Raw genomic sequence first — 57,671 nt, 5'->3', positions numbered from 1 at the left:
TAAAATTTCCTCCTTAACAGCTCTTACATAATCTTTTCTAATAATTTTATTATTCAACAGAGGTTCAGCTAATAAATCTAACATTTCCTCTATACTCGAATTCTCTGGAATTTTTTGAATATATTGAGGTAAGAGAATATCGCTCAATCTTATCTCACTTGATTTCTTCTCTATATTTTGCTGGAAAGTTAAATAATTTGCTAATTCTTTTTTCAAGTCATCCGACGCATTGATATCTGTGTGTTTTTCAATAATCTGTAAAATTTTATCCACATCTGGCAATTGGTATCTGCCTATTTTTTCATAAACAGTTCTGACCAAATTGTATTTTTCTCCAACTGTCATAATTGGGTTCAAAAAGAAAACCGGACTCTTTGATTCCAAAATAGATTTTTCCATACTTGTTGAAAAAATTAAGTCAACATTAGTGATATCAAATTGTCTAAATTCTTCTATGGCTAAAGGACCAATAAAAAGAATGTCCGAAAATAGATTCCGTAATTCTTCAAAGATGATCGCTGAACTTCCAATTCCGTTTGAACAAACAACAACTGCTTTCATTGTCTGTGATGTTATTTTTGTCCCATTTTTTTCAATAATTGAAGCAAAGTGAATGCTTAAATAAGCAATTTCATCTTCAGAAATTTTCTGTCCCATTAATTGGTTGTTTTGTTTGACTACCTCATTTACCAAATAGTAAATATCACGGTATTCATTTTGAATTTTAGAAACAAGCTGATTTGCAATTGGGAATTGAAACAGTAATCGATAGTAACACGGTCGTAAATGGCCATAAAGTTGATATATTACTTCATCTCGGTTATCAAAGAAAATACCCGACAATTTCTCAAATAGACGCAATAGTTGATAAACAATTTGCAATATAAAATTTCTATCTGGAGTTTGATAATCCAAATTTCCAACTGATTGTCCCAAAACCCACGAACATAGATAAAGAATTTCTTCTTCGCTATTTATCTTAAAATAATTACATAAATTTTTACTAAACTGGTATTCTATCATCTCCTTGATGTCAAAATTTAAAGTAACTTCAAAACAGTTTTGTAAATGCTGCATTCTTTTTAAAATTAAAGCGAGAAAACAACAAAATTCTACAAAGCGATCCTCTACAAAACGTATATTCAAAGAATCATTTAACCTATGTACTTGCGAAATAAATGATTGTAATTCTATTTCTTTATATTTTTTTAAATAAAGAGTATAGATCATTTTATTTCCTGCAGCAAAATCAGACATAATCCAGTAAAAAAGGTGGCGTCGAATAGCCATTTCATCCCCTATTAATTGATAGCCTGTTTGTCTAGAATAGTCTAGCATAATACCTTCTTCTGATAATAAATCCGAAAGCTCTTTTATATCTTGACTAATAGTTGTTTTACCAACTCCTAACAACTCATAGAGATGAGCAAAGCTAATATATTCTTCATCTTTCGCAACTAATATTAGAAAAATCAGCTTTAACCGTTCTACACTATTAAAAATATAGTCATTTGCGAAATCTAATTCATTTATTTCGATTAAAAAGTGATATTGGTCGTCATTGATAAAAAGAAATTGGTGTGTCCCATCAATTTGTTCAACATCATGTTCCGCTAAAAATTCATTTAGTTTTTTAATAGAATATTTCAATTGACTCTGGTTAATTTCCAATTCTGCTTCTAGTTCAGAAAAAGATCCCTTTCTATGCCTTTTTAAAAAATGAATAATATCAGAAACACGTTTATCAATCACAACTTCTCCCTCACTTCCTATCCGAAAATTTTTCAACTGCTTGGCGTAGCAATTGTGCATTAAATGCAATTTCCTCCGTTGTTCCTTTTGTTAGTAAGCTCCCCACCCCCAACACTTCTACACCACTCTCTAGCCAATTTGTTATATTATCAATAGTTACGCCTCCAGAAGACATTAGTGGAAGGTAAGGTAATGGTGTCTTAAAAATAGATCCCAATTGGTATCCATAAAAATTAGAAATCGGAAACGCTTTGATCATAGATGCTCCATGCTCCAACGCTACAACTGCTTCAGTATAGGTTGTACAACCAGGCATATAGGGAATTTGATATCTATTACATAATCTCGCTACATCTTGATTAAAATTTGGAGCAATGATAAACTTAGCACCGGCTAAAATAGCTAGTCTAGCTGTTTCAGAATCAAGTACAGTTCCTGCACCTACTAAAATTTTATTTTCATAAATTGTATTCAACTGTGAAATGATATCTGAAGCATTTGCATTAGTATAGCTAATTTCCAAACAATCAATTTGACCAGCTAAACAGCCATCTACTATTTGTTGTGCTCTTTCAATTGTTTCAACACGTACAATAGCCATCACAGTCGATTTCAACAATCTCTGTAAAGTGTCAATTTTTTGCATAATACCCCTCTGCTTCTTCTATATACTTTAACATTACCTTTTCTATATCATCTAGGTACTTTTCTTTTACTGGTAGAACTGGTCTTCTCGCCTGCCCCACATTAATACCACGTAGCATAATTGTCTGTTTTAAAACTGCAGGTATAGTAGCATATTTTAAGATCCTTCTGAATTCTTCAATAGAATTTTGAGCTTCTTGCGCAGCCTCTAAATTTCCTGATATGAATTCTGAATAAATCCGTAAATCATTTTCAATAATTGCATTAGAGGTGGCTGCAACTGCTCCTCTTGCACCAAGTTTAAGCGCTTCTAATATCAATGAATCTGAGCCTATCAAAACATCAAAATTTTTATCTTTTGTATTTTTAATATATCCTTTTATATTTTCGATATTCCCACTACTATCCTTTATGCCTATAATATTGTTTTCTTCAGCCAACTTGGTCACCAATTCAATTGTGAGCGGATTCCCTGTTATTTTTGGAATATTATACAATAGAATCGGAACTGGACTATGTTCTGCGATATTACAATAATGTTGATAGAGTTCATCCTCTGTAAGGGAATTAAAGTATGGAGTAATGACTGATAAATAGTCAACACCAATTGCATTCATCTGTTCTGCTAATGTAATGACTTCTCTTGTGCTATTTCCTCCAACACCAACAATGATTGGCACACGTTTCTTTACCTTTTCAACAACAAATTGAGCAAATTTAATTTTTTCTTCAGTTGTTAATACCTGAAATTCGCCATTTGTTCCTAGAATAAAAATACCTGAAACACCTTTTCCAATTAAAAATTCAATGAGCTGAGCAGTCGCATTATAATTAATGTGTTCAAATTCATCAAAAGGTGTTACCATAGCAGTAATAATTCCTGATAGCCTCATCTTTTCCTCCTCTGAAACTATACTTTGTTAAAAGATAGCCTAGCAAATAAAGCTAGGCTATTTATTAATGGAAGAGACCCAAAATCTTGTCAAGCAGTATACCAATAACATTATAGTCAATATTCGGGAAAGTTGATCCTTCAATTCCCATTCCTCCATATACTGGATAAAGTACTACTGGTAGAAAAGCTAATAGTAAACCTGCAACAAAAGAACCTGCAATTGCGCCACGCCAACCACCAGTAGAATTACCAAATACTGCTGCAGTACCACCTGAGAAGAAACAGATATGTGCTGCAGGGATAATAATTACTGGGAACTTTAAAGCCACCATAACTACTACAGCTAGAAGTCCCGCAGCATATGCTGATAAGAACCCAACAATTACTGCGGTAGGAGCAAATGGAAAGACCGTAGGGACATCAAGCGCTGGACGAGAATTTGGAATGAATTTTTCAGAGATAGATACAAACGCTGCTGTAATTTCTGCCAAGAACATCCGTACACCTGTCATCAAAACAGACATACCTGCTGCAAAAGTAAAAGCTTGAATGAGTGGATAAACCAACCAGTGTTGACTGCCAGCCATTTCTTGCACCATCTCTTTACCTGCTGCTAATGCTGATACATAGAATAGAACCAGCATAATCACTGATACTCCCATCAAGAAATCTCTAAAGAAAGACAACCATTTTGGAAAGTTGATTTTTTCAGTGCTTTCTTCTTGGTGTTTACTAAAGAGTTTTCCAATGTAACCAGCTAAAGAATAGCCAATCATATTAAAGTGACCGATAGCTGTAGTATCTCCACCCGTAATTTTTCTCATAAATGGTTGACATAATTCTGGCAAGAAGGCTGACATAAAACCAAGGAGTGTACCTCCCACAAGAATCGCTACTACATCAGATAAACCATGAGCTTTTAAAATGAGCGATAGTACACAGGCAAAGAATAGACTATGTCCTGTTGTAAAAAAGATATTTTTAAAGGGAGTGATACGAGCTATGACCAAATTCATAACAAAACCCAAGATTAAGGTCGAAGACGTAACTAGGGCATATTCTGTTTGTGCGAGGGCTGTTGCAGCTTCTGGTGAAGCAATAACACCTTGGATATTAAAACCAGATTGGAACATTGCATTAAAATTTTGTAATGCTCCTGTCATAATTGATCCACCTGCGCTGAATACTAGAAAGCCAATGATTGTTTTGAAAGTGCCTGTCAGTACATCAACACGAGACTTTTTCTGTGCAACTAGACCAACAAATGCAACCAACCCTAAGAGAACTGCAGGTGTACTTAATAAACTAATAATAAATTTCATTTTTTTCTCCTTTTATCATTAGAGCACTGCTTCTAATTTTGATTTGATTTCTTCTTTATCTACAATATTTGTAATTCCCACAACCTTTTGTGGAATACCTTTTTCAACCAGTTCTTCAGCAACATCCACTAATGTTACCAAAATATCACCGTCAAATCCTGGCACTCCATCTAATGATGAATGTTCAATCTGGATATCCCATCCATTTTCTCTGACAACTTCTTGTACCTTAATTTTCAACATCAAACTGGATCCGACACCTGCTCGGCAGGCAACTAGCGCTTTATGCATAAGCTAAACTCCTTTTTATTTATTTAAAATTTGAATAATTTGATCCGAATCGTGAGTATCTAACAATAACTGTTTGGATTTATCATCACTCAATACCTCTACTAAATGTGATAACATCTCTAAATGAGATTCACTATCTGGAGCACTTAAACTAAATAAAATCAATACAGGATCATTATGTTCATTTCCTGATATCACTGGTGTTTTTAGTCTAGTAAACCCTAACGCCAGACGTAATGCACCTTTTGAAGATGGAGCATGAGGCATCGCAATATTTTTTGTAATAACAATATATGGACCTGTTGATTTATAAATACGAATAATTTCCTCAATGTATTCTTGAGTAATCGCTCCATCCTCCAGTAAAGGACGAGTTGCTATTCGAATTGCATCTATAAAATCAACTGCATCCACATCAAACTGAATATATTCTTTTTTTATAAATTCCCTCAACAAGAATTTCCCTCCTTTCCGCAATATTATTATATTTCATTTTAGTATGCGCTTTCAATATTGTTTTGTTTCAACTTTTTTTGGGCTAAAAATAAAAAACGAACCAAATAAAAATATGTAGTTGGTTAACTACATATTTTCTAGCTTATTTATGACTAAGTTTCCGTGACAAGTAATCTCCGATAAATTGGATGATGAAAATCATGAGGAGGATTAAGATAGTGGCAAGGAAGGTTACATCGTAGTTCCAGCGTTGGTGTCCATAGACAAGGGCGACTTGCCCCAGTCCGCCTGAACCAATCGCACCGGCCATCGCTGTGTAACCGACGAGCGATACGAGGGCAAAGGTCGTTACGCGGATAATATCTGGTAAACCTTCTCTTAGGTAGACAAAGACAATGTCCCAGAAAGTCGCGCCTGAGGCTTCGGCCGCTTCAATCACGCCACCATCCAACTCTGACAAGACTACTTGGATTTGACGGGCGTAGAATGGAAAGACTGAGAGTGCCAACGCTACTAGCGCGGCATTGGGGCCAATCGTAGTCCCCACAATCATTTTGGTCACAGGTGAAATAATTCCCAACAAGATAATAAAGGGAATGGCACGGAAAATAGAAGAAATAGTGTCTAAAATCCAGAAAATTACCTTATTTTCTTTGACACCACCAGGACCCGTCAAAACGAGAGCAAGACCTGTAATCAAACCCATTACACCCCCAACTGCAAAGGAGGCAAAGGTCATATAAAAAGTAAGGTAGGTCGCTGTCCACCAACCTGTCTGGCCATCCCAACCAATCTTATAGATGTCAGGAAAATTTGTCTGAATAAATTCTAAGATACTTGTTATCATTTAATTTCCTTCCTTCAAGATAGTCACTTCAACATTTTGTTGCTGGATGCTCGTCAAGGCTTCTTGGACATTTTCCGTCACCCCTGACAAGATAACAACCATTTCACCGACTGGTGTATTGTCTAAAATTTCGATATTCGCATAAAGAATATTAGCTGTCACTTGATAATCACGGTAGAGTTGGTTCAAAAGTGGCTCATCTGTCGCATGGCCTGCATATTTCAGCTGTACCAACTTTTCACCTACTTGTAGCTCACGCACCACATCCTGCTTTTCAATCTTGACCATGGCTTCATCAATTCCTGTTGCTGTACTGATGAAATCCTGTGTCAAGGCTTCTTTTGGGTGGGAAAAAATCTCAAGGACAGACCCTTCTTCAATCAGGCGACCATTTTGCATAACGGCTACACGGTTGGCAATGTCTTTGACAATTTGCATTTCATGGGTAATGAGGACAATAGTCAGTCCCAATTTTTGGTTCAATTCCTGTAACAAGGCTAAGATTTGTTTCGTTGTTTTCGGATCAAGGGCAGAGGTCGCTTCATCTGAAATCAAGATTTTAGGGTCATTCGCCAAGGCACGCGCAATGGCAACCCGCTGCTTCTGTCCACCAGATAATTGGGACGGATAGTTGTCCGCACGGTCAGACAGGCCAACCAATTCCAACAATTTAGCGACTTTTTCTTTCTTTTCTTCCTTGGAAAGCCCAGAATGCTTCAGAGCAAAAGCCACATTTTCAGCGGCCGTAGATTGCGCCATCAGATTGAAATGCTGGAAAATCATCCCAATATCCCGACGTTTTTGCCGTAGCTCTGCTGCATTTAATGTAACGTTTCCGTCAAAAATCACATCCTCATCAATGGTGATTTTTCCTGCTGACGGGACCTGTAAGAGATTGATGACCCGTACCAGAGTGGATTTCCCCGCACCTGAGTAGCCTACAATCCCGTAAATATCACCTTGGTTGATGTGAATCGTCACATCCTTGACCGCTTCAATGACGCGTTTTTTCTGACGGAAGGTCACGTCAATGTGGTCTAATTTAATCATTTCTTTCTTCATAGGTTGCAATAAACTCCTCTACTAATTCGATATGATGGACATAATCTTCAATGCGAACATTTTCATCCCCTGCATGGTCATGGCTATTGGGATTGCCCATGCCAACGGCCGCAATCGGCACTTGCAAGGCATGAAAGACCGTGTGCATTGGTCCTGTACCCGGTGACGTTGGAAGCACTGCTACGCCTTCTGGTGTGTGTTGTTTTGCCACTTCAATCAGACGCTGGATAGCTGGAGCTGACATATCACTCCGATAACTCATTTCCCCCAACGTATAAATAACATCCACCTTCTCAAAACCATATTTTATCAAATGTTGGCGAATCTTGTCCAGCACATACTGTGGCTCGAGTCCCGGCACTAAGCGGACTTCCATCTTAGCACTAGCTTCTGCAGGAACAATTGTCTTGACCCCTTGTCCCAGATAACCAGTAGACAAGCCTTCAATGGTCATAGATGGTTCAAAGTATAGACGTTTCAAAAATTCTCTACGTTCTTCTACCAAGGTTGGTAGGGTCAAACCATAAATCTCTTTCACCGTTTGAGGACTAGCCAAGGCAAACTCTTCTACCAAGGCTAATTCCCGTTCATTTGGCGCCATCACTTTTTCATAAATGCCATCCACCAAGATACGGCCATCTGTCGCCCGCATGGACTGGAGGGCATTGAGCAAATACCACGAAGCCGAATCTACCACCCCTCCATAAGAGGAATGGATATCCAAATCGGCACTTTTCACCCGCACATCAAAGGTCACAATTCCCTTGTTTCCCCCTGAAATCTCCAACTCATCCTTAATATTGCGGATGCCTTGCTCCCAAATCAAGAGGTCTGCGCCAGCCAATTCCTTTTGATACTTGACAAGGTATTTTTCCAAATCTACGGAAGCCGACTCCTCAGCTCCCTCCATGATAAAGAGGATATGAACAGGTAGAGCATCATGCTTTTCCAAATACTTCTGAACAGCTGTCAAGCGAGCGATGATATGTCCCTTGTCATCATCTACTCCACGCCCATACAAGTGACCATCACGAACGCTGACTTCAAAGGGCTGATCCGTCCAAATCTGGTCGCCATCAGCTGGTACCGTATCATAATGATTATAAAAAATAATAGTCTTGGCATTTGGATTTGGGCTGGCAAACTTCGCCATGACAAAGGGAGCTGCAAAACTATCATCAAGCACCACAGACGCTCCTGCTTTTTCAAATAAATCCTTCAAATATGTCGCAACTTCTAACAGGCCAATTTGTTGTGCAAAGATAGACTTCTTAGTAATTAGGACCTTTAACTCTTCAAAATAAGACTGAATGGTCTTGTCCGTTTCAAACTTTTTTTGTTTTTCCAATCGTGCTTGTGCTTCCATTTTCTACTCCTTTAAATAAGGCAAAGGAGGCGTATGCTCGCACACGCCTCATCTTCTTCCTTTTTACCAAACTGGCTCATCCATACCATCTGAAGTTTCTTCGATAATTTTTTTCACATCATCTGTCTGGTAAGCTTTGACAATTTTCTTGATTGCTGCTGCTTTGTCAGATTTTTCCCAATCTGGTTTTGCTGCAATTAAGTTGTACCATTGAGCAGAGTTTTCGTCTTTTTGCTCTTTGTATAGGGCATTTTTGTAATCCAAACCAGATTCAATCACGAATGTATTGTTGACAACTGCTGCTGCTACCGACTCAAGAGAACTTGCTGTTTGGCTGGCATCCAATTCTGTAATGGTTAATTTTTTAGGATTTTCTTTGATATTGACAATCGTTGCCAATTCTTCACCAGATACATCCAATTTAATCAAACCAGCTGATTGAAGCAAGTACAGGGCACGGCTTTCATTTGTTGGGTCATTTGGTACAGCAATTTCAGCACCATTTGGAATCTCATCTACCGATTTATATTTGTTTTTTCCACCTTCTGTACCAGAGTAAAGACGGATTGGTGCGATATAGGTATCTGCAATAGCTACCAATTCTTCACCGTTTTCTTCATTCCAGTTGTTCAAGAAATTGTAATGTTGGAAAGCGTTGATATCGACTTCACCTTCGACAACTGCACGGTTAGGCTGTGAGTAATCTGTAAATTGAGTAAACTCCAATTTCACTTCATCACCCAAGAGTTCTTGAACCTTGTCCCAGCGTGCTTCCTCTGATGTACTCAAGCTCATTACACCAACCTTGATTGTATTGGCATCTTCTTTAGAAGTAGAAGCAGATTTTGAACCGCCTCCACAAGCTGCTAAAGCAACCACTGACACGGCTGCAACTGTTGCTAAACCAAACCATTTTTTAAATTTCATAATAAGTCTCCTTTTGTCAGGAAATATCTCATTCCCTGTTCATCTAACTGTTCTTATCTTATCATAAGGAATGCCATCTGCCTAGTATAGAATTTTTAAGTGGGACTTTAAAATTATTTATAGCCTTTTTGTAAAAGATATAGTTTTTAACTATATCCAAGGTCACAAAAATACCTATTCATTGTAATGAATAGGATTTCCTGTTACAACTGATGAACAAGGTAGCGGAACAATCTCCGATTACTTTCGCATTTCCGAATTAAAAATTCTGGGTGCCATTGGATTCCTAGGAGAGAATGTCCAGCTTGACTTTCATAGGCTTCAATCGTCCCATCTCGGGGATCGAGAGCCGTTGCGACCAAGCCTGGTGCCAAGTCTTTAATCCGTTGACGATGAAGGGAGTTAATAGACGTCCCTTCTTGGAAGAGTTTGCTGACACGGCTGTGAGGACGGATTTGTAAAGAGTGAGAAGTTCCTTCAACCTCTTCCTGCCAATGATTGTCGATAGATTGTTGCAAAGTTCCACCCAGAGCTACATTGAGCAATTGCATCCCACGACAAACGGCAAAAATTGGTTTTCCTTGCTTCAAGGCTTCGCGAATCAGTGCCAATTCAAACTCATCACGCGCTAAGAGGTAATCATCACTATCAATCTCTTTTTCCTCACCATAAAAGCGTGGATCCACATGTTGTCCGCCTGAGAGGACCAATTTGTCAATCATGTCAATATAGTCTTTAGCTAATTCTGGTTGACCAATCGGAATCACAATCGGTAAGCCACCTGCTTCTTTGACAGCTTCAGACAAATCACGCGCTATAGCGACATATTTGATACCAGACATAGCTGGCATTTCCTTCTCATTTCCTGTAATTCCAACAATCACCTTTGCCATATCTGGTACTCCTCTCCTCGTTTTTTATTATCTTATCATGAGAATAATTCTCTGTCTAATATATAAAATTTAAGAGGGGATAAAGAATTTTTAATAGAAAAAAACTAGACACCATTTGGAATCTAGTTTTTGTTTATTCTCACAAAATGTTCCGGTTCGATTTCGACCCAGTCAAATGCTTCAGTCAATTCAAAGTTTTGTACCTGACTAGATACTTGACTCAGTTGTTCTCGTGCCAGTTGAGGAGACAAGGGAAGATTAGCTGAGAGAAGGTAGCGAGTGTAAGGATGTTGCGGATTGGCAAACAAGTTCTCAGCTGGCGCCAACTCCACCAAGGCTCCCTTGTACAAGACTGCTATCCGTTGAGCAAAATGCCGAACTACTGTCAAATCATGGGAAATAAAGAGATAGGACAGATGAAATTCTTCTTGTAATTCAGCCAACAGTTGTAAAATCTGGGCTTGAATCGACACATCAAGGGCGGAAGTCGGTTCATCACATACAATAAACTGAGGCCGACTGACTACCGCACGCGCAATTCCAATCCGCTGTCGTTGTCCACCACTAAAAGATTTAGGACGTTTGTTTATATCTTCTTCATGGATACCAACTCGGTCTAATACTGTTCGCGCTAATGTGTCAGCTTCCTCATTTGGCAAACGATAAAGAGGTTCCTTGACCAATTCCAAGGCAGAAAGATGAGGATTGAGAGCTGAAAAAGGATCCTGATAGATGATTTGCAGAGCCTGATTGTCTAAATCTTCTTGCGTCAGTCCCACGTAGTTAATTTGACCCTCTGTCGGCTCTTCCAATCCCAAAATCAACTTGGAAAGCGTAGATTTTCCGCTGCCAGATTCACCCACCAACCCAAGCGTTTCTCCCTTATATAAGGTTAAATCCACACCATTAACGGCTATCTGCTGACTTTCTTGACCGAGAATATTTTTCTTCCGATACACCTTCTTGACATTCTGAATGCTGATCAGTGCTTCTTTCCTCATAGTTTGCCTCCTTTCCGTACAAAATGGGTGTCTGATACAGGGACTAACTTCCCTTCCTGTACAATTCTTTCAGACGTTGCAACCTCTGCATTTTGCCCTTCTAAACGAGCTGCTTGAAGGAGTTCTTGGGTATATGGGTGAAGTGGGTTGTCAAAAATATCTTCAACGGTTCCTTCTTCGACCACTTGCCCTGCCCGCATGACTTTTACTTCATCACATAATCCTGCAATAACTCCAAAATCATGACTGACAATCACTACCGTCAGACCCAGACTCTCCTGCAATTCCTTAATAAGCGCCAGAATTTGGGCTTGAATGGTCACATCAAGAGCTGTCGTTGGCTCATCTGCAATGAGGACACGAGGTTCTGCCAACAAGGCCATAGCAATCAATATCCGTTGCCTCATACCTCCTGAAAATTCAAAAGGGTACTGATTCAGGCGCTGTTCTGGCTGAGGAATGCCCACCTTTGATAGCATATCCACCATCTTCTCTTGCCGTTCTGTAGCTGTCAACTGAGGAGTAAAACGCTTGATAATTTCTTCCAAATGATAGCCAATTTTCCGCAAAGGATTGAGAGACGTCATCGGATCTTGGAAAATCATGGCAATCGGAAGAGCTTCCCCTGTCACGACTTTTTTTTCTTCAAACTCCAGACGGTCGTAGCTAACAGATACTTCTTTGGGCTGAATCCCCATAATGGACTTGACCGTCAAGCTCTTTCCGCTTCCTGACTCTCCCACCAGCCCTAATACCTTTCCTTTAGGGACTTTCAGGGTCACGTCTTCAACCAAGGTCTTGATTTCCTTGCCCTTTTTGGTTGTAATCTGTAGGTTTTCTAAAAGAATACTTGTCGACATTAGGCCACCTCCTTCTGCAAGGCATCACGGATTAAATCTCCGATGTTATTAAAGGAATAGATGGTCAGCAGAATGAAAATCCCTGGCAAAATCGCCATATATGGAGCACTCTGCAAGGTGGATTGGGCATTTTGCAAGAGACTTCCCCAAGAAGCCAAGGGCTGTTGAATACCAATTCCTAAAAAACTAAGGGCTGATTCTGTCATAATCGCTGACGAAATACTAGTCGAAGCCGCTACAATCAAGGTCGGTAAAATAGATGGTAAGATATGACGAAAAATAATCGTCATGGGTCTCACACCGATAAAACGAGCGTATTGGACATAGTCATTTGTTTTTGCAGATAGGGTTTCCGCCCGCACCAAACGGGCAATGCTCATCCACGAAAAACCGCCGATAACCACAATAATCGTAGTCAAACCAGGTTTTAAAAAGACACTAAGAACGATAACCAGTACCAACCACGGAATTGAGGACAGCACATCTACCGTCCGCATGAGAAAACTATCGATGTTCCCACCAAAATAACCAGCAACAATCCCGATGACACTCCCAATCATGACGGACGCCATCATGGCAAGGACACCTACAAGGAGAGAAATTCGCCCACCATAAAGAACGCGGGCAAAATAATCCCGTCCCACATTATCTGTGCCAAAAAAATGTTCCAAATTAGGGGCCTGATTCATCTGACTGACATTGGTCGTATTAGGATCCAAGGGCAAAACAGGTGCCAATAAGGATAGGACTAATAAGGCCAGCAGAAAAAGGACAGAAAAAAGATAGAGAGGTGACGCTAGCAACTCTTCTTTAAATGGTTTCCAAAACATCCTATTCCCCTCCTCTCGTGATACGCGGATCTACCAGTGAATACAAAATATCTGACAGCAGATTCCCTAGGATAACAAGGCTCGCTGACAAGAGCATGACTGCCATAATAATTGGATAATCCAAAGCCTTGGTCGCAGAAGTAAGATAAGGACCAACGCCCGGCCAAGCATAAATGGTCTCCGTAATCAAAGCCCCTGTTACTAACATCGGCAAGGCCATCCCAATCTGGGTGACAATTGGAATCAATACATTTCGTGCAATGTGTTTCCCAAAAACCTCACTCTTCTTAGCCTGAAAAGCTTCCTGCACTGTCACATAATCCTTATCCATCTCGATGATAGCCGATGTCCGGATATAACGAATCAACTCTGGCATAAAGGCCATCACCAAAGTGATATAGGGAAGGATAAAGTGGGCTAGAAAGTCCCCAAATTGTCCTTCCTTCCCCAGCGTATGCATTCCAATAAATGGTAACAAATTCAAACGATAACCAAACACATAAATCAAAATCATGGCAAACCAGAAGGTGGGCACCGCAATTCCCAAAGAAGCAAAGGCATCCACGGCACGGTCTATCCACTTACCACGATTAGCCGCTGCAAGCAATCCTAATGCAATCGCCGCAAGCAAGGCTGTCACATAGGCTGGCAATACCAGGGAAATCGTATTGGGCAATTTCTCTGCCAAATCCGCTGCAATACTGTGCTGCGTTAACAAAGAATGACCAAAGTTTCCTATTAGAATATTTTTCAACCAGACAAAATACTGCACCAAAAAGGGCTCATTCAAGCCATTTTGTTCTTTTAACAATTCAATTTGCTCTGCTGTCATATTGGGCGTCGCTAAAGAATCAATGACATCAAAGGGCGCCGCCTGTATCAAAGAAAATACAATAAAGGAAATCAACAATAGTAAGGGAATCGCTTGTGCGATTCGTTTGACAATATATTTAAACATACATGCTCCTATAAAAGGGTTGGTTTTATAAAAACCAGAAAACGAGTTTGAGAAGGAAACTCTCAAACTCATCCTCTTTCCTTGTTAGTCTTTCATCGTCAAGTGTGACGGATCTTCAAAGGTATAAATCGGAATCAAGCCTGTTTCTTCCACACCACTCACGCGGTTGTTGACAGCTAAGATTTTCTTGTTGTCAACGATTGGATAGATGGCTGCTTCATCAGCAATTGCTGCTTGCAAGTCATCGTAGATGGTTTCACGTTTCTTTTTGTCCAACTCTACTGAACCTTGTTCAAAAAGTCCGTTCACTTTGGCCGAATCCAGCTTAAAGTAGTTAGAACCGCCGCCTACTTTGAAGAGACGTGTGTATTGGTCAGGGTCATTCCCCATGATGTAACCACCTAGGAAGAGGTCATAAGCCACAGAACCTTCCTTGCGCAATTCTGTAAAGAGCGCTGTTGAATCTCCACCTGCCAATTCAACTGTCACACCGATTTGTGACAACTGCTCTTGGATCAAGGTTGCTTGTAAAGTTTGCGCCGCATCAGATGAATTATAACCCAAGTTGACCTTCAAGTTGCTGACACCTGCATCTGCCAAGAGTTTCTTAGCCGTTTCTACATTTTGCTCATATTTTTCAACTTTATCAGTTGTATATGGATTGGCAACTGGCAAGAATGAATACGGTGTTTCATAATATTTTTTATCCAAGTAAGCCGCTTGATTCATCTCGTCCTTATTCAAAGCAAATAGAAGAGCTTGACGAACGCGAACATCTTTCAATTCAGGAGTTGTCGTATTCAATCCAAGGTAACCAACACGGTTTTCTGTATACGCATAGGTCTTAATTGTTTTTGTATCCAAGTCCTCTATGTCTGTTGGAAGAACAAAGGATGCATCCACCTCACCCGTTTGAAGAGCAACTTTACGTGTGTCAGCACTGGTGATAATCCGAAGAACAAGGTTGTCAATTTCAGGCTCCCCTTTGTAGTATTCTTCATTGGCTTCTAGCTTGATAAATTGACCATGTTTGTATTCTACAAATTTGTAAGGACCTGTTCCGACTGGCGTGTTTTTCAATTCTGCTACAGAGAAGTCAGCCTCATCATTGAAGATGTGTTCAGGAATGATGTAGGTTTCTGTCACGATGTTGTCTAGAGCCGCTGCACTCACTGCTGGCAAGACAAACTTCACCGTATAGTCATCGACTTTTTCAAAGGTAACAGGTTTTTCATTGATGTAAAGGCCATCTGCATTTCCATTTTCTTCCTTCACTTTTTGATTGTAAGTAAAGATAACGTCATCAGCTGTGAAGGTTTCGCCATCTGACCATTTCACATCTTGACGCAATTTCACTGTAATGCTCAACCCATCTTCAGCGATTTCGTAACTATCTGCCAATTCATTGACATAGCTGCCATCTGCTTCTACTCGAATCAATGGTGAGTAAATAAAGTTTGTCAAAGTCAAGCCCCAGCGATCACTTGTATTGATTGGATTGGTTGAACTTGGGTCCCCGTCAATTGCATAGGTAAACGTATCATCATCTGCTGCTGATGAAGAGGAAGTTGTCGATTTTGAAGCACTACCTGTTCCACAAGCTGCCAATGTTAAAATCGCTACCGCTGATAAGACACCTGCTAAAAATTTCTGTTTCATTTTTTCTCTCCTTGTGTTTTTATAGTAGCTATCTTATCAGTAATTTCTTCATTTGCATAATATATAAATTTTAAATCCTCTTAAAAAAATTTTATGGAGTCAAAAAAAGAGGCTCACGCCTCTCTATACTATTAACTGGAAAAACACATCGTGCTACAGGACTTTAAGTAAAAATACATTCCCCCTAATTAGGCAGGAACATCTTAGCACGCTCCTTTTGTCCAACTTAAATACAAGCTAATAGCAGAGCCCAAAATATCCAACTGCTCAAACTTAACAGTTAGAATGCCCATATGATTTTAGTATTGAAACCATTCGAAACAACATAGCTCTAAAACGCTTGCTATCGAGAGTGGGCTAAGCTTGTGGTTTTGGAACCATTCGAAACAACACAGCTCTAAAACCTTCATCTTTTTAAATTCATCCGAATACATGTTTTGGAACCATTCGAAACAACACAGCTCTAAAACTAATTGCTAAGGGATGAGACAGCAACTGCCGTTTTGGAACCATTCGAAACAACACAGCTCTAAAACAGTTCTTTGTCTCGGTAAGTTGTCTCGCTTGTTTTGGAACCATTCGAAACAACACAGCTCTAAAACTTGTCGGCTAGTGCTTTATCATCTGCAATAGTTTTGGAACCATTCGAAACAACACAGCTCTAAAACTTCTTCTCTTGCAGGTGGAAAAGGAGTAACGTTTTGGAACCATTCGAAACAACACAGCTCTAAAACAATACAAAAATCAAGTACGGTGACGGTGCGGTTTTGGAACCATTCGAAACAACACAGCTCTAAAACCTCGTAGACCATTTTGAATCTAGAAAATTTCGTAATCGCGCCATTCATCCCAGCTAGACTTCAGTTTCAAATGCTTCCATTATGCTACTCTTATTGTACCTCAAAAAGCCTTTCAATTCAACATTTTCAAGTACTTTAGCTACACTTTTATATATTTAATACCTACTACAAAGAAGTATCCAGAGTTTGTTTCAACACCTTTTTATTCGTATTTACATATTATTTTCTGCCATCAAAAAGTAATCTTCATCCAAAACATATTGAGGAAAATCGTACAGTCGTCTTGGTTCTAAAAATAATACTGTTTGGTTAGACAGTCGAATGTACTCCAATAACTTTCCCATTTCCTTTTTTGTTAAATAAGCTCCGCTATTTACAAAAATCAAAAGGCGCTTTTTACTGAGGTAATTAAAAATTTGTAGTATTTCAAAACATTTTTCAAAAATGGTATCACTTTGTGTTTCGATTTTTACACCTAAAGCCTTAATCAACTCCAAAATTGTAATCTCATCAAATTCCAAGTCCAGTTCATTTTCCAAACATTCAAAGGCAATCAATTCTGTGATCGTTGCAGCTAACTTTTCAACCATTGATTTAACTTCCGGCTTATCATTGAACTGTGATTCCAAATCCGCATGGATTAGCTTCAAAAGGGCAGGGGCATTGATATCATATCCTAAGATATCTGTTACTACCATAAGCTCAGATTCTTTAAGTGATTTTAACTTGCTATCAAATAATTTGAGTTCGCCATCCTCATCATAGTCATAAAGCTGCTTGATTAGATTTGAAAATATTGCCACATCTTTGATAACAAGAATCGTCCCATTTTCTAACGTCAAGGGTTCATCTAAAATCGGAAAATTAATCTTCAGCATCGTATGCCTCCCCTAAAAACACGACTCGACTATCTGAATTGGCAATACTCTGATTACGGGCTCCGTGTAAATAAATCATCCGAGCAAATTGTTTCTCCGTCACTGTCAATAAAGTAATACTCCCTTTTTTAGGGTTGTTCTCTTGAAGACGGTCTATCATCGCCTTGTTAGCAGAATTATTAAGCAGCAACTTACTGTAAACAGAAAATTGGTGCATGATAAAACCTTCACCAAGTAAAAACTTCCTAAATTTACGATATGCCTTGCGTTCCTCAGCTGTATCCGTTGGCATATCAAACATTAAAATCATACGCATATACCGATAACTCATATCCTAAACTCAGGAACTCCTTTTCCTTGATTATTCAACGCCTTCACGACCTTTTTCGTATAATCACTGACAATATTTGAGAGGTACATTTCTTTGTTATTATAAAGATACGTCTCTGAAAATATCGTGAACAACTCACGCTTCATTTTGACAAAAGAATTATTGCGGTTTTCATAGATAATCCTATCCACAATGGGACGAAACGGCTCCATGACATCACTGGCAAAATTAAACTGGTTGAACTGATTGGCATGCTTCAGACCAAATTGTGTCATGCACCCACACACTACCACCTCACGCGCAAACATGCTTAATAGTAACGTATAACCATAGTCAAGTCCTGCATTGATGTCATTATCCTGCTCCCGTGAAAAATCATTCCCGAACAAAGTATTAAAATAAATACGCGCAGCATGCCCTTCACGATTACTCGGATCAAATGGCTCTAAACTATGATACAAGTCCATAATGGATTGAGACTTTTCAAAGAACGAACATTCTCCCAAGTACATACTCTGATTCAAAATTTTCTGAGCAATGATGGTTGTCCAAACCTCACATTTGATATCTTCTCCCCATGCAATTTGATTGCTCAATTGCAAGCTAGAATCATGCCTTGCATAATAAGGCATGATCATAGCTGTTGGCAATCGTTTATCATCACAGAATATCACTAAAATATTCTCATCTACAAGACGCTTTATTAACATTGTAGACAATACTATATCTGTTGTTTCCAGTAACAGAATATCAATCTCAGACAGATGAATCATCTCTGTTTTATAAGCATCTTTAAAAATCAAATGGTTATTTTTGTAGGATAATTTTGAATGTGTATTAACAACTACTGTTCGCCATCCCATTACTCTTCTCCCCACTTACTCAAATCAATGCGAGTTTCGTAAAGACCTGTGATGGATTGGTGGATGAGGGTGGCTGAGAGTAATTTAGAATTTGGCTTATATCTTGGTCTCGCAACTGAATTTTTTTCAGAAAAGTAAGTTTTAATATCTCTACTAACTCCACTTTTTACAAATTCAAACATCTTTAAAAAATTCTCATAATAATATCTAACTACTTCATCGTTACATTGAAAATCTTTAAAGTTCCGGTTGTTATAACCTGATTCTAATGATTTTAAACCTGCTGTTTCACCAAGGTATTTTCTGGAGAAATTAAATATTGCTTCTGCAAGTTTATCAAATTCATCGCTATGTTGTTCAATAAAGTTAACACTTTCTTTAACTGCCATTTCATCCTTTAAATCCATCAAATTTGATTTTGTCAAATAACGTTTCATATGATAAAAGAGTTCACTTTGGGATTCAGTCAATTTAAATTGTGTTGCCTTATGTAAATTTGTAGAACTTTCAATCATCATTTTTCCACCATTAGCTTGTTGAACTAAAGAATATTTAGGAATCTGAATATAGTTTTTTACTCTAGAAAAATCATTTTTACTTAAGAATTCTGGACTATTGAGAAAATCAATTGGATTTTCATTGAATCTCTTATAATCAATAATATCAATATCATGAAGTTCTTTTACTAGTTTTGTTTTATTGGTTCTATTATTCATTTTCTCTGCTATTATTAGAACTGAAAGGGCTGAATTTAGCGGCCCGTATCCTCCATAAATAGATGGATTTAACCCCTGCTTTATTGGATAGAGATTTTCTGGTGCTAGTTTCGTAGAATTTTGACCAACAGGATTTTGATTAAAGAAACCACCCTTTTTTATCACTGTCCTTTTAACAAAATTAATTTGAGATTTATATAAAACTTTTTTAATAATAGGTAAATCCCTACTACAGCTCCAAACTTCTTTACTAACTTTAGTTTCTGGACTGTTGAAAAATTTCATTACATTTGAATACAAATGTTTTTTGACTGTTGCTTTATTTTCCTCATGACGATTAAATTTTCTATACTGACCATAAACTAGTTCTGGTGCCAATTTCGGATATGCTTTTAACAAAGTTTGGGCAATAACAACATTCAAATAAGCATCATGGGCATGATGGTAATCGTTTAACTCTCTAATCTTAGGTAAATGAAAAGTATTTCTAAAGTTAGATACTAATTGAGACTTTAAAGTAACAATTTTACTACTTTCAAATCGACCATCTAAAATTCGAGCGACATGTTTAATAATCTGGCGTGTTTCAACTAATTGACGTTCGATGAATCCTGCCTTCATATCCTCTGTTAAAACACCATTAGGTGTTCTTTCTGCTGTTGTTAATCGTTGAAATTTAACTTGTGAAATCAGTTTTGCTTCATAAAGCTGTTCCCAAAAAGGCTTCATTTTCCGAACAATATCTTTATTTGGAATATTTGCTTCTTTATTCTGATTGTTTATTCGACGAGTCAAGACTTTATTATCAATAGAATCTATCGGTAAATGGCTATACGGTATAATATGATCCACTTCATACTGATTTAATTGATTATAATCTATAGTTTCCGGATTACCATCCTTATCTAACGAATACATATCTTTCCCATTTTGCAGACAATATAAATAGAGTTTTTCTGATTGTAGTTCTTCGTTACTATATTTCAGTTGCCCCTTATTTTTACCATTATCAACCAATAAATCTGTTTCCATTCTCTTTAAAGCTTGTTCAAGTTTGGTTTTTCTTGGTTTTGATTTCTTTTTCCCCTCCTCTGTTGTCATATTTTCTCGTGCCATTTCAATTACAATTTTTTGAGGTGGATAACCAATAATATCTACAAGTTCATCAACAATTTTGATACTATTTAAAATGCCACGCTTGAGCGCTGGACTTCCTGCAATTTCTTTAATGCTTTCAGATAATGTATCTGATTGTAAAGATTGCGATTGGATTTCTGAAATCTTATGTTTAAAGGACAATTTATCGTCAGAAATTAACTGTTGAAGATTTCTGTTTCTATCATCTGTCCTAACAAATTGCAATAAATTAAATCCAGTATCTTCATCTCGTATATTCGTCAACAATTCTTGTGAATATTCTCCCCATCCTTTATATCTTAATTTAGATAGTTGATCAATTTGTTCATCCGATAAAAAATTTGAAAAATTTTTCTTGAAATAATCTTTAATTGATTTCTTATCTTCAAATACAGTAATAATCTTTACAATTTCTTCTAATTCATTTTGATATTCTTCAGAATCTAACATCTGTGCAGAAAAAATATTTTTAAAATCGTTGTAAGTCTTCAAGGAGGCATTAAATGATTGTCTTACCCCAGCTACTATCTCAACAACTTTTAATTCATCATGGCAGTTCTGCAAATAATTCACTAGTTGTTTCACTGTAACTCTTTTAGATGTATCTTTAAACAAGTCTTTAATAATAGCCTTCCTGACATCAGATTTAAATGAATCAGTCTTTCCATATTTATTTTTATACTTCACCCTCGTTAATTCATTATGTAGCATTAGTTCTTCATAAATTAAACTTCTTTTAGGTAATACTTTTTTATTTAAAAGAACAGTGTCTTCTCCTATTAGATTATTAATAAATTCTTTTCTTGTTTCATTCATATTAACCAACTGGTCTATATTCCAGGGACGAATTTTCCCAGCCTTAGTATCCTCATCATCTGAATCTAAAACATTTGGTGCTTCATTCTTTACATACCAAGAAAATCGGCTGCCATCTTTTTGTGCTAAAGGTCCTACAAAATACGGAATTCGAACAGTTAAAATTTTTAGCAATTTCTCCTTATTTTCCAATAAGAATGGGTAATTTTTCCCTTGTCTATCAATTATTTTAACAAATTCATAGGCATGAATTTGATTCGGTATTGCACCGTTATCAACTGTTCTGAGTTTTCTTAATAACGTTTTATGTTCAATTTTATCTAGAAAATAATCAGCACCTTCTAACATTTTGATTTTATTACTAAGATATGAATAAAAATCGTCTATTTTTGTCTTATTATTAATATATCCCGCATAACCTCTTATCTCTTTATCAACTACAAATCCCTTCTCCGTCTTTTTACCGAAAATATCTAGATAATCTTGCTCTGATAAATTTTGTTTTACAAAAGATTTTAACCGCTGTAAATCTTTTCTGTGTTCTTCATATCTATCAATCATTGTTGCTGAAAATCTAGCATGCGTTCCTCCTTTATGAGTTAGCATATCTGAAAGCAATAATGTATCGTTGAAAGATTTTAAACAAGCAAAAACATTAGAAAAATCATCAGAAATAACACATAGTAACTCCGATAATTTTTCATCATAATTCTCTTTTAAAAAGTCTAAGTCTGGTTCTTCATCTAACTCGAAACAAACTTTAAATTTTGTAGATAATCCAAATAACAAATGTAATAATTGTTTAAAAACACTTGTATCTTTTTTACTTTCTTCTTTTGGAAATAAAGAAACCATTGTTTTTACTTTATCTTTACGCGCTAATTTTTCTTTCAAGACAGTATAAAACTCTTCATATCCGTCAGGTAATTCCATGTCAAAACACTCTTGACAAGCAAGTACAAAATCTTTCCATTTTTCTTTTATATCAATATTATTAGGATTTATATCACGAGTTGTTAAGAAGTTTCCACGATATTTTAAAATATGAGAAAGCGCCATATAAACTTCTCTGATGTCAGCTTTTTCTTCAGTGTCAGGCATATCGGCTAAATATTTTCTTAAATGATAAATAGTCGGATATTGCTGATGAAATTCTTTTTCTAAATCTTTTTTTCCAAAAAAAGGATGTTTAATTCTGATATCATCACTTTTGTCATCTACGATTCTAAACGTCTCATCCAGCCGGCGATAAAAGTTTTTATCTACCTTATCAATTTCCTCTTTAAAAATTTCACGTAGATATTTAATCCTGTTATTTCTTCTTTCAAGTCTACGGCTACTCGTTCTAAATAATCTTGTATCTTGAGCAGGTTCTGCGGACTCAAAAATTGTTGAGCCAATTAGATTCTTCTTAATGTACTTTTTCTCTGTTTCTCCAAACACACGAAATTTAAAACTTGGCACTTTGTGATCCTCTGTAACTACAGCATACCCAACCGAAGAAACCCCTATATCTAAGCCAATGGAATATTTTTGATTAAATTTTGCCATTAAAATTCTCCTATTCTCTTGCAAAATCCTCTTTAATGAGGTAGAATGACAGTGTTGGAACCATTCGAAACAACACAGCCAAAAGGTACGTCCTTTTGAGTTAAAATATGGTATATCCATAGTCTAGTCATGCGCACCGATTCGGTGCTTTTTTGTTGCTTCGAAATGTATTCGATTACACAGCTATTATACTCTCTTTGGGTGATTCTGACAATAAAACTTTTTATGATGATGACTGCCGTCTAGGCATATAATATACAAAAAAGCAGAATACTCTTCTGCTTCCATATGCTCTATTTATTTCCCACTAATCAATCCCTCAAATAAATCCCAATATCCATCTTAGTCCATTTGCCTTTTTGGGTTTTCTCTTGGATTTTGCCGATAAGAAGTTTTCCGGCATCCATGAGACGGGCAAAAACCACATTATCTTTCTTGGGGACATAGCCGATTTTCTGCCCAGCTTGGGTTTGAATCATAATGGCTTCCGCATCATAGGGATTATTGGGTTCTCTGAGAAAGACTAATTCCACTCCATTTTTCAAATCTGGCTCAATCATTTCAAAATTCTCAACGTGCATGACACCTGCGACATAGGTATCAAAGAGGAAAATGTCCCGCTCAAATGGCAGAGCGAAATCCACTTCACTACCTTTTTGATGAAAAAGGCTGACCAGATCATTTCCTTTGTCTATCTTCTGTAAGTCCATCTAGCGTAACAACTCCTTGATTCTCTTGTCGTAGTTTTCTTTTGCTTTAATAAAATCAGCCTTAGCATTCCTTAACATTTCTTGACGCTCCGCTACCCATTTCTCATCCTGCAAAAGATTTTTGTAAATGTAGGGATAGTTAGACTTGATGTTTTCAATCTGCTCTTCTAGTTGCTGAATTTGTACCCTCAACTGCTCAATCCGCTTTTTCAAGAGCGTATGGCTACTGAGCGTCTCGTCTTCTGCTCTATCCACCAGCAACTCATAAATCATCCGAACCGTTTCTAAATCCGCTGCCTCGTAAGCTGCCACGGCCGCATGAAAAAGTTTTAACTCCTCATCTGAAATATCAGGATGCAAATCTGGGTGAAGCCACTTGATAATCTGACGATAATATTGCTTTAAATCCTTGGTTTCGTCCTCCGTCAAGGTCGCATACTGACTACGCTCAATCGCTTTGGTAATCTCCTCAAACTGCACCTTCAAGCGCTCCATATACTCTTTTAATTCCTCATCCAGCAGGCGTTCAATTTCAGCTAAATTTGGCTTTTCTTGACGATTTTTCAATGCCTGAAGCATTTCACATTTCCGCTTTGCCCGCAGATAATCACACTGCGCCTGAAAAGCTTCATACTCAAACCGACCAATCTTGAGCATAAAATCCATCTCAATATTTTTACAAACATGGAGCAATAGGTCGTCTCGCTCAGACAGCAAGGCAGCTAGCTGCACTTTTAACTCAGCTAACTCCTCCTCCAAGCTCCCCTGACTCGCTAAGCGTATAATAGATTCTGACATAAATTACCTCGTGGGATGTTTATTTTAGATAGACAACGTCACAACAACTTTTTGAATGCTTATTTAACTACCCCATTTTCCTCGAAAATAAAGGAATGACGTTATCAAATCTTGTGTCAGTTTCACGGTAGGGGTCAAAAAATTGGTCATCAAAGCCAAATAATTGACTGATGTATTGTGTAGAAGCTTTCTGAGATCTTGTCAAATCAGGTAAGGTCAATAAATTATGCGATAAAATCACTTCCAAAATACTTCTGATTTTGCTTGGATGTTTTATCGGAATATCCGTATCTAAGGGCTCAACAATTTTATAACCTTTTTTAGAAATCTGTCTATAAAAATAAGCATTCTGCTGTGGTGTCAGCAAACTTAATTTGTAAGCACGATATTCCAAAGCCTGAATGGAGACATGATACTTCTGCTTCAAAAGGACATACTGATCTGGATTACTCACTCGCTTACCTACCAAATCATGAAAATCTCGTAAAAACTCTTCTTCTGGCAACAAGAAATAGGAAGCAAACTGATTTGCCTCTCTTTCTTTTTCCTCTAAATCAGCTACTGAAAGCTCTTCAAAATCAATTTGTTGATGCAGTAACAAGTGACCCAACTCATGCGCCAAATCAAAGTTACGACGGACAGATGATTTTCCAACTCCGAGTATGATAAAGGGACGTCCATTCTTTGACCACGCACTATAAGCATCTGCTTGCCCATTGATCAATCGTTCTGAAATGTAGATTCCCGACTTTTCCAAATGATAGAGAAGATTACTATTGTCCGAAGCAATCGTTAGCGCCTTCCGAGCCATCATCGCTATCTCTTGAATCGCTATACCATCTTGAAACAACTGATTGGTTTCCTTGCACAAGTCATAAATAATCTGATGCGGAATCTCCACAAACTGCTCCAAATAATCAATCATCTGATTTAATTTCTCAAGGTAAATCGTCTGAATACGGATGGTCTTTTTCGTCTCCAAATCCGCATTCCGAAAAGCAATCCGACTCAAATCAAATTGAGACGGCTGCTCTGCTTTATCAAAATAATCAATCGCTACATGGAAAAGTTGACACAGAGCCATCAAATGCTTCATTTTAGGTGTTGTCTGCTGGTTCTCAAACTGCCAAATCGCCTGCTCACTCACCTGCAATTTCTCAGCCAACTCTGAGCGCGTCAACCCATGCAACAACCGCAACTCTTCCAAAATATGACCATTAAACATGGAAATTCCCTTTCTAAAGCAACTATCCTTGTTTTTGAATAGCTACACGTGGTAGAATACCAAATTCTTCGATATCGTTAATATCAGACAAGTCTGTAAATTTATGGTATTTGTCATCAGTGAAATCGATTGAACTTGAACTGATATATTCGGATAAATCTTGCAACTCCAATAATTTCCCATAACGTGCGTCTGGCATCACTACTTGAATCTTTGTCATTTGGTAACTTTTATCTACTTGATGTGTTATAATCAAAAAATTATCAAAAGTTGATTCGGTGTGAGTTAAGGCTTCAAATTGCTCATCTTGAATAAGCTCTAACTGAATCTTATCTAATTTGAGCTCACTAGAATGATTATCAATCTTAATTTGCTCCGCAATAAAGCGATTATTGATTTCAGCAAGATCAAATAAGTAACCGTCCTTTTCCTTTGCTACTTTTGGAAAATTTTGTTTCAAGCGAGCCTCGCCCTTGATAATGAGTAATACCTTACCCAAGCCTGTATTCTCACTCTCAAACTCGATATATTCCCAAGATTGACCTGCATGCTGAACGGTATCATTTGTTATAAATGGTAAGTTTGCTTTAGAAACAGCATCATCAATATAATTAGGCTTTGTCCATGCAAAACCTGCAGAGACTATCATCTCCTCCTTTGCCTTCAGCCGTACATCCAAATATGCCTTATACCCCTTCAAAATAGCATCTACAATTTGTTGTCCCTGCGATTCATCAAACACTGGATATCCCATATAGTACCTCGATTCCTTTTTCTTCTATTTTACCCATTTTTATAAAATTTCGCTACAAAAAACAATATTTTTTTAAAGTTAATAACTATTATGTTAATAAACCAGTTTTTTTGATATGATAGTGTTATAACAAAGGAGAACACCATGTCGAAAAAAATTATCAACGTCGTTGCTGCTGCTATTTTGAAGGATGGGAAATACTTCTGTGCTCAGCGTCCAGAAGGAAAATCACTGGCTGGTTTTTGGGAATTTCCGGGTGGCAAATTAGAGGACGGAGAATCTCCTCAAGAAGCACTTATCCGTGAAATCAAAGAGGAATTCAATGCTGATATTGAAGCGTTGAACTACGTCAACGAAGCCTCTTATGACTATGACTTCGGAACTGTTGTTATGAAGACTTTTGAGGCTAAACTCTTATCTGAACAGTTAACTTTATTAGAACACCAAGACTCCAAATGGTTAGAACCTAGCCTGCTCCACACTCTTGATTGGGCACCTGTTGATCGTCCTGCTGTTGACTTATTAAGCAAAAAATGAGATTCAAAAGAACCTCATTTTTATTTTGTCGTTAAATAGTGGAACAAATCAGTTTTGACAGGATTTTTGAGCGTAAAAAGCATACTCACGACACTTTCACCTGCTCTCTCCATCTCCTCTGCACTATCTTCCATATAATCCAGAGGTCCTAAATAATAGAAATCTCCATCTTCAGCATCATCTTTAATGACGAATAATTCTAAACGCAAACCATTTTCGTATGAACCAATAATTTGTTTCACGTCTGGAGATTCTAGAGTTCGCTTATTTTTAGAGAACCATCTCAACGTTGATTCATTGAGAAGCTCATCTTCATACTTGATGGTATCACTAATATCTTCACTTTTATGATAAGTAACAAAAATTGGACAAGAGTTTGTATCCTTATCAATCTTGTATCCACCAATATTGAGCGGTGGTTCATCCCGTTTGACATTTAACAATTTGAGTACTTCACGACGTGAATACTTCTGACCGAGTGTAAACACCTGTGGATAATCTTTAGATTTCAACAAACCAGTCTCAATCACATCTCTAAAGAATGCAAAATATTCTTGATTGGTTTTCAATTCTTCCAACACGCGCTTATTCAGTAAATAAACATCATTCTCTTTGCTTATTAATGGTTCTGTACCAAAACGTTTTTGCTCTTGCGCTTTCAGGAAAGATAGATTCAGCACTCCTTCCACAGAGTCAAACACGTCACTTGAAATATCCAAGTCATTGGCAATCAAGGTTTCAAAATAGGTATCAAATGAAATCTCGCCATCATTTTCAAGGAGCAACTGCAACAAGACAAGTTCATGCTTGCGTTTGCCACTCAAGCATTCAAAGGTCACAAAGGATAAAAAGTTTTTAGAAACCTCTTCAAAATGAACAACATTTTCACCAAACTTGCTGACTACATCCGCATAATCTTTGAAAGCATTATTGTCAAAGAACGTCAATGGATCAATGCCATTATAGGTCACAAAATCTTTCAAAAATGGCTGACGGCCTAATTTATTCTGCAAGTCCACATAACTGTCTCGTAAAATTTTCATGCTAGATAGACTAGTGTTCGTAATAGACTCAAAAATCTGTTTGCGGGCAACCTCTTCAAAATTGATGGTCGTCAAACCACTGATCAAATTCGCTTCACGAACTTCACGACGGTAATTATCCTTGTTCATGGACTGGTCGCCAAATAAAGCTACTGGAATCAAATAGTTATTGCGATAATTTCCAATAAAATCAATAATCGTCACATACTCTTTTGAATTATGCTTACGTAGACCACGCCCCAGTTGTTGCACAAAAATAATGCTTGATTCCGTATTCCGAAGCATAACCACTTGATTAACACTTGGAATATCAATTCCTTCATTGAAGATGTCCACTGTGAGCAAGTAATCAAGCTGACCTCGTTCCAATTTGTTAATGGCTTCTTCCCGTACAGCCTGATTATCATCGCCTGTCAGAGCTTGTGTACGAAAACCTCTCTGATTAAGAAGAATAGCGAGTTCCTTAGCTTCATTTTTACTCGAACAAAACATGAGGCCACGAACAGACTCACCACTATGTCCATAGTAACGAATTTTATCGACAATATGATTCACTCGCTCAGCAGAAACCAAATTGGAAAAATCCACATCTTCACCGATGAGCTTACCATCAACAGTAATATCCGTCACTCCAAAATAATGGAAAGGACACAACAAATCCGCATCCATGGCATCCTGTAAGCGAATCTCATAGGCGATATTGTAATCAAAGAGCTCATAAATATTTTGGCCATCAGTACGCTCCGGGGTTGCCGTCATCCCCAGCAAAAAGTCTGGAGCAAAATAATTCATCACCTTCTTATAAGATTCCGCACCAGCCTTATGCACCTCATCAATTAAAATGTAATTGAAGAAATCTGGCGCAAACCGCTGCAAATGTTCCTCACGTGACAAGGTTTGAATGGTGGCAAAAATATATTTCTTTCCTGAAAGATCGACTCCCGACTTATAGAGACAGGCTTCGTCATCAGTAAAACCAAGAACACGTTGAAAACTCTCCAAGGATTTACTCAAAATCTGTTCACGGTGGACAATAAAGAGAACCCGCTCCGGATTGACTTGCCGGACGTCGAAAGCAGACAAGTAGGTTTTGCCCGTCCCTGTCGCAGAAATCACCAGGGCTTTTTGAGCACCGTTCTCACGCACATTCTGTAAACCAGCCAGAGCTTCCTCTTGCATTTTGTTGGGCTCAACTTGTCCAACCTGGTAAGTCGGTGTCTCCTCATCCTCGATTAATGAAATCTGAATCTGTGGCTTGCGCCTTCTCTTGTAGGATTCAATGATTTCTGCAGATAAAGGAGAAGACAGTGCCCAAACACGGTCAAACTCTTGCTTAGTTCGATAGAGCAAATCACCATTGTCTGTTGAGTTAAGCTTAATGTTCCACTCATAATTTTGCTTCAAAGCAGTCGCTGTCAAATTCGACGAACCCGCAATCAAGACCTGCTTGGTCTCTTGTTCAAAGAGATAATACTTGGAATGCAATTGTAGAACTTCTGGAGAAATTCTCACCTCGACATTTGGCAAGCGCAACAAATCATACATAGCTAGAGGGTCATTAAAACCAAGATAAGGAGAAATCAAAATCTTCCCACGCACACCACGCAAGGCCAAATCCGATAATTGAGCCTTAATCATGGAAATTCCTGATTGGGTCACAAAAGCCACTGAAAAATAGAAGGCCTGACACTTAACCAATTCCTCCTGCAAATCAGTTAAGACAAACCGCTTCTCCTCAGCGTTATTAATTAAAATCTTGGGCGCATAAGTCACATCCCGAAACCGCACCCGATCAATAAACCCAAACTGCATCGACTCCAACAACTGAGCCTCAAAAGCTGTTCCCATAAAAAAATAGTCCTATCTAGTTGATAGAACTATTATCCAATATATTAAGAGGGATGTAAAGATCTATTAGTCTTATATGATGAAAGAGCGTTAACAAGACACTATTTCTGCATTAATTCTTCGACTAATAATCGTGAATTAGCAAATCCTTCCTCAAACATTTGATCAATGATATCTAGACATTGTTCTGCAATATGATCACCCTTATGTTCATCATAGAGATTTAGTAATAATCTTACAAGAAGTTCCTCCATTAATCTATCATAGTAGCGAACACTTTCTAGTTCATTATCTTTAGACAAAACACTAGGAATCGTTTCAAAAATAATTTCCTTATAGTCTGAAATAATTACTTGTTTTTCTAAAAATTTTAAGAAATAATAATATAATTTTCGTTTATATCTCGAAGTTAGTAAGAGAGTTATTAGTTCTTTATCTTCATCTATGTCTAGCAGATTATCCCTAAACAATTGTGGAAAAATCTTCTCATGATCCATGCTATCATCTGACAAATAATGAAATAAAATTTTCTTAGATTTTTCTTTACAATCTGTCCTCTTAAAATAATTAATTGCCATCTGACAAATGATTTCTGAATGATATCCACTTCCGCTATAAACCTCCATTTCCATATCACCTTTGTTTAGGTATATTTCTGTAATCAAGGAGGAAGATTGCTTTATAAGTAATTTATCTTTAGAATTAAACCCCAATTGTAATAAGCCATGAATTTTTTCTCTCTTATCATCATAAAGTCTATAAAAAATATAATAACTGTGCCAGTGCGCTAACATCTTCTCATTCTCATCAAAAACCAATTCAAACAGATCTATAGCAAATTCTCTATCTAATTCCAAAATAGTTGCAATAAGAAAAATAGCATTAAATCTTACATATTCCTTTTTATCGATGACAAGTAGACGAATTGTCTCTCTAAAATATCCAAGAGATTCTGGTAAAGAAGTTAGGAGTTTATCTAAAGCATGGATTCCGTGTCCCCTTAGGGTTGAGTATGACTGGTTTCTATAGTCTTCCATTGTTTTTATTTCATGAAACCTATCCATGTTGTCTAAATCTATTTTTTTCAAATAGCTATCTAATTTCTCTAAAATTTTTATAGACCATCCTATATTAGGATGTTTTTCTATAATTTGGAAGAAATGATAAAGATTTTCCCAGCTATTCTCATCTACACAATTTAATAGTGTAGATTCAATATCCGTTAAAATATCCAAAGAAATTTCTTCTAAATCTGCAATCCCTCCCAACAAAGCATCCTGATAATAACGATTAATTTCATTATTAGATGATAACTTTAAAAATAAAGGTATATAAATATAAGGTTCTTGAGAAACTACATTTCTAAAATTTCTAGATAATTCTGCAGGAGATGAGCTAATAAAATACTTTTGTTTGTCATCCCAAATACTCCGTCCCTTATCTTTTTTATTAAGAAGAATCCTTTCCCATGCTTTATAAGAGATTACCTTTCCATTCAATGGAGATACTACACTTCCACAATGTGACTCATAAAACGAATTATTGAAATGATTAGATCGTTCTAAAACTTTCAATAATTCAGTAGCATGGCTACTCATTCTATCTTCAGGTAAAACAGATAGTAATCTATATTGAAGTTCGCCCCAAAACGGCCAATAAACTCTATAGCCTTTCTGTTCTTTATTGGTATCAATACGAGATTTCAACCTGCGTACATAATCCGGTGATTGATAGTGTATAATGTTATATTCTAATTTCTTGTACAGTTCCAAGGAACAATTAGTTGATACTTTGCTTATCAATCGTTTAGCTAAAACCATCTTTCTTTCATAGCCTTCTGATTTCTCGAATAAAGTTTTATTAAAATCAGTCAATAGATACTCTACACATTTATCCGCATAGTTATTAGGAAGGAAGTAAAGTGCATCCAAAACAATTTCATTATAAAAACAATCCCCTGTTCCCATATAGTCTTCATAACACTTAAAGAATTTTTCAGGTTCTTTGTGCGCAAAATCTTTATTAGCTTCATGAAGCACATTAATATAAAACTGCTGCACTTCATCTCTTTCTAACAGTGCAAAATTATATTTTGGAGCATTTATCTTTGAAAATTTTACAGCAAATGGTAACAGACAATTGACAATATGAGTATAATTATGCTCTATATATTCTTTTGACACTTCATCAAACTCTTTAGATTCACTATAAAATCTATCTGTTTCATCCTCTCCTTGATACTGGTCAAGAATTAACACTAGCATTTCAATCGTATAACTGTTAATGTTTTTATAAAAATCTCCAAACCAATCTAACTGATTCACGCAATTACGCCAATAATATAAGCGTAATCGAAAAAACTCTTCTGAATCATTATGATAATCGCTATAAAAACAACCTCTCCACTCATTTTTAGTATCGGAATTCGTAATGGCTTGAGACATAAATTCAACACAATTCTTTGTATAATTTGGTGAAATACTACTCAACAAATTAATAACAAAAGTTTTATTTTCATCAATCCAATTTGGTAAAATTCCTTCTTTGACTAAAAAATTAACATAGACTGGATGCCCACTAACAACCGTCGAACATAAATGATTTCTAAATTTTGTTCCTTGAATTAAACTTCCTAGATATTTCAATACTTTATCAGAGGGTTTATGTATACTTCTAAGAAGTTCAAAAAAAACATATTTAAAATTAAATCTAATCTTATCACTATTGATCAATCCATCTCCAAATTTCAAAAAATCTTCTTCCGATTCATCCAGCAAGGATTGTAAAAAAATTTGAAATTGATACCGTCTTGTAGGATTTTGTTGTGATTTTTCACCAAGGATTTTATCTATATCATAGCCAGAATAATAATCATTAATCATTTGTTCAGCAACAAAACAGTCCAAAAAGGATTGGTGGACGAAAGAAATCTTCTGTGTACTTTCCATCAACATACCTTGACTAATCAGATACCTTAGGGCTCTCTCTTTTCCAATAATTCTTCTTTTACTAAATACAATCTCACCTGTATCAGTAAATTGTTTTACAAGTGTTGCCTTTAGACTATTCAGTTCCTCCTCACTGATATTTGCATCTTGACAATCTTCTGATAAATCCCTCCACCATTTATCCACCAAATTATAGGTACTGGTTATTTGATAATATTCTGTTTCATCACTAATTTTTTCCCAAATGTAAAGATTACTAGGAGTTCTTAGTAACTCTTTTGTCTTCCTCGGATAAGTTAGGTATTTATTTCCTAAAATGTTTTGAACTTCATCCTCTGAAAACTCATTCACTTCAATTCGATGCCAAAATTCAACATCATCATTCTGTTTTTCAAAAAGTGATTTTATTCCACTATCATTTTCTAAATCATAAGTTCTACAAATAAAAACAATTGAAATCTTCTTGCTTCGTTCCAGATTAATATTCTGTATTTCTTTTATTAACTCTAAACAAGTAGAAATAGAATTTTTAGAATTTCTAGCAGTCCATCTCAACGCATCTAATTGATCTAAAATTAAAACACTATGATCCTCTTTAGAAAAGGCATCTAAGCAATAACTTATACTTGCTGGAAATCCCAACTCTTCTCCCCATCTCTGGGACGAGTGAGCTGGAATATGGCTATCGAGTTTTAAATCTAAGTGTAAAATATTATTTTTATCACACCAATCAATAATATTCTGTGTTAATCCACTTTTACCATTTCCAGCTTTTCCATGAACAATAATCGATTTCCCATCTTGGATATAGTTTATACACGATTCAAGTTCTGTACGAATTTTTATACCAGAGCTTAATGTCTTAAAACGATAGTGATACTCAGCATTCAAAACTTTTATCCTTAGCATTACTCGAGAATCACGCGCTAAATTTCGTAATTCAATGTTTTCTTTTTGTATAAATAACTCTAATTCTTTAAATGTGATCCATCTCCCATAGTTTTCACCACCTAAAATAAAATCGATAAATTTAGATTTTATACCGACCGTATCGCCAACAAAATATTGTCCAATCTTATCTTTTATAAATTCCTCATTCTCGGGATAGGGTTCTTGTCTAATGATTGTTCTACTCAAAAAATTAATTATTTTAGAGATATCTTTTTCAATAGAAAGTCCAAAATATTTAACATAACTCTCAAACATCCTTTTAATGCTAGAAGAGGTCTTAATCTGATAATCAATAAAAGACTGAGTATTATCATTAGTTTTAGCCCTATAAATCAAATCAGAAAGATTGGTAAATGTAAGAGGACTGACTAGTGAAACTTTTATTTGCGGTTCTCTTTCTAAATGTTCTTTCCAACTCCTTAGAATACCTTTTTGATTTAAATCAGATAAATCCCAGTACTCTTTACTTCCATTTCGTCCTTTACACTGTTGCGCCTCTTTATGCCCATCTTTATATCTTATCCAGACATCTACACCTTGCTCTTCTTCTCCTATAGGTTCAATTTTTATCGCTTCTATTTTTTCAGCAATGATATCGATAAGTTTTAACACAATCCAATTAAATTCATATCGATTACCTAGTTTGTCTGCTCTTCCTCCAGATTCGTAAGGCATAGTTACCCCCTTTCTCGTAAACCATTTACCAATATTATAACAAAAACCAAGCCTAGCTACGCTACTAGACTTGATCCTACTTAATTATATCAAACAATCAGATGTTCAAATATTTATCTATAACGGTACCGTTTTCTTTTTGTTCTAATCTTATCATCTTGTCTAAATAGAATATCATGCAACTTAGAAATTATTTGTTCTTTTTGTAAAATGGAAATACTTTGGACTTCTGAAACCTTATCAGAGATTAATTCAACATATTCCTCCACTCTCATATTCAGTGAGTTCAATTGTGATTCTAATTGATATGTAAAACCATCAACAAACTCCTTATCTTGATACAAATCATGATAAAAATTATCAATAAGTTTTAAAATGTAAAATTCTAATATCCCATTTCCACCAGACAAATGATATCGACTATTATAACTCATCTCATCAAAGAATGTTCTGCTAGTGTAATTTGATTCCCTAATATAATGATAATAATTCCATTTTAAAATCCATTCTAAACGCAATAAACTTGTTATAGATACATTTTCGATAACTTTGGATAAATTAATTTTATTACTATGTAAAAGATACTCAACTGATACTTGTAACTCATTTTGTTTATACGAGGAAGATTCTTTAGTAAAAACAGTTGGTAATCGATCTGCTAATAATAAATAAGCTCTACAAAAATAGCTTAATCTTTCTTTTCTACGTTGAAGGATCCATTTCAAATCTGTAGCGGTTAGCTCTTTTTTCTCACTTTTTTGTATTTTCCTAAGAAGTAAGCTACTTACTCTCAGAGGAAATTCTCTCTCAAAGCTAAATCTACTTTTTGCATAGGAATAATCTTTACTAGACAATAACTCTTGAACATAGAGGATTTTAAGATCTGACATCTGATGCCTTGTTCCAAACTGATCAAACCAAGAAAAATTTTCAATTTTATCAAACCTTGTCTGCCAAAGCTTATCTAAAAATTCTTTAGTAATCCTATGGCTAATATTTGTACTCAAGATAATTCTCTTCGTTTGATTAAATAGATAGTCATGATACTGTCTATCATCATTCATTATCTTCCTAATCTCAGTATCATAAAACTCAAGATTATTGTTCCATTGAGTATGATCTGTGTAGAAAAGTTGATGTAGCATATAGGCTAATCGGTATTCTTCATTCATGCTTAAAATACGATTTTTTTGGCTGTGATTAAGCTTTGCACGAGAATGCCCTAATGAATCAAATAATATTTTTGAATATGTCTTAAATGCTAGTTCCGATTGATGTAAATTTTTTTTACTGTAGTCAATATTTTTCAGTGTTTGAGCTTCTTGCTTCCAAAACTGATACCATTTAAAGTTCTCGAAATGTTTCTCATAAAATTTATAATTACTGTATCTTTCATAACTTTTTATATTTCGTACAATATCCCTCTTTTCAAGATTATTATACCGATATTTTGGTAGATTCAGCACCCTAGTTTTTCCATTTTTAGCAAAGGTTATTTTATTAAAATTATTTCTACTCATCAGGTATTCAATTGAATCTATTAAATCACCATAAACTTTTTGAACATCTAGATCAGGATGTTTTAAAATCATTTTCCATAAAAATTTTTCTACTGTTTTTTCAGAGTATTTCCAATGATATTGATTTTTAATACCAACCCCTCGATATATTGTACTTTTCTTTATATAATAGTCATTCCACAGTTCTTTCTTATTTGATTTTTCAAGCAATAAATTAAATATTTTGATTTCATAACTTAATAAAATATACCATGACTCAAATGATATTACTATATCTAACTTATCTGGCTGCTTTGTTGCAAATCTAAATTCATCATTAGCTTGTACAAATAATTTCCATTTTGTTTCTACAAAAGATCTATAAAATCGATGAAAATCTACAAGATTATCTATTACCAATCTATCATTATCATCTATTTTATCGTGCACATCCTTTTGTATTCCAGAAAATACTAATTCTATATATTCTTGTTTCTCTACTTCCGATAAGTTATTTGTGTCATATCTCAGCCATTTATATAAAAAATTAGGTTCTAATTCATCATGAAGTAATCGTTGCTTCATGTTATAATGACCCCAAAGGAATTTCATTTTAAAAGATAATCGTTTGGTAAATTTATACTTCCTCTCTTTCTTGCTAAACTTTGCACTACGCAATTCTTTTTTAAATTCTATCCAAAATTTTTGAATGTATCCTTTTTTGATTCTTTCACGTATAATACTTCGCAAATTATAATCTGAACCAGAATGTATTGTTGACATAATACTAATCAAAAACAGACTCATTTTCAGAAGAAATATAAAAGCAATTAACAATAAAAATATTGAACTCTGCCATAGATAAACTAAATATAAATTTACTTCATCAATTGGCAAAGATAACTTTATAACAATTGGAATAATTATCATAACAAATAATGAAAATATAAAACCATTGCTTTGGCTAAAACGATACCAGAAAAAATCTTTCAATAAATAGCTTGTTTTATTTTTACCCAGATATTTCCCTTGTTCATTACTCTCCGTAACATATTGTAAAAAACCTATGTAAATACCGTACATTCCCAGTATTCCAACAATGAAAGAAAAAATATCTAGGAAAGATAATGAGACAAGATTGATAAACTTAATGTTAAACGATTTTTGAATTAAAACAGATGAAAAATAATAGCAAATTATAATTATTTTAATTATATGGTGTAAATTATTCTGCCAATATAACTCATAAATATCATACACCTTATTCGACAATCCATTGCATTTCAAAAGAAGTTTTTCAAAATTTGTTCTGGGAAGACTCCCAATTCCTCCATCAAAAATATTATTTACATTCTTTATCACAATTGATTTCCTTTTTTGAAAATAGTTTTTTAGGGAATGGGGAATAAAATATAGGAGAAAAGAAAACGTTGTCGAAACAGCTAATAGTAAAATCATTTTCAATAACATAGATAAAAATCCCTTCTCTTTCAGAACTACATACTTTTGAAAACAATTATACCACAAAACCCAGCCTTTTAGGCTGGGCATTTGTCTTTACTAGGAATGTTCTAGTGTGGGTAAAATCATCTTGAGGCTAAGAAACGAAACAGCAGACAGTACTTGAGTACGGCAAGGTGAGTTGACGAAGCTTCAAGTGATTTTTGACCACTAGACAAGCCTCTCCATCTCTTTAATACGCTCCACTGTCGCATCATACTTAGCTTGGTAGTCGGTTTGTTTGGCTTTTTCTTTTTCGACGACTTCTGGTTTGGCGTTGGCGACGAAGCGTTCGTTGCTGAGTTTTTTGCCGACCATGTCGAGTTCTTTTTGCCATTTAGCGAGTTCTTTGTTGAGACGTTCGAGTTCTTCTTCCACGTTGAGTAGGTCTGCGAGTGGGAGGAAGATTTCAGCACCTGTGATAACGGCTGACATGGCAAGTTCTGGGTTCGCAATACTTGATGAGATTTCAAGCGTTTCTGGGTTTGTGAAGCGTTTGATGTAGTTAACATTGCTGTTGAAGAAGGCTTCCAAGTCGCTGTCGCTTGTTTTCACAAGGATTGTGATTGGTTTGCTTGGGGCAACATTCACTTCCGCACGTGCATTTCGCACGGTACGAATCAAATCTTTCAAGCTTTCCACGCCCTTGTGCGCAGCTTCATTGTCAAAAGCCGCATCAATCCTTGGGTAGTCCGCTGTCACGATAGAACCTTCAGCGTATTGGCCAAAGATTTCTTCCGTCACGAACGGCATGATTGGGTGAAGAAGGCGGAGAATCTTATCCAGCGTGTAGAGGAGGACAGAGCGGGTGATGACCTTCTCGTCTTCGTTGTCGCTGTAGAGGACTTCCTTGGTCAGCTCCACGTACCAGTTGGCAAACTCTTCCCAGATGAAGTTGTAGAGGATATGACCAGCTACACCAAACTCAAACTTGTCAAAGTTTTCTGTCACCTTACCGATGGTCTCATTGAGGTTGTGGAGGATCCATTTATCCGTCACGTTTCCAACTTCACCGCTCGCCACTTTCGCCACATTTGCGGTCGCATCTGCCAGCGTCAAGCCCTCATTATTCATAAGGATATAGCGCGAAATGTTCCAGATTTTGTTAATGAAGTTCCATGAGGCATCCATTTTTTCGTATGAGAAACGGACATCCTGTCCTGGGGCAGAGCCGTTAGACAAGAACCAACGTAAGCTATCTGTACCATATTTCTCAATAACATCCATTGGGTCAATACCATTTCCAAGTGATTTAGACATCTTGCGCCCTTCTTCGTCACGGATAAGTCCGTGGATAAGAGCATTCTTAAACGGGCTCTTACCAGTAAACTCAATTCCTTGGAAAATCATACGAGATACCCAGAAAGGAATAATATCATAACCTGTTACCAATGTGGAGTTTGGATAATAACGCTGGAAGTCTTCTGACTCCGAATCAGGCCAGCCCATAGTTGAGAATGGCCAAAGGGCAGAGCTGAACCATGTGTCAAGGACGTCTTCGTCCTGTTTCCAACCGTCACCTTCTGGAGCTTCCTCACCGACGTACATCTCACCTGCTTCATTGTACCAGGCAGGGATTTGGTGACCCCACCAAAGCTGACGAGAGATTACCCAGTCATGGACATTTTCCATCCATTGAAGGAATGTATCGTTGAACCGTGGTGGATAAAATTCTACTTTGTCCTCTGTGTCTTGGTTGGCAATGGCATTCTTCGCCAATTGATCCATCTTCACGAACCACTGTGTTGATAAGCGAGGTTCAACCACCACACCTGTACGTTCTGAGTGACCAACTGAGTGGACACGTTTTTCGATTTCAACGAGAGCTCCGATTTCTTCCAACTTAGCTACAACGGCTTTACGAGCTTCAAAGCGATCCATACCGGCAAATTCACCAGCTAATTCGTTCATGGTACCGTCTGCGTTCATCACGTTAACTTGTGGAAGATCATGACGTTGGCCGACCTCAAAGTCGTTAGGGTCATGGGCAGGTGTGATTTTCACCACCCCTGTTCCGAATTCTGGATCGGCATGCTCGTCGGCAACGATTGGGATGAGCTTATTCACGATTGGAAGAACCACGTTTTTACCAATCAAATCCTTGTAACGAGGATCTTCTGGATTTACGGCAACTGCAACGTCTCCAAACATGGTTTCTGGTCGCGTTGTTGCTACTTGAAGGGCGCGCGAGCCATCTTCCAACAGATAATTCATGTGGTAGAAGGCACCCTCAACATCCTTGTGGATAACCTCGATGTCTGAAAGGGCTGTACGGGCTGCTGGGTCCCAGTTGATGATGAACTCACCGCGGTAGATCCAGCCTTTTTTATAGAGGTCCACAAAGACCTTGCGCACGGCTTTTGACAGGCCTTCATCAAGGGTGAAACGCTCGCGTGAGTAGTCCACAGAAAGCCCCATCTTGCCCCACTGCTCCTTGATAGTGGTCGCATACTCGTCCTTCCATTCCCAAACTTTGTCTAGGAATTTTTCACGACCGAGATCGTAGCGCGTGATGCCCTGCTCACGAAGGCGCTCTTCAACCTTAGCCTGTGTTGCAATTCCTGCGTGGTCCATACCTGGCAACCACAAGGTATCGAAGCCCTGCATACGTTTTTGACGGATAATGATATCTTGAAGGGTCGTGTCCCAAGCGTGGCCAAGGTGCAACTTACCAGTAACATTTGGCGGTGGAATCACGATAGAATAAGGCTTGGCCTTTTTGTCGCCTGACGGCTTGAAAACATCTTGGTCTAACCAAGTTTGATAACGCCCAGCCTCAACCTCGGCTGGATTGTATTTTGGTGATAGTTCTTTTGACATATGATGTCCTTCCTAATTTTCTTGTATTTCTTTTATGTTTTGTAAAATAAGCTGCGCTGTTTCCTGAGGAGAAAGCTCGGTATTATTAACTTTAACATACCGTCTCAGGCTTTCTGGTGATTTTTCTGGATTAAAGTTAGCAAAAGTCGCTGTCTCTAAAATATCTTTTTCAGACCACTCTATATGGCGCTTTATAGGTTTATGATAGAGACGATTTTCTGTTTTATTACGTCTTAAACGTTCTTGCAAATCCGTTTCTAATTCAACAAATAAAACCTCCCTATCCCATTGCTGAAAAATAGATTGGATTTCTTCTAAAAAGGCAATATCATCAGGATCATTGAAATCAATAACAACTGTAAAAATCATCTGTTGATTTGTTTTGGCAAAGGTTTTGAAAAATTCCACTCGAATCGTATTGATTAGTTCTCTAGCCTCAGTTGACATCGGTATAAATTTTGTGACAAAATCAATGGATTCATGATTATGAAAAAGGACTAAATCAGATTGTTTTTCAAGTTCTTGCCCAATTGTCATTTTTCCAGACGCTTGAGCTCCAATTAAAACGATATTCATAACCGAGCCTCCCACTCACTCTTCAGCAATCCATACCGTAAATCTGCACAGCGATTGCCTTGGGCGTCTTTGCGGTCACGGATGGTGGCCTCGAGGGTGAAACCGAGTTTTTCTGCAACGCGGCGACTGCCAATGTTATAGTCGTAACAGCCGATTTCAATCTTATGGAGATTGAGAAGTGTAAAACCAATTTCCAGTAGGGCCTGAGCAGCCTCGGTTACAATTCCTTGATTCCAGTAATCAGGGTGGAGGAGATAGCCTATCTCCAGCACATCATCGGCATGACGATGATTAAAATCAATAGAGCCAATAACCTTATCTTCACCCTTTAGAGTAATGCCATAGCCGGAAGGGATATTGTGTTCCTGAGAACGCTTTGGCAAGATATTTTCAATATAATAAATCTCATCTTCCAAGGTTGCGACGGGCGGAAATCCCGCAGGATAGGAAACCTCAGCCAACTTGGCGTACTCAAATACATCTGCTGCATCTGCCACTGTCCGTTGGCGTAAGTAAAGACGGTCAGTTTCAACATCTGGCAAGATATTATTCTCAATTTTTCCTAAGATTCTTATCATGATATTTTCTCCCCTTCTTACTATACTGCCCTAATTTTTCAGACTTTTCCTCATCCAAATAGCGGTAAATCCGTGCTTTACCATCTCCCATATATTCTATAGGATAGAAGGCTTCTGACTTGAAATGCCCCTTCTCGTCTAACAGACTAGCATCGACCCAACGGTTGACAATGCGGGCGGTGAAATTGACATAATTGTCAAATTCTTGAACGGCTTCCACAACACACTCTAAGGACACAGGACAATCATCCAACAACGGAGCATCAATTGTCTCTGCCATACTATAATTCACATTAAGTAAACTAAGTTTGTCTCTGCGTGTTAGAAAACCTGCGCGTTCCATCAAGAAAGCTTGTTCCTCAGTTGGTATATTCAATGTGAAAGATTGATAACGTTGGATTTGCTCGACCGCATTACTTCCCTTAAACATCCCCATTACCAGCATCTCACCTAAACTGTAGGAAGAGCTAGACGTTGTGATGTTATAACCAAACTTTTCATCCTTGTAGCCTAAAATATAAATTGGAAAACCATAATAAAATTTTGTAGTATCAAATTTTTGCTTCAATTCATCTCCTCATCAGGCGCTTGCCCATCATGGGCTTGCCATTGACACTCTTGCAATTCAAAATTAGTAAAAGTTGCCTTGAAAGAGGAATCCTCTGGGCTACAAGCGTAAAGCCCAAAGGAAATCTCATCGGTTGCTTTTGCCAAGTGGGCAATTCGCATTTGCTTGAAGGTCACACCGTCTGTTGAATTTTCAATTCGGAAATCTTGACCGCGACGACTGAGGCGGTACCACATGCTGTTGGTTTCGGCTGGAATTTCTACCGTCGCCCAATCTGAATAGCCCTGATTGGTCACGACACTACCTAGATGCTGAAAGGCTTCATTTTCATATTCAATGGAGCCCTTAATCCAGTTGTCGCTATCCAGATAGACCACCACACCACATTGGTCGAAGCGATGGTGACTATCAAAGGTCGTCTTGACCACAAAAGAGAAATACTGCTCCTCTGTTGTCATCTGCAGGACAGGCGCATTGTCATTGCGAAAATGATAATAAGTTCGCTGCCAAAGGTCGGTATGAGGCAGGGTTTCAATCGTAATTTCCTGTTCAGAAATCTGATAAGATTTGGGCTCACGTGTCCAAACGAGTTTGTTTGTGTTAAATGCTTCCATGTTGTTCCTCCCATTCTTCTCGCAATAATCCAAAGATCAATTTATCTCGATAGTATCCATCAATCTTTTTCCGCTTGCGTAATCTAGCTTCCAGTTGAAAACCTAATTTCTCCGCCACACGCTGACTTTGAGAATTGTGATCATAGACCGCAATTTCAATTTTGTGAAGTTCTAACTCTGTAAAACCGAAGTCCACTAATGAACCAGCCGCCTCTGGCATCAGGCCTTGTCCCCACAAATCTGGATGCAAGACATAGCCAATCTCCAGAATATCTGGTTTGATTTCTTTGGCAAAACTAACTGTCCCCATCAGCCTGTCCTGACCCTTCAGACAAATCGCATAAATCCGTTGTAGAACTGCCTCATCCGTTTTATTCAAATCCATCTGGATAAACTGTTGGCACTCTTCAGCAGATTGATTCACTGGGAAACCAGCTAGACGCGCCACTTCTGGACGATGTCCGTAGTCATACATGGTTTCCGCATCCATTAAGCGAACGGGTCTCAAATACAAGCGTTCTGTTATCCGTTCTTTGAATTCTTTCATTGAGACCTCCTCCACTATGATAAAAAAACGCCCCTGTCAATACTGACAGGGACGAAATTCGTTTACGATTTCCGCGGTACCACCCAATTTCGGGTAAGATACCCGCAACTTTGTTTATTCTATTTTCACTTTCAGCAACCAGTTTTGATAGTTGTGCGGATTTCTCAGCAACACCGCTTTCTGTGACAACTCGTCTTCAAAACACCTCTGAATGTACTTATTTTAACAGATTTCTAACCGCAAGGCAACTGGATTGAGGTTATTTTTTAAACGTCACACCCAATTCTTTTAGTTGCTTGATAGTTGCAGGACCGATTCCCTTGAGTTCTAAGAGTTCTTTTTCCGTCCATTTTGCAAAATCTTTTGCTGTGCGAATGCCTGCTGAGTAGAATGTCTCGATGCGCGCCTCTGCCAATCCCGTTAACTCTTCTGTTAAGTCTTCCAGACTTGCCTCAGCTTTTTGGGTTGCCTTTTGGACGGCTTCTTTGCCCTCTTCTACCTTTTCTTTTACTGCCTCAACCATTTCGTGAGCTCTTTCAGCTGTTTGATGCGCAACAGTTTGTGCTGTTTCTGCTACAGTTTCACCAAATGCTTTACCAGCTTTTTTCATTGCTGCAAATTGTTTTCTCAATTGTTTTTTACGATTTACTTTTTTATTTGCCATTTTTTTCTCCTTTTTGTGGTTTTTATTTTAATAATGTTTTTGTCCAAACAAACCGTCTGGTAAATCATGAAATCCCTTGCCTGCCTTATAATTTTCAAATTTTCCTTGGATAAATTGATAGGCATCCAATTTACTTTCATAACGAATATAGGCGTCAGCCGCTCGCTCATCCTTGTCTTCTTCAAGAACACGGCGGCTTTCGTCCATCGCCATCTGGTTAATCATCACCTGCGTTTCAATCCAAGCTGCAAACTCTTTTAAAAATTCTTGTTCGTAAGTCACCTAGTCTATCTCCCTGTAAGTATCTGTGTCGATTGCCCGATATGGAGCGATATCCTGCACATATTCTAACACACCTTGGAAGTTTCCTGCAAGGTCTCGCACCGCCGCATAGGTCACATGGACAAATTGACCACGAGATTCTGAGTTGAACCACATCTCAAACTTGTCCTTTTCCCCTGAACGCAGAGCTGCAAAAATCCGTTTTACCTTTGGTAGCAACTTAGGCGGGTGACAGAGTTCCACATTTCGTCCCACCTGCGAAGGCGTTCGCTTAAACATCATTTCCTCAGTCGGCACGCTATCGTTGTAGTATTGGAATATATCGTCTTTATTCACAAAGGTAATTTCCATCGGCAAATGATTCAAAATGAGATTGGCTTCTTCCACAGACAAATAGCCATTGCCAAATGGTTGAGGCGTCGTCCGATTGACGGCCTGCTCTACCTTGGGTGTAAAGGTAATCGTGAACTGTCCTTCCTGCGTATCAATCACATGTGTTTCTGCCAAACTAGTGGTTTCAATAGAAGTGTCCTCTGTCTCACAACCTACATCTTTTCTTGTGAAATCTTGGCGATATGGCTTCCAAACCTCTGACGGACGGATAATAGCGTAGCCAAAATGTTCACTTTCTGAAGCAATCAGCAGCCAGTCATCCTGAGAGAAGGTCTCCAGTAAAATCATCAGTAAGATGGATTCTTCCTTGAAAATCATGGCTTCAAACTCTGTCACAAAGCTTTCAAAGTCTGTCTTAGCCTGTTCGACATTTTCAGTCAAGGCTGAAATAGAAGCTTCTGCTACTTGGAACAAGTCTCGAATCTGGTCATCCACACCCCACATGACCTTAGGCGGAACATCATGACCATATCGTTCCATGATAGGGAAAAAGAGCTCTTCCTTTCTGCGATAATGACGGCTAAACTGCCCCAGCAAGCCCATCTGCCGTTTTAAGCCCTTGGCTAATTCAAGCCGAGTGGCATTGTCGTCTGCTGTTTCGTAATTCTCCAACAGCCTACGGACTCGGATAATGGCTGCTCGTAGAGCAAGATTTTCATCTTTAAAGATACGGACTGGGTGCCCCGGATGATCCATGTCGTCGGCATCCACACCCTGAATAGCATTCTTGAACAGATTAGCATGCACATCACAGAGTTCCATGACATCTTCGAAGGTAATCCCTGTATCCGAACTCATCAATTCGTGTTCCATGAGAGAAATTTCCAAAGCAGAAACCCCTGAAAAAGTCTCATCAAACCGAGCCTGAACGGATTCTGGACTGGCTCCATTGTGCAAATCCAGCAAAATATCTCTCAAAACAAGAATGCGTTCATCGCTCATTCTTCTCCTCCTAGCACTTTGTAACCATTGTATTCCAAGGTCTGTTGAATCACACCTAGATCCAACCCATTCAATTTTGCGCCTTGCTTGATGGACACTCTCCGTCCGACTGTATGACGCATGATAGGATTTGCTAGGGGGTTAAAACCCAGTTCTACTAGAATATCGAGCAGCTCTGGATGATTCTCCACCACCTGCGCAACGGGTAGAGTTAAATCAATGTCATTCATCGTGTTCCCCTTGTCCTTTATTCTCATCATTATATCATATTTTACAAGGTTTTTCAGATAAAAAAAGGCTAGGAAGTCTTTTCTCTCAAATCTAAAAAAGAAACTGATAGGAACATTCACTGACAAATTCCTGATTTTTTTCCAACAAAATCGATCCAAAATGATCGATGTTACAGGCATTTGGCAAGGCCTGGCATTCCAAGCTAAAGGCCGTGTGTCGCTCTGCCATTGCAGTTGGGCCGTGATTATAGGTATATACAATCACAGCTGGTTGATTGGTACGCATGAGCAATCGAACTTTTTCATCGGGACTCACCACTTCTACTGGTACTTCTGATTGGTTGAGTAGCCAAGGGTGATCATAGCCATTAACAAGGCGATTTTGAGGATGTGTACCCATTAATCCTTGTCCAATTGGAGCTGGCTGGCGAAAATCAAACGGTGTCCCCACAACGGATTGAAATTCCCCCGTTGGCAAATTATCATCGCCTAGTGGGATAAACTGATCGGCATGAATCTGCATTTGGTGGCTTGCCACACTTTGACTAAAATCTCCCGATAGATTGAAATAAACATGGTTGGTTGGATTAAAAATCGTATCTTTTTCTGAACGTGCCCAATAGCGGATACGGATCTCATTTTCCTCTGTCAACTGATAACTAGCCTTGATGGCAACTGGACCAGGAAAACCATTGTAAGCATCGGGGAGTGTCAAATAAAAATGAACTTGATTCGCTTCTTCCTCAACCCTTGCCTGCCAATACTGCTCGTTCGCTGTGTTTATCCCACTGTGAAGGGTTTTGCCTGGTTCATTTTCTGTCAATCGATAGATTTCTCCCTTAATCTCAGTCGCTGCCCCAGCAATTCTACCTGCAACAGGAGCTACTGTGGAGCCGACATAAACATCTTTGTCACGATACTCCACATCTGAGGCGGCTGATAAACTAACCGATCGCTTTCCATTGACAGGAAGCACAATATCCACCAACCGAGCCCCAAAATTTGTCACTGTCACTTGCATCCCATTTTCATTCGTTAGGCAATACAAGTGTGCTTTTCCCGTACCAAAAGGACAAACTTCAATCATCTATACAAACCTCCTTGGTTTTCGTTTCCAAATATTTCTATAAACACAAAGAGGACTCAAGCAATTGCTGAGTCTCTCTTTGGATACTTAAAGCATCGTCATTAGTTGCTAGCTAGAGAGAGTCCTCATCAAGTTTCACAACTATAGTATACCAGTTTTATTCATCCTCGTCATCATCATCTGCGCTTAGCAAGTCATTGACATGTTTGATATTACTAGTAGCAAAGTCAACATAATCTACTTCTTCACCGACCAATACGCCATTTAGATAGCCGATGACCATTGGCATATTCATCCCAGCATAAAGGGAAATCGAGCGACCTTCTAGGATTAAGCGTGAGACAACATTACAAGGTGTGCCACCCAGCAAGTCTGCAAAGACGACAAAATCGTCTAACTCTGCAATAACTGCCTCAAACTTTTTCTGAAAATCTTCCGGACCTTCTTCTGGTAAGAGAGCGACTGCGTGAATCCCATCCTGCGGTCCCATAATCATTTCTGTACTTTTTTTCAACTCTTCACAGAAACGACCATGACTGACTAATACTAATTGTCTCGCCATCTTCATCCTCCCTTACACACCTAGGATCTTGAAGAATGCCATTGCCAATGCAAACACAATAATGATCAAGATTGCTTTAGTTGAAGTCATACCCTTGCGACCAAGCAACCAGAAAAGAAGACCTGTAAAGAGAGCTGGCACTAAGCGAGGGAAGATTTGGTTGAAGAGATCTTGGATATTAATCACTTTTTCACCAATTTGCGGAGCTGCAATAATTTGGAAGTTAATCATGGTTGCAATCAAGGCACCAACCATGAAGACACCCATTACAGAAGCAGCATCAACTAGAGCAGTCAATTTATCGCGCATCGTCGTAACGAGCTTCGTTCCTTCCTTATAAGCAATTTCCAATTGTTTCCAACGAAAGACGTTGATAACCATTTGAACTGCCACCCAAAGAACAATACCGAGTGGGTTTCCATTGATAGCAAGACCAGCAGCGATGGAACCCATAATCGCTGGTACAAGAGATGCAAAGAGTGAATCTCCAATTGGTGCAAATGGCCCCATCAGACCAGTCTTTACACCATTAACAGCATCTTTTGCACTAACTCCCTCATTTTCTTCAAGAGCAAGGTCGATACCTGTAATAATGGTATGGAAGAAGTTAGAAGTATTGAAGAACTGCGTATGGGTCTTCATCATTTCTTTTAACTCAGGTGTTCCATCTCCATAAATCTTACGTAATTGTGGCAAGATATGATACAAGTAACCTGAAGCTTGCATCCGCTCATAGTTCCATCCCCATTGGAAGGTAAAGAGACTACGTTTGTTGATTTGATTAAAATCTTCTTTTGTTAATTTATAATTAGATTTCGTCATCTTCAATTTCCCCACTTTCTGATACGCCTACGCTTTTTTCAACAACTTGGACATTTTGACCATTTTTGTAATGAATAGTCGCAAGACCAGCACCAATAATGGCAATACCAATCATTGGAAGGCCTTTGCTGAATGCACTTGGATCAAATCCTTCCACCACACCAGCAACTGCACCACCAAGTGAAGAAAGACCTCCGTAAACAACAGTCAACATTGCTGTAATAGCAAAACCAAGAGCTAAATAGTGGAAGTTGCGTTTAACAGGTAAGTAGTGAAGCAAGATTGCAAAACCAAGACCTGGAAGCATCTTACCAGCAAGTGTCAACCCATCAGCAAGCCATTGAACTTTTGCCACGCCGTCAACGAGTGCTTGAACGGCACCAGAACCAAATGCAAGAGCGATAAAGACTGGAAGTGCACGAGAGAGAGCCCAAGGCACTGCACCAAGAAGGTAGTTGCGTTCAATACCCGCATAGTCAAAGCGTTCTACCGCAGCATCTACACGGTGTGCGAAGAAAGTAGTTGAGAAACGACCCAGAACGTCAGTATAAACCATAAGGGCCGCTACTGGTACCGCAATCGTAGAAACTGCCAATTCAGGCTTGATGCCCTGCGCTACTGAGAAAGCAGTTGCCAATACCGCACCAGAAGTTGCATCGATACGTGATGCACCACCAAAAGTACCAACACCGAGTACCATCAATTGAAGACTACCACCGATCCACAGACCAGTTTCGATATCTCCCATAATCAAACCTGCGATGAAACCTGCAAAAACAGGTGAACCAGCAGACGACACAATAGTCAACTCATCAAGGATTTGATAAGCTGAATACAAGGTAAGTAGTAAAATTTGCCACCATTGAATCATGATGTATCCTCCTAAAATTTTTTTATAAATATATAGACAAATAAATTAACGAACTTTTGCCAATAGAGGCATAAAGTCTCTCGGGCTATCCCCCGGAACCATCTGAGCGATTAGTTTCACACCTTTAGCAGCAATCGCATCAAAATCTTCAATATCCTTATCCACGACATTGATAGAAGTCGTAACAGAACGAGTTTCATCACTTTGTGACATATTCCCAACATTGAGCTCAGGGAAAGTCACGCCCCTCTCCAACAAACCTAGGAAACGATCCGGCTTACGTGCCACAATCAACAATCGTTGGGAATCATAATTTCCAGCTAAAATATTATTCGCTGCTTTTTCTACTGACAAAACAGATAGCTTTACTCCAGGAGGGGTTGCCAATTTCAAGGCAGTTTTCTCCAGGTCACTATTGACCACTTCATTATCCACAACCATAATCCGTGAAATATTGAGTTTTGTTGTCCAAAGATTGGCAACTTGACCGTGAATCAAGCGACCATCAATCCGTGTTGCAATAATTGCCATATATATTCTCCTTTAATTTGTTGTTTGATAAACAGGTTTCTGTGAAAAAGCCAACCTTTCTCGGTAACGCCCCTCTGTTTCGAAGACCACAATTTCATTCTCTCCTTTCTTTAAGTATCCCTTTGATAAATACAGAGAAAGAATCGGACCCTTTTCCCAAAAACGACCAATATTTTGTTGATTTACAAAGACGACTCCCTTGCCAAAACCTGACATATCCAGATAAGTATCTGCTAAGTCATCTAATTCGATTACATAACGATAAAAGGCTGGCTGACCAAACTTCCATTCTTTGGAAAAATCCACTCCACTCACATTTTCTAAAGGCAAGGGAAATATCTCCCACTGACCCACAAAGTGAAGATCTGCCATCAATCCTCGTCCCAGACCTTTTGACTGAGTAGGTGCGGTCAACTTATGACCATAGTTCACACGCCCCATATTTTCAACCAAGATAGATACTTCCGTTTCCATTTCCTTTAAATCTAGAAAAATTTCCTCACCAATTTCTTCTTGATACTGGGTAGCGACCCATTGACCATCTTGATAGAGTTGAATCCGATCACGCGCATCAATCACTCGCACTCTCTCGGCTTCATCCTTGTCTTTTTCAAGAGTTGTCCGAAAGAGGATATAACCAGTTATTTGACCATACATCTCCATATTCTTCGGATAAAAAGAGGTATGTGAGGTGGCTATCGTATCTAGCGTTGAGAATAGGCTCACCTTGTCCGCTACAGAAATAGAAGGATAAGCCCGACTCGGCTTAACTAGTGGTTCTAGGTAGCCTAAATCCGGGTAAATCTGCCTCATCTGCTCTTGCAATAGATAGAATTTCTGAGTTGGATTTCCTGCCTCATCCAGAATCGCATCATAATCATAAGAGGTCACTTGAGGTAGATCATGCTGCCCACGTGCAGAGCAACCATTCATAAAGCCAAAATTGGTTCCACCATGAAACATGTAAAGATTGATACTGCCTAGAGAAATGGTGTCCATCACAGCGGCTACCAATTCTTCTGGGTCACGGCGAATGACTTCCTCACCCCAGCGATTGAACCAGCCGTCCCAAAACTCCATACACATCAAGGGCCATGATTTCCCATTTTCCTCAAAGAAAGCCTGCATCTGGGCAAAATTTTCTGTCGGTTTCGAACCAAAATTTCCGGTGACCAAGATATCATCTACAATCAGACTACCAGCACGTAATGTGGCTCGCCATGGACCATCTGATGTAAAGAAAGGAGCAGTCAATCCATACTTACGCATGAGACCAGCAATTGCTCTTAAATATGCCTTGTTCTCCCCATAGGAACCATATTCATTTTCCACTTGGAACATGAGAATGTTTCCACCTTGAGTCAGCTGAAATTTAGCCAGTCTAGGTAGTAACCTACTGTAATAATCGTCCACCTGCTTTAAGAACCATTCTTCATCTGTTCGAACTGAAGTTCTCCTCTCCATCAACCATCCTGGCAGACCACCCCATTCCCACTCCGCACAGATATAAGGCGATGGGCGAACAATGGCATATAAACCTAACTCTTGCGCCAATTGAAGAAAATGCTCAACATCCAGCACTCCTTCAAACTGAAATTCCCCTTTACGAGGTTCATGCAAATTCCAAGGAATATAGGTTTCGACTGTGTTAAAGCCAAGGGCTTTTAAATTATAGAGAGAATGAAACCAATCGTCTGGATGCACTCGGAAATAGTGAATGGCTCCTGATAAAATTTTAAAAGGTTGCCCATTCAGATAAAAATTTTCTTTTACTTGAAAATCTTCCATCCATGCCCTCCATGTAATCGTTTTCTTTCTATGTCAATATATTAACACAAAGAACTGGTTATGTCCAGTTATTTTTCAAAAAAAATAATATTTTTTTTGAAAGATTTTAGTATAATAATAAATATCAATTAAAATATTGCCTGATATGAGAGGTTTCTGGTATGAAAATTCCTAAATACCAACAAATTCAAAATGAACTCCAGCAGGAAATCACATCTGGAAAATTTGAGAATGGAGATAAATTTTACACTGAAACAGAACTAACTCAACTCTATAAAGTTAGTTCGATTACAGTCATTCGTGCCCTCAACGAATTAGTCAAAGATGGCTATCTCATTCGTCAACAAGGCAAAGGGACGTTCATTTCCCGTGCTCGTAAAGGTAAACTATTAGAATTTTCAGATATTGAAATGTTCCCTCTCGAAGAAGCAACAGTCACCGTTCTTTCTTGTAAAAAGGGCAATGACCAAACCATCTTGAAAAAATTAAACTTAGACAAACACGATTTTTATTATAAAATCAAACGATTACGGACGATCGGGCAACAACCCTATATGTACCATCAAACCTATCTCCCTGCTCACTACATTCAAAATGCAGACGCCCCTTTAGAACACTTTAACTCTATTTACCAACGCTTCAAATTAGATTTTGGGATCCATATGGTCGAAGAGTCCTTCAAAGAAACGAATGAAATCTGCCTCACAACTCCCGAGCACATTGCCACACTCCTCCATCTCTCTCCTTCAGAACCTAGTGTGCTCCAATTGAAAACAACCACACGCGTTGGCAGCCAAGAGATCCTCGAATACACTGAAACCCACAAACACTGGAAATTCTTCAAATTCGAAATCTCCTCTCATAAACATTAAAAAAATCCTCGATTTGAGGATTTTTTTAATCATTTCTCACATGTGTAATCTTATATCGGAATTGGTCAGCACGAGCTATACTAAAGGTGTATTCAATCACAATATTTTTACTGCTGTATGTTTTTCTCAATAAGTGTAAAACAGGGTCTCCACTTTCAATATCAAGCATCTTCGCTTCGTTATCAAACGCAATACTAGCATAGAATTCTTCATCTGCTAGACGGATCACTTGATGAAACTCTTCATAGAAAATATCATACAATGACCGCTTACTAAGCATCTCTTCTGTCAGACCTTCAAACTGTGAATAAGGTACATAGGTTCGCTCAATCATCATTGGAACATTATTGGCCAACCGTAGCCGCTCCATCTCAAAAACCTGTTGCCCCACACCAATCTGCATCTGCTGGGCGACAGATTCCGAAGCTTCAACTAACCGAAAAGACAGAATCTTAGTTTTTGGATCTTTCCCTAATTTTCTCATCTGCTCAGTAAAGCTATAGGTCGCAGACAAATCAACAGCAGAATCTGTAATTTCTGATACGTAGGTCCCTTTCCCATGTTTACGGTAGACCAATCCTTTATTTTCTAATTCTTGCAAGGCAAGACGGACTGTGATACGACTAACACCATATATCTGCGTTAATTCTCGTTCAGAAGGTAACTTATCATTGGACAATAAAGTCCCATGAATTTTATTCTCCAACTCTTCGACCAATTGTAAATACAATGGTTTATCATTACGGGCATCAATCATCCAATCGCCTCCTTTCTCTATTATCAAACTTATTATATTCTATTCAAGTGTTGAAATCAAGATGAAACCCCGAATTCTAACCCTTATCTCAGCTAAAGCTATCTCTTGTTCAAAATCACTACAGTGTCGACCTTTGCTACAGGTAAGAGTGAAATAGTCCTGGGGACTATTTCAGCCTGTTGCCTAAAAACGAAGAAGCAACAGACGTTATCTTCGGATGAGCTTCACAACCGCTTCAGTCCTCGCTGTATGCGGGAACATATCAACTGATTGTATATACTGGACATCGTATATCTCTACTAATCTCGCCAAATCTCGAGCAAGAGTAGACACATTACAAGAAACATAGACCATCTTCGCAGGCTGATATTGCAAAATGGTGTCCAATAATTGTGTATCTAGACCTGTCCGAGGAGGATCGACCACTAAAGCATCCGCACGGTACCCGTCTTGATACCATTTAGGAATAATCTCTTCAGCTTTCCCAGCTTCATAGTAGGTATTCTCAAATCCCATATTTGCAGCATTGCGCTTAGCATCTTCGATAGCTTCTGGAATAATATCCATTCCACGAACTGCTTTTATTTTCCCAGCAAAGGCAAAACCAATCGTTCCCACACCACAATAGGCATCAATCAATTCTTCATTACCAGTGATATCCAATGCCTTGACTGCTTCACGATATAAAATCTCGGTCTGTTCTGGATTTAATTGGTAAAAAGCCCTTGGTGATAAGGCAAAATGGTAATCCAACACCGACTCTTGAATCCTATCTTCGCCCCAGATGATTTCGGTCTTCTCTCCATAAATTTCACTCGAACGACTCCGATGATGATTGACCGCCACCGTCACAATTGCAGGAAATTCTGCAATTAGTTCCTTTATAAGAGCAGTCAGGGGAACCGGTCTTGAGGTCACAAAAATAATCTGAACCTCTCCTGTTTCCCTCGCTCTACGCACCATGACCGTTCGAACTCCTTGTCCTTTTCGCTCATCATAGACTGGAATACGATGCTTTGTCATTAAATCCGAAATCCGATTCATAACTTTCTGAGTTTCTTGATCCTGTACCAAGCAATCACGAATGCCAACCAAGTGGTGAGAGTTTTCAGCATAAAGACCAGCTTCTACTTTCCCATTTTTCAAACGCGTCTGAAACTGCAATTTTGCCCGATAATAACGGGGCTCTTGCATCCCCAAGGTTGGACGAATTTCATAGGACTCATAGCCTTTTGGCTGATATTTTTTTAAGGCTTGACGCAATAAATCCACCTTAAAATCCAACTGCTTGTCATAGCGCAAGTGCATCAATTGACACCCACCACAGACCTCATAGAGACCACACTCAGGCTGAACACGAAATTTTGATTTTTTTTGAATCTGAAGGAGACGTGCTTCTACAAAATTCCGCCTCACTGACGTAATTTGACAGAGCACCTCTTCTCCTTTCAAAGCACCTGGAACAAATACGAGCGTCTTCCGATAAAAGCCAATGCCCTCGCCATTAATACCCATTCTTTTGATTTTTAAGACTATTCTTTGTTTTACTTGTATATTCATATTATTATTTTAACTGATTTTTAGGTATAATGAAAGAATGAAAATCATAAAACTTGAAAAGAAAAAAAGACTCTACCTACTAGAACTTGACACCAGCGACAAATGCTACATCACAGAAGATACCATTGTCCGATTCTTTCTATCAAAAGACAAAGAAATATCTGAAAATGACTGGAAAGAAATACAAGCATTCGCCCAATATTCTTATGGCAAAAACCTTGCCTTATACCATATCTCTTTCAAATCACGTACTAAAAAAGAAGTCAGAGATTACTTAAGTACTCACGATGTGGACCAGCAGATAATCCCACAAATCCTACGTCAACTAGAAGAAGAAAACTGGATTAATGACCGTTCTTACACAGAATCCCTCTTGCAACAAAACCAGGCATCCGGTAGCAAGGGACCGTATGTCCTTCAACAGACCTTACTGCAAAAAGGAATTGATAAAGCACTCGCACAGGAACTGATTCAAGAAGAAGATTTCTCTTCCATAGCGGAACGCCTTGCCAAAAAAGCACTACAAACCTACCAAAATAAACTTCCATACAGAGCCTTAACTGAAAAAATCAAACAAGCCCTTATCAACAAAGGTTTCTCCTATCAAGATGCCAAATATGCCCTTGATTCCCTCAAAATCGAAACAAATGCAGAACAGGAAACTGATCTTATTTACAAAGAATTAGAAAAACAATATCGAAAATATTCTAAAAAGTACACCGATTATGAATTAAAACAACGGCTAATTCAAGCCCTAGCACGCAAAGGCTTTGACTTTTATAGCATCAATAGTGCACTCAGAGATTATTTTTAAACCATTTCTCTGCCCCTACAGCAAGCAAACTATCTTCCCCACGATAATAACAAAATTCCAAATCATATTCAAACCCAAACCCGAACGACACCATGATTATAAGTAAATAATTCCACATTCTAATCAAATTATGGTATAATGACATAGATAAATTGAAATTGTAGAAAGACGGTAACAAGGTGAAACTTCCAAAAGAAGGAGACTTTATTACAATTCAAAGTTATAAACATGATGGGGAATTGCACCGCACCTGGCGCGATACCATGGTACTAAAAACGACAGAAAATGCCATCATTGGAGTCAATAACCATACATTGGTAACTGAAAATGATGGTCGACGCTGGGTTACCAGAGAGCCAGCCATTGTCTATTTTCACAAAAAATATTGGTTCAATATCATCGCAATGATACGTGAAAATGGTACATCTTATTACTGTAATTTAGCAAGTCCTTATCTACTAGATAGCGAAGCCCTAAAATACATTGACTACGACTTAGATGTCAAAGTATTTGCTGATGGTGAAAAAAGGCTACTAGACGTGGATGAGTACGAACGACACCGTAAAGAGATGAACTATCCAACAGAGATAGACTATATTTTAAAAGAAAATGTCAAAATTCTCGTTGATTGGATTAATCAACAACGTGGCCCCTTCTCTGAAGCCTATGTCAATATTTGGTACAAACGCTATTTAGAACTTCGAAATCGCTAAAGTCACAGACAAAGAAAAACCTGATTATCAGGCTTTTTTCTTATCATTTACTATCTCTAGAAGGAGAACACATGGCCTTTACAAACACAACAGGAAGATATGCTAGCTTCGGCATTGTCACTTCACTCCCCAGTGAAATAATTGACAGCTTTTGGTACACCATAGACCAATACCTAAAACATGTCATTCCCCTGAAAAAAATCATTCATTTCAAACTTAGAAATAATAAGGGAAAAGTGAGCATTACTTTTTCACAAGATCGAAATAAAGATGTCATGACAATTGACACCCCCTATAAATTCGATCCATTCTACCCTCATACCGTATACGTCATCGACAGAAATGGCCGAGAAACCATCACACTACCAGATGAATTAACCATTTTATAACAAGTGCACTCGCCTATACTTTAGAATCAGTATAGCCACAACCTCACAAGAAAATAAATAACACCTCTTGCCCTACTCTATCAAAACCATCGAACTTGCTAAAACAGTTCGATGGAAAGAATAGGGTATTTTTTGTACAATCTCTATAAGAGGATAGACGAATTCAACATCAGTTTTGTGCACATCTCCAAAAAATTAGAGAGAATATCAAACAATACAAATGGCTATAGCATGATTCAAAAAAATATCAATTTTTTACGTTCTTACTTAATTAGGAAAATTTCAAAAATGAAACAAAAAAAGGACAAGCATACTTGTCCATCAATCGGGAAGACAGGATTCGAACCTGCGACCCCTTGGTCCCAAACCAAGTGCTCTACCAAGCTGAGCTACTTCCCGATATAGTTCTATCAACTAAAAATAAAGCTCCCCTAATGTTTCCCATTAAGCGAGTTATGCACCCAAGAGGATTCGAACCTCTAACCGCCTGATTCGTAGTCAGGTACTCTATCCAGTTGAGCCATGGGTGCTCATTATTATTTATGCCGAGGACCGGAATCGAACCGGTACGATGTTGCCATCGCAGGATTTTAAGTCCTGTGCGTCTGCCAGTTCCGCCACCCCGGCGAGGCAAAGCGAACGACGGGATTCGAACCCGCGACCCCCACCTTGGCAAGGTGGTGTTCTACCACTGAACTACGTTCGCAATTTTTTCCCTCAATGCCGGCTACATGACTTGAACACGCGACCCTCTGATTACAAATCAGATGCTCTACCAACTGAGCTAAGCCGGCTCTTTCTCTCTATGCGGGTTAAGGGACTTGAACCCCCACGCCCTTCGGCGCCAGATCCTAAATCTGGTGCGTCTGCCAATTCCGCCAAACCCGCATAAATGACCCGTGCTGGGCTCGAACCAGCGACCCTTTGATTAAAAGTCAAATGCTCTACCAACTGAGCTAACGAGTCTTACGGTCCCGACGGGAATCGAACCCGCGATCTTCGCCGTGACAGGGCGACGTGATAACCGCTACACTACGGGACCTATTTATGGGAGTTAACGGGATCGAACCGCTGACCCTCTGCTTGTAAGGCAGATGCTCTCCCAGCTGAGCTAAACTCCCAAAGGATATTGAATCCTCTTGATTCGCTAAGCGACTACCGTATCTCACAGGGGGCAACCCCCAACTACTTCAGGCGTTCTAGGGCTTAACTGCTGTGTTCGGCATGGGTACAGGTGTATCTCCTAGGCTATCGTCACTTAACTCTCTCGAATGTTACCATTCAAAATTGAATACCTATATTCTAACAAGTTTTAACTTCGCTGTCAATATCTTTTCGGATAAGTCC

49 protein-coding genes, 9 tRNA genes, 1 rRNA gene, 2 pseudogenes and 1 CRISPR repeat array (1 of these 62 running past the window's edge) are annotated in these 57,671 nt (G+C 38.1%); of the genes and pseudogenes, 5 read left to right on the top strand and 56 right to left on the bottom strand.

Annotation, left to right across the window (positions count from 1 at the left end):
• The 24 genes from A3I9_RS0103240 to A3I9_RS0103125 all read right to left on the bottom strand — a co-directional run.
• A protein-coding gene (locus A3I9_RS0103240; RefSeq protein ID WP_169333644.1) for a BglG family transcription antiterminator crosses the window boundary here: on the bottom strand, nucleotides 1-1,752 show its 5' portion. It extends 297 nt beyond the left edge of the window; 1,752 of the gene's 2,049 nt are visible here — the first part of the coding sequence; its start codon is at nucleotides 1,750-1,752; its stop codon lies beyond the left edge, outside the window.
• A 10-nt stretch (nucleotides 1,753-1,762) separates the two neighbouring features.
• Nucleotides 1,763-2,398 carry a beta/alpha barrel domain-containing protein gene (locus tag A3I9_RS0103235; RefSeq protein WP_018377649.1) on the bottom strand — a complete coding sequence of 212 codons (636 nt, stop codon included), beginning with the start codon at nucleotides 2,396-2,398 and terminating at the stop codon, nucleotides 1,763-1,765.
• On the bottom strand, nucleotides 2,385-3,290 hold the full coding sequence (dapA, locus tag A3I9_RS0103230; protein ID WP_018377648.1) for a 4-hydroxy-tetrahydrodipicolinate synthase: 906 nt from the start codon (nucleotides 3,288-3,290) through the stop codon (nucleotides 2,385-2,387). The genes A3I9_RS0103235 and dapA overlap by 14 nt, the downstream gene beginning before the upstream one ends.
• Nucleotides 3,291-3,354: 64 nt before the next feature.
• Complete coding sequence (locus tag A3I9_RS0103225; protein ID WP_018377647.1) at nucleotides 3,355-4,614, bottom strand: PTS ascorbate transporter subunit IIC; 1,260 nt, start codon at nucleotides 4,612-4,614, stop codon at nucleotides 3,355-3,357.
• Nucleotides 4,615-4,632: 18 nt separating this feature from the next.
• Complete coding sequence (locus tag A3I9_RS0103220; RefSeq protein WP_018377646.1) at nucleotides 4,633-4,905, bottom strand: PTS sugar transporter subunit IIB; 273 nt, start codon at nucleotides 4,903-4,905, stop codon at nucleotides 4,633-4,635.
• Between the two features lie 15 nt (nucleotides 4,906-4,920).
• Nucleotides 4,921-5,358, bottom strand: coding sequence for a PTS sugar transporter subunit IIA (locus A3I9_RS0103215; RefSeq protein WP_245538924.1), 438 nt, complete (start codon nucleotides 5,356-5,358; stop codon nucleotides 4,921-4,923).
• Between the two features lie 145 nt (nucleotides 5,359-5,503).
• On the bottom strand, nucleotides 5,504-6,196 hold the full coding sequence (locus A3I9_RS0103210; RefSeq protein ID WP_026217306.1) for a methionine ABC transporter permease: 693 nt from the start codon (nucleotides 6,194-6,196) through the stop codon (nucleotides 5,504-5,506).
• Between the two features lie 12 nt (nucleotides 6,197-6,208).
• Nucleotides 6,209-7,270: a methionine ABC transporter ATP-binding protein gene (locus A3I9_RS0103205; protein WP_018377643.1), complete on the bottom strand. Its 1,062-nt coding sequence runs from the start codon at nucleotides 7,268-7,270 to the stop codon at nucleotides 6,209-6,211.
• Nucleotides 7,251-8,636 (bottom strand): M20/M25/M40 family metallo-hydrolase, encoded by a 1,386-nt coding sequence (locus A3I9_RS0103200; protein WP_018377642.1) that lies wholly within the window; start codon nucleotides 8,634-8,636, stop codon nucleotides 7,251-7,253. The genes A3I9_RS0103205 and A3I9_RS0103200 overlap by 20 nt, the downstream gene beginning before the upstream one ends.
• A gap of 63 nt (nucleotides 8,637-8,699) precedes the next feature.
• Nucleotides 8,700-9,563, bottom strand: coding sequence for a MetQ/NlpA family ABC transporter substrate-binding protein (locus tag A3I9_RS0103195; protein WP_018377641.1), 864 nt, complete (start codon nucleotides 9,561-9,563; stop codon nucleotides 8,700-8,702).
• A gap of 203 nt (nucleotides 9,564-9,766) precedes the next feature.
• Entirely contained in the window at nucleotides 9,767-10,456 is a 690-nt protein-coding gene (locus A3I9_RS0103190; RefSeq protein ID WP_018377640.1) for a gamma-glutamyl-gamma-aminobutyrate hydrolase family protein, read from the bottom strand.
• Nucleotides 10,457-10,578: 122 nt separating this feature from the next.
• Nucleotides 10,579-11,457 carry an ATP-binding cassette domain-containing protein gene (locus tag A3I9_RS0103185; RefSeq protein WP_018377639.1) on the bottom strand — a complete coding sequence of 293 codons (879 nt, stop codon included), beginning with the start codon at nucleotides 11,455-11,457 and terminating at the stop codon, nucleotides 10,579-10,581.
• Nucleotides 11,454-12,317: an ABC transporter ATP-binding protein gene (locus tag A3I9_RS0103180; RefSeq protein ID WP_018377638.1), complete on the bottom strand. Its 864-nt coding sequence runs from the start codon at nucleotides 12,315-12,317 to the stop codon at nucleotides 11,454-11,456. Before A3I9_RS0103180 ends, A3I9_RS0103185 begins: the two co-directional genes overlap by 4 nt.
• Nucleotides 12,317-13,147 carry an ABC transporter permease gene (locus A3I9_RS0103175; protein ID WP_018377637.1) on the bottom strand — a complete coding sequence of 277 codons (831 nt, stop codon included), beginning with the start codon at nucleotides 13,145-13,147 and terminating at the stop codon, nucleotides 12,317-12,319. The genes A3I9_RS0103180 and A3I9_RS0103175 overlap by 1 nt, the downstream gene beginning before the upstream one ends.
• Nucleotide 13,148: 1 nt before the next feature.
• Nucleotides 13,149-14,105 carry an ABC transporter permease gene (locus A3I9_RS0103170; RefSeq protein ID WP_018377636.1) on the bottom strand — a complete coding sequence of 319 codons (957 nt, stop codon included), beginning with the start codon at nucleotides 14,103-14,105 and terminating at the stop codon, nucleotides 13,149-13,151.
• An 84-nt stretch (nucleotides 14,106-14,189) separates the two neighbouring features.
• Complete coding sequence (locus A3I9_RS0103165; protein ID WP_018377635.1) at nucleotides 14,190-15,764, bottom strand: ABC transporter substrate-binding protein; 1,575 nt, start codon at nucleotides 15,762-15,764, stop codon at nucleotides 14,190-14,192.
• A 302-nt stretch (nucleotides 15,765-16,066) separates the two neighbouring features.
• Nucleotides 16,067-16,564: direct repeats of the CRISPR family, unit length 36 nt; unit sequence GTTTTGGAACCATTCGAAACAACACAGCTCTAAAAC.
• Nucleotides 16,565-16,776: 212 nt separating this feature from the next.
• Nucleotides 16,777-17,442, bottom strand: a complete 666-nt coding sequence (gene csn2, locus A3I9_RS0103160; RefSeq protein ID WP_018377634.1) for a type II-A CRISPR-associated protein Csn2 — start codon at nucleotides 17,440-17,442, stop codon at nucleotides 16,777-16,779.
• Nucleotides 17,429-17,773 carry a CRISPR-associated endonuclease Cas2 gene (gene cas2 / locus A3I9_RS0103155; protein WP_018377633.1) on the bottom strand — a complete coding sequence of 115 codons (345 nt, stop codon included), beginning with the start codon at nucleotides 17,771-17,773 and terminating at the stop codon, nucleotides 17,429-17,431. Before cas2 ends, csn2 begins: the two co-directional genes overlap by 14 nt.
• Nucleotides 17,770-18,636 carry a type II CRISPR-associated endonuclease Cas1 gene (gene cas1 / locus A3I9_RS0103150; protein ID WP_018377632.1) on the bottom strand — a complete coding sequence of 289 codons (867 nt, stop codon included), beginning with the start codon at nucleotides 18,634-18,636 and terminating at the stop codon, nucleotides 17,770-17,772. Before cas1 ends, cas2 begins: the two co-directional genes overlap by 4 nt.
• On the bottom strand, nucleotides 18,636-22,856 hold the full coding sequence (gene cas9, locus A3I9_RS0103145; protein ID WP_018377631.1) for a type II CRISPR RNA-guided endonuclease Cas9: 4,221 nt from the start codon (nucleotides 22,854-22,856) through the stop codon (nucleotides 18,636-18,638). Before cas9 ends, cas1 begins: the two co-directional genes overlap by 1 nt.
• Before the next feature lie 311 nt (nucleotides 22,857-23,167).
• Nucleotides 23,168-23,566: an HIRAN domain-containing protein gene (locus A3I9_RS0103140; RefSeq protein WP_018377630.1), complete on the bottom strand. Its 399-nt coding sequence runs from the start codon at nucleotides 23,564-23,566 to the stop codon at nucleotides 23,168-23,170.
• A complete protein-coding gene (locus A3I9_RS0103135; RefSeq protein WP_018377629.1) occupies nucleotides 23,567-24,364 on the bottom strand; it encodes a hypothetical protein in 798 nt (265 codons plus the stop codon).
• Nucleotides 24,365-24,431: 67 nt separating this feature from the next.
• The gene (locus A3I9_RS0103130) at nucleotides 24,432-25,589 is read right to left on the bottom strand and encodes a spr1629 family repressor/antitoxin (protein ID WP_018377628.1); all 1,158 of its coding nucleotides are present in this window, start codon (nucleotides 25,587-25,589) and stop codon (nucleotides 24,432-24,434) included.
• Between the two features lie 22 nt (nucleotides 25,590-25,611).
• Nucleotides 25,612-26,343 carry a spr1630 family ClpXP-sensitive toxin gene (locus tag A3I9_RS0103125; protein ID WP_018377627.1) on the bottom strand — a complete coding sequence of 244 codons (732 nt, stop codon included), beginning with the start codon at nucleotides 26,341-26,343 and terminating at the stop codon, nucleotides 25,612-25,614.
• Nucleotides 26,344-26,487: 144 nt separating this feature from the next.
• Between A3I9_RS0103125 and A3I9_RS0103120 the strand changes: the two genes are divergently transcribed.
• Entirely contained in the window at nucleotides 26,488-26,880 is a 393-nt protein-coding gene (locus tag A3I9_RS0103120; RefSeq protein ID WP_018377626.1) for a (deoxy)nucleoside triphosphate pyrophosphohydrolase, read from the top strand.
• Between the two features lie 20 nt (nucleotides 26,881-26,900).
• Here A3I9_RS0103120 and A3I9_RS0103115 read toward each other — a convergent pair whose 3' ends face one another.
• The 20 genes and pseudogenes from A3I9_RS0103115 to A3I9_RS0103025 form a co-directional block, all read right to left on the bottom strand.
• A complete protein-coding gene (locus A3I9_RS0103115) occupies nucleotides 26,901-29,771 on the bottom strand; it encodes a DUF3427 domain-containing protein (protein WP_018377625.1) in 2,871 nt (956 codons plus the stop codon).
• Between the two features lie 101 nt (nucleotides 29,772-29,872).
• Complete coding sequence (locus A3I9_RS0103110) at nucleotides 29,873-34,345, bottom strand: HEAT/ARM repeat-containing protein (RefSeq protein ID WP_018377624.1); 4,473 nt, start codon at nucleotides 34,343-34,345, stop codon at nucleotides 29,873-29,875.
• A gap of 113 nt (nucleotides 34,346-34,458) precedes the next feature.
• A complete protein-coding gene (locus A3I9_RS13690) occupies nucleotides 34,459-37,314 on the bottom strand; it encodes a hypothetical protein (protein WP_018377623.1) in 2,856 nt (951 codons plus the stop codon).
• A 201-nt stretch (nucleotides 37,315-37,515) separates the two neighbouring features.
• Nucleotides 37,516-40,164 (bottom strand): valine--tRNA ligase, encoded by a 2,649-nt coding sequence (locus A3I9_RS0103100; RefSeq protein ID WP_018377622.1) that lies wholly within the window; start codon nucleotides 40,162-40,164, stop codon nucleotides 37,516-37,518.
• A 12-nt stretch (nucleotides 40,165-40,176) separates the two neighbouring features.
• Nucleotides 40,177-40,740: a shikimate kinase gene (locus A3I9_RS0103095; RefSeq protein WP_018377621.1), complete on the bottom strand. Its 564-nt coding sequence runs from the start codon at nucleotides 40,738-40,740 to the stop codon at nucleotides 40,177-40,179.
• Nucleotides 40,737-41,318: a GNAT family N-acetyltransferase gene (locus A3I9_RS0103090; RefSeq protein ID WP_018377620.1), complete on the bottom strand. Its 582-nt coding sequence runs from the start codon at nucleotides 41,316-41,318 to the stop codon at nucleotides 40,737-40,739. The genes A3I9_RS0103095 and A3I9_RS0103090 overlap by 4 nt, the downstream gene beginning before the upstream one ends.
• Complete coding sequence (locus A3I9_RS0103085) at nucleotides 41,293-41,886, bottom strand: flavin reductase family protein (protein WP_018377619.1); 594 nt, start codon at nucleotides 41,884-41,886, stop codon at nucleotides 41,293-41,295. The genes A3I9_RS0103090 and A3I9_RS0103085 overlap by 26 nt, the downstream gene beginning before the upstream one ends.
• Nucleotides 41,883-42,500: a DUF1349 domain-containing protein gene (locus A3I9_RS0103080; protein ID WP_018377618.1), complete on the bottom strand. Its 618-nt coding sequence runs from the start codon at nucleotides 42,498-42,500 to the stop codon at nucleotides 41,883-41,885. Before A3I9_RS0103080 ends, A3I9_RS0103085 begins: the two co-directional genes overlap by 4 nt.
• A complete protein-coding gene (locus tag A3I9_RS0103075) occupies nucleotides 42,487-43,047 on the bottom strand; it encodes a GNAT family N-acetyltransferase (RefSeq protein ID WP_018377617.1) in 561 nt (186 codons plus the stop codon). Before A3I9_RS0103075 ends, A3I9_RS0103080 begins: the two co-directional genes overlap by 14 nt.
• A 259-nt stretch (nucleotides 43,048-43,306) precedes the next feature.
• Entirely contained in the window at nucleotides 43,307-43,711 is a 405-nt protein-coding gene (locus tag A3I9_RS0103070) for a helix-hairpin-helix domain-containing protein (protein WP_018377616.1), read from the bottom strand.
• 27 nt (nucleotides 43,712-43,738) lie between these two features.
• Entirely contained in the window at nucleotides 43,739-43,993 is a 255-nt protein-coding gene (locus A3I9_RS0103065) for a DUF1912 family protein (RefSeq protein ID WP_018377615.1), read from the bottom strand.
• A pseudogene (locus A3I9_RS13855) lies at nucleotides 43,994-44,488 on the bottom strand (PAS domain-containing protein); the annotation flags it as partial.
• 65 nt (nucleotides 44,489-44,553) lie between these two features.
• A pseudogene (locus tag A3I9_RS13850) lies at nucleotides 44,554-45,328 on the bottom strand (DUF438 domain-containing protein); the annotation flags it as partial.
• On the bottom strand, nucleotides 45,325-45,558 hold the full coding sequence (locus A3I9_RS0103055) for a DUF1858 domain-containing protein (RefSeq protein ID WP_042361601.1): 234 nt from the start codon (nucleotides 45,556-45,558) through the stop codon (nucleotides 45,325-45,327). The gene A3I9_RS0103055 and the pseudogene A3I9_RS13850, both read right to left, overlap by 4 nt.
• A gap of 91 nt (nucleotides 45,559-45,649) precedes the next feature.
• On the bottom strand, nucleotides 45,650-46,645 hold the full coding sequence (locus A3I9_RS0103050) for an aldose epimerase family protein (RefSeq protein WP_018377612.1): 996 nt from the start codon (nucleotides 46,643-46,645) through the stop codon (nucleotides 45,650-45,652).
• Between the two features lie 157 nt (nucleotides 46,646-46,802).
• The gene (locus tag A3I9_RS0103045) at nucleotides 46,803-47,207 is read right to left on the bottom strand and encodes a PTS sugar transporter subunit IIA (protein ID WP_018377611.1); all 405 of its coding nucleotides are present in this window, start codon (nucleotides 47,205-47,207) and stop codon (nucleotides 46,803-46,805) included.
• A 12-nt stretch (nucleotides 47,208-47,219) separates the two neighbouring features.
• Nucleotides 47,220-48,029, bottom strand: coding sequence for a PTS system mannose/fructose/sorbose family transporter subunit IID (locus A3I9_RS0103040; protein WP_018377610.1), 810 nt, complete (start codon nucleotides 48,027-48,029; stop codon nucleotides 47,220-47,222).
• On the bottom strand, nucleotides 48,016-48,900 hold the full coding sequence (locus A3I9_RS0103035; protein ID WP_018377609.1) for a PTS mannose/fructose/sorbose/N-acetylgalactosamine transporter subunit IIC: 885 nt from the start codon (nucleotides 48,898-48,900) through the stop codon (nucleotides 48,016-48,018). The genes A3I9_RS0103040 and A3I9_RS0103035 overlap by 14 nt, the downstream gene beginning before the upstream one ends.
• A 45-nt stretch (nucleotides 48,901-48,945) precedes the next feature.
• Nucleotides 48,946-49,431 (bottom strand): PTS sugar transporter subunit IIB, encoded by a 486-nt coding sequence (locus tag A3I9_RS0103030; RefSeq protein ID WP_018377608.1) that lies wholly within the window; start codon nucleotides 49,429-49,431, stop codon nucleotides 48,946-48,948.
• Nucleotides 49,432-49,443: 12 nt separating this feature from the next.
• Nucleotides 49,444-51,219 (bottom strand): glycoside hydrolase family 35 protein, encoded by a 1,776-nt coding sequence (locus A3I9_RS0103025; RefSeq protein ID WP_018377607.1) that lies wholly within the window; start codon nucleotides 51,217-51,219, stop codon nucleotides 49,444-49,446.
• A gap of 161 nt (nucleotides 51,220-51,380) precedes the next feature.
• Here A3I9_RS0103025 and A3I9_RS0103020 point away from each other — a divergent pair, with 161 nt between their 5' ends.
• The gene (locus A3I9_RS0103020; protein WP_018377606.1) at nucleotides 51,381-52,091 is read left to right on the top strand and encodes a GntR family transcriptional regulator; all 711 of its coding nucleotides are present in this window, start codon (nucleotides 51,381-51,383) and stop codon (nucleotides 52,089-52,091) included.
• A 25-nt stretch (nucleotides 52,092-52,116) separates the two neighbouring features.
• On the opposite strand, the gene A3I9_RS0103015 is transcribed toward A3I9_RS0103020, so the two are convergent.
• Together A3I9_RS0103015 and rlmD are read right to left on the bottom strand one after the other, a co-directional pair.
• Nucleotides 52,117-52,848: a GntR family transcriptional regulator gene (locus A3I9_RS0103015; RefSeq protein WP_018377605.1), complete on the bottom strand. Its 732-nt coding sequence runs from the start codon at nucleotides 52,846-52,848 to the stop codon at nucleotides 52,117-52,119.
• 207 nt (nucleotides 52,849-53,055) lie between these two features.
• Complete coding sequence (gene rlmD, locus A3I9_RS0103010; protein WP_026217304.1) at nucleotides 53,056-54,408, bottom strand: 23S rRNA (uracil(1939)-C(5))-methyltransferase RlmD; 1,353 nt, start codon at nucleotides 54,406-54,408, stop codon at nucleotides 53,056-53,058.
• Between the two features lie 37 nt (nucleotides 54,409-54,445).
• Here rlmD and recX point away from each other — a divergent pair, with 37 nt between their 5' ends.
• The 3 genes from recX (at nucleotide 54,446) to A3I9_RS0102995 (ending at nucleotide 56,324) form a co-directional block, all read left to right on the top strand.
• Nucleotides 54,446-55,222 carry a recombination regulator RecX gene (recX, locus tag A3I9_RS0103005; protein ID WP_018377603.1) on the top strand — a complete coding sequence of 259 codons (777 nt, stop codon included), beginning with the start codon at nucleotides 54,446-54,448 and terminating at the stop codon, nucleotides 55,220-55,222.
• A 179-nt stretch (nucleotides 55,223-55,401) separates the two neighbouring features.
• Nucleotides 55,402-55,935, top strand: coding sequence for a nucleoside tri-diphosphate phosphatase (ntdP, locus tag A3I9_RS0103000; protein ID WP_018377602.1), 534 nt, complete (start codon nucleotides 55,402-55,404; stop codon nucleotides 55,933-55,935).
• A 71-nt stretch (nucleotides 55,936-56,006) separates the two neighbouring features.
• Nucleotides 56,007-56,324 carry a DUF960 domain-containing protein gene (locus A3I9_RS0102995; protein ID WP_018377601.1) on the top strand — a complete coding sequence of 106 codons (318 nt, stop codon included), beginning with the start codon at nucleotides 56,007-56,009 and terminating at the stop codon, nucleotides 56,322-56,324.
• 325 nt (nucleotides 56,325-56,649) lie between these two features.
• On the opposite strand, the gene A3I9_RS0102990 is transcribed toward A3I9_RS0102995, so the two are convergent.
• The 10 genes from A3I9_RS0102990 to rrf all read right to left on the bottom strand — a co-directional run bounded on the left by A3I9_RS0102990 (nucleotide 56,650) and on the right by rrf (nucleotide 57,586).
• Nucleotides 56,650-56,723: transfer RNA gene (locus A3I9_RS0102990), tRNA-Pro, on the bottom strand.
• A gap of 57 nt (nucleotides 56,724-56,780) precedes the next feature.
• Nucleotides 56,781-56,854, bottom strand: a tRNA-Arg gene (locus A3I9_RS0102985).
• 13 nt (nucleotides 56,855-56,867) lie between these two features.
• Nucleotides 56,868-56,951: transfer RNA gene (locus A3I9_RS0102980), tRNA-Leu, on the bottom strand.
• 7 nt (nucleotides 56,952-56,958) lie between these two features.
• Nucleotides 56,959-57,030, bottom strand: a tRNA-Gly gene (locus tag A3I9_RS0102975).
• 15 nt (nucleotides 57,031-57,045) lie between these two features.
• Nucleotides 57,046-57,118 (bottom strand) — tRNA-Thr (locus A3I9_RS0102970).
• A gap of 12 nt (nucleotides 57,119-57,130) precedes the next feature.
• Nucleotides 57,131-57,212, bottom strand: a tRNA-Leu gene (locus tag A3I9_RS0102965).
• 5 nt (nucleotides 57,213-57,217) lie between these two features.
• Nucleotides 57,218-57,290: transfer RNA gene (locus A3I9_RS0102960), tRNA-Lys, on the bottom strand.
• A 3-nt stretch (nucleotides 57,291-57,293) separates the two neighbouring features.
• Nucleotides 57,294-57,366 (bottom strand) — tRNA-Asp (locus A3I9_RS0102955).
• 6 nt (nucleotides 57,367-57,372) lie between these two features.
• Nucleotides 57,373-57,445 (bottom strand) — tRNA-Val (locus A3I9_RS0102950).
• Nucleotides 57,446-57,470: 25 nt separating this feature from the next.
• Nucleotides 57,471-57,586: ribosomal RNA gene (gene rrf / locus A3I9_RS0102945) — 5S ribosomal RNA — on the bottom strand.
• Nucleotides 57,587-57,671 lie beyond the last annotated feature (85 nt).

Source organism: Streptococcus ovis DSM 16829 (genome assembly GCF_000380125.1).
GTDB classification, from domain to species: Bacteria; Bacillota; Bacilli; order Lactobacillales; family Streptococcaceae; genus Streptococcus; species Streptococcus ovis.
The sequence above is the reverse complement of the archived record's forward strand: the minus strand, read 5'-3'. Positions and strand labels throughout refer to the sequence as shown.

What these genes read in the sequence shown, in the direction of transcription:
- A3I9_RS0103235 (WP_018377649.1), bottom strand. Translation starts at nt 2,398, where the DNA reads ATGCAAAAAATTGACACTTTACAGAGATTGTTGAAATCGACTGTGATG.
- dapA (WP_018377648.1), bottom strand. Translation starts at nt 3,290, where the DNA reads ATGAGGCTATCAGGAATTATTACTGCTATGGTAACACCTTTTGATGAA.
- A3I9_RS0103225 (WP_018377647.1), bottom strand. Translation starts at nt 4,614, where the DNA reads ATGAAATTTATTATTAGTTTATTAAGTACACCTGCAGTTCTCTTAGGG.
- A3I9_RS0103220 (WP_018377646.1), bottom strand. Translation starts at nt 4,905, where the DNA reads ATGCATAAAGCGCTAGTTGCCTGCCGAGCAGGTGTCGGATCCAGTTTG.
- A3I9_RS0103205 (WP_018377643.1), bottom strand. Translation starts at nt 7,270, where the DNA reads ATGAAGAAAGAAATGATTAAATTAGACCACATTGACGTGACCTTCCGT.
- A3I9_RS0103200 (WP_018377642.1), bottom strand. Translation starts at nt 8,636, where the DNA reads ATGGAAGCACAAGCACGATTGGAAAAACAAAAAAAGTTTGAAACGGAC.
- A3I9_RS0103195 (WP_018377641.1), bottom strand. Translation starts at nt 9,563, where the DNA reads ATGAAATTTAAAAAATGGTTTGGTTTAGCAACAGTTGCAGCCGTGTCA.
- A3I9_RS0103190 (WP_018377640.1), bottom strand. Translation starts at nt 10,456, where the DNA reads ATGGCAAAGGTGATTGTTGGAATTACAGGAAATGAGAAGGAAATGCCA.
- A3I9_RS0103185 (WP_018377639.1), bottom strand. Translation starts at nt 11,457, where the DNA reads ATGAGGAAAGAAGCACTGATCAGCATTCAGAATGTCAAGAAGGTGTAT.
- A3I9_RS0103180 (WP_018377638.1), bottom strand. Translation starts at nt 12,317, where the DNA reads ATGTCGACAAGTATTCTTTTAGAAAACCTACAGATTACAACCAAAAAG.
- A3I9_RS0103175 (WP_018377637.1), bottom strand. Translation starts at nt 13,147, where the DNA reads ATGTTTTGGAAACCATTTAAAGAAGAGTTGCTAGCGTCACCTCTCTAT.
- A3I9_RS0103170 (WP_018377636.1), bottom strand. Translation starts at nt 14,105, where the DNA reads ATGTTTAAATATATTGTCAAACGAATCGCACAAGCGATTCCCTTACTA.
- A3I9_RS0103165 (WP_018377635.1), bottom strand. Translation starts at nt 15,764, where the DNA reads ATGAAACAGAAATTTTTAGCAGGTGTCTTATCAGCGGTAGCGATTTTA.
- csn2 (WP_018377634.1), bottom strand. Translation starts at nt 17,442, where the DNA reads ATGCTGAAGATTAATTTTCCGATTTTAGATGAACCCTTGACGTTAGAA.
- cas2 (WP_018377633.1), bottom strand. Translation starts at nt 17,773, where the DNA reads ATGAGTTATCGGTATATGCGTATGATTTTAATGTTTGATATGCCAACG.
- cas1 (WP_018377632.1), bottom strand. Translation starts at nt 18,636, where the DNA reads ATGGGATGGCGAACAGTAGTTGTTAATACACATTCAAAATTATCCTAC.
- cas9 (WP_018377631.1), bottom strand. Translation starts at nt 22,856, where the DNA reads ATGGCAAAATTTAATCAAAAATATTCCATTGGCTTAGATATAGGGGTT.
- A3I9_RS0103140 (WP_018377630.1), bottom strand. Translation starts at nt 23,566, where the DNA reads ATGGACTTACAGAAGATAGACAAAGGAAATGATCTGGTCAGCCTTTTT.
- A3I9_RS0103135 (WP_018377629.1), bottom strand. Translation starts at nt 24,364, where the DNA reads ATGTCAGAATCTATTATACGCTTAGCGAGTCAGGGGAGCTTGGAGGAG.
- A3I9_RS0103130 (WP_018377628.1), bottom strand. Translation starts at nt 25,589, where the DNA reads ATGTTTAATGGTCATATTTTGGAAGAGTTGCGGTTGTTGCATGGGTTG.
- A3I9_RS0103125 (WP_018377627.1), bottom strand. Translation starts at nt 26,343, where the DNA reads ATGGGATATCCAGTGTTTGATGAATCGCAGGGACAACAAATTGTAGAT.
- A3I9_RS0103120 (WP_018377626.1), top strand. Translation starts at nt 26,488, where the DNA reads ATGTCGAAAAAAATTATCAACGTCGTTGCTGCTGCTATTTTGAAGGAT.
- A3I9_RS0103115 (WP_018377625.1), bottom strand. Translation starts at nt 29,771, where the DNA reads ATGGGAACAGCTTTTGAGGCTCAGTTGTTGGAGTCGATGCAGTTTGGG.
- A3I9_RS0103110 (WP_018377624.1), bottom strand. Translation starts at nt 34,345, where the DNA reads ATGCCTTACGAATCTGGAGGAAGAGCAGACAAACTAGGTAATCGATAT.
- A3I9_RS13690 (WP_018377623.1), bottom strand. Translation starts at nt 37,314, where the DNA reads ATGTTATTGAAAATGATTTTACTATTAGCTGTTTCGACAACGTTTTCT.
- A3I9_RS0103100 (WP_018377622.1), bottom strand. Translation starts at nt 40,164, where the DNA reads ATGTCAAAAGAACTATCACCAAAATACAATCCAGCCGAGGTTGAGGCT.
- A3I9_RS0103095 (WP_018377621.1), bottom strand. Translation starts at nt 40,740, where the DNA reads ATGAATATCGTTTTAATTGGAGCTCAAGCGTCTGGAAAAATGACAATT.
- A3I9_RS0103090 (WP_018377620.1), bottom strand. Translation starts at nt 41,318, where the DNA reads ATGATAAGAATCTTAGGAAAAATTGAGAATAATATCTTGCCAGATGTT.
- A3I9_RS0103080 (WP_018377618.1), bottom strand. Translation starts at nt 42,500, where the DNA reads ATGGAAGCATTTAACACAAACAAACTCGTTTGGACACGTGAGCCCAAA.
- A3I9_RS0103075 (WP_018377617.1), bottom strand. Translation starts at nt 43,047, where the DNA reads ATGAAAGAATTCAAAGAACGGATAACAGAACGCTTGTATTTGAGACCC.
- A3I9_RS0103070 (WP_018377616.1), bottom strand. Translation starts at nt 43,711, where the DNA reads ATGGCAAATAAAAAAGTAAATCGTAAAAAACAATTGAGAAAACAATTT.
- A3I9_RS0103055 (WP_042361601.1), bottom strand. Translation starts at nt 45,558, where the DNA reads ATGAATGACATTGATTTAACTCTACCCGTTGCGCAGGTGGTGGAGAAT.
- A3I9_RS0103050 (WP_018377612.1), bottom strand. Translation starts at nt 46,645, where the DNA reads ATGATTGAAGTTTGTCCTTTTGGTACGGGAAAAGCACACTTGTATTGC.
- A3I9_RS0103045 (WP_018377611.1), bottom strand. Translation starts at nt 47,207, where the DNA reads ATGGCGAGACAATTAGTATTAGTCAGTCATGGTCGTTTCTGTGAAGAG.
- A3I9_RS0103040 (WP_018377610.1), bottom strand. Translation starts at nt 48,029, where the DNA reads ATGACGAAATCTAATTATAAATTAACAAAAGAAGATTTTAATCAAATC.
- A3I9_RS0103035 (WP_018377609.1), bottom strand. Translation starts at nt 48,900, where the DNA reads ATGATTCAATGGTGGCAAATTTTACTACTTACCTTGTATTCAGCTTAT.
- A3I9_RS0103030 (WP_018377608.1), bottom strand. Translation starts at nt 49,431, where the DNA reads ATGGCAATTATTGCAACACGGATTGATGGTCGCTTGATTCACGGTCAA.
- A3I9_RS0103025 (WP_018377607.1), bottom strand. Translation starts at nt 51,219, where the DNA reads ATGGAAGATTTTCAAGTAAAAGAAAATTTTTATCTGAATGGGCAACCT.
- A3I9_RS0103020 (WP_018377606.1), top strand. Translation starts at nt 51,381, where the DNA reads ATGAAAATTCCTAAATACCAACAAATTCAAAATGAACTCCAGCAGGAA.
- A3I9_RS0103015 (WP_018377605.1), bottom strand. Translation starts at nt 52,848, where the DNA reads ATGATTGATGCCCGTAATGATAAACCATTGTATTTACAATTGGTCGAA.
- rlmD (WP_026217304.1), bottom strand. Translation starts at nt 54,408, where the DNA reads ATGAATATACAAGTAAAACAAAGAATAGTCTTAAAAATCAAAAGAATG.
- recX (WP_018377603.1), top strand. Translation starts at nt 54,446, where the DNA reads ATGAAAATCATAAAACTTGAAAAGAAAAAAAGACTCTACCTACTAGAA.
- A3I9_RS0102995 (WP_018377601.1), top strand. Translation starts at nt 56,007, where the DNA reads ATGGCCTTTACAAACACAACAGGAAGATATGCTAGCTTCGGCATTGTC.